The organism is Streptomyces regalis, assembly GCF_001509475.1.
Lineage (GTDB): Bacteria > Actinomycetota > Actinomycetes > Streptomycetales > Streptomycetaceae > Streptomyces > Streptomyces regalis.
This window is the reverse complement of sequence record NZ_LLZG01000423.1, coordinates 1-55,447: the sequence shown is the minus strand read 5'-3', so window position 1 is coordinate 55,447 and position 55,447 is coordinate 1. Positions and strand designations below refer to the sequence as shown.

55 protein-coding genes and 2 pseudogenes are annotated in these 55,447 nt (G+C 71.9%); 36 read left to right on the top strand and 21 right to left on the bottom strand.

What is annotated here, in order from left to right:
• Positions 1-359: 359 nt before the first annotated feature.
• The 5 genes from ADL12_RS49010 to ADL12_RS48990 are packed head-to-tail and all read left to right on the top strand — an operon-like array spanning position 360 to position 4,313.
• Positions 360-545, top strand: a complete 186-nt coding sequence (locus ADL12_RS49010) for a hypothetical protein (protein ID WP_031482330.1) — start codon at positions 360-362, stop codon at positions 543-545.
• Positions 546-566: 21 nt separating this feature from the next.
• On the top strand, positions 567-1,277 hold the full coding sequence (locus ADL12_RS49005; RefSeq protein ID WP_062715735.1) for a hypothetical protein: 711 nt from the start codon (positions 567-569) through the stop codon (positions 1,275-1,277).
• Positions 1,274-2,308: a DUF6895 family protein gene (locus ADL12_RS49000; protein WP_062715734.1), complete on the top strand. Its 1,035-nt coding sequence runs from the start codon at positions 1,274-1,276 to the stop codon at positions 2,306-2,308. The genes ADL12_RS49005 and ADL12_RS49000 overlap by 4 nt, the downstream gene beginning before the upstream one ends.
• Positions 2,305-3,225, top strand: a complete 921-nt coding sequence (locus ADL12_RS48995; protein WP_062715733.1) for a DUF6895 family protein — start codon at positions 2,305-2,307, stop codon at positions 3,223-3,225. The genes ADL12_RS49000 and ADL12_RS48995 overlap by 4 nt, the downstream gene beginning before the upstream one ends.
• Positions 3,222-4,313, top strand: a complete 1,092-nt coding sequence (locus tag ADL12_RS48990) for a serine hydrolase domain-containing protein (RefSeq protein ID WP_062715732.1) — start codon at positions 3,222-3,224, stop codon at positions 4,311-4,313. The genes ADL12_RS48995 and ADL12_RS48990 overlap by 4 nt, the downstream gene beginning before the upstream one ends.
• Before the next feature lie 102 nt (positions 4,314-4,415).
• Here ADL12_RS48990 and ADL12_RS48985 read toward each other — a convergent pair whose 3' ends face one another.
• Positions 4,416-5,780, bottom strand: a complete 1,365-nt coding sequence (locus ADL12_RS48985) for an alpha-lytic protease prodomain-containing protein (protein ID WP_062715731.1) — start codon at positions 5,778-5,780, stop codon at positions 4,416-4,418.
• A 225-nt stretch (positions 5,781-6,005) separates the two neighbouring features.
• On the opposite strand from ADL12_RS48985, the gene ADL12_RS48980 reads away from it, so the two are divergent.
• From ADL12_RS48980 to ADL12_RS48950, 7 genes are all read left to right on the top strand, one after another.
• A complete protein-coding gene (locus tag ADL12_RS48980; RefSeq protein ID WP_062715730.1) occupies positions 6,006-6,455 on the top strand; it encodes a Fur family transcriptional regulator in 450 nt (149 codons plus the stop codon).
• Positions 6,456-6,479: 24 nt separating this feature from the next.
• A complete protein-coding gene (gene katG / locus ADL12_RS48975) occupies positions 6,480-8,693 on the top strand; it encodes a catalase/peroxidase HPI (protein ID WP_062715729.1) in 2,214 nt (737 codons plus the stop codon).
• Between the two features lie 234 nt (positions 8,694-8,927).
• Positions 8,928-10,034 carry an NAD(P)/FAD-dependent oxidoreductase gene (locus ADL12_RS48970; RefSeq protein ID WP_062715728.1) on the top strand — a complete coding sequence of 369 codons (1,107 nt, stop codon included), beginning with the start codon at positions 8,928-8,930 and terminating at the stop codon, positions 10,032-10,034.
• A 153-nt stretch (positions 10,035-10,187) separates the two neighbouring features.
• A complete protein-coding gene (locus ADL12_RS48965; protein WP_062715727.1) occupies positions 10,188-10,883 on the top strand; it encodes a hypothetical protein in 696 nt (231 codons plus the stop codon).
• Positions 10,880-11,167 carry a BON domain-containing protein gene (locus ADL12_RS48960; protein WP_062715726.1) on the top strand — a complete coding sequence of 96 codons (288 nt, stop codon included), beginning with the start codon at positions 10,880-10,882 and terminating at the stop codon, positions 11,165-11,167. The genes ADL12_RS48965 and ADL12_RS48960 overlap by 4 nt, the downstream gene beginning before the upstream one ends.
• Positions 11,164-11,928, top strand: a complete 765-nt coding sequence (locus ADL12_RS48955) for a metallophosphoesterase family protein (protein WP_062715725.1) — start codon at positions 11,164-11,166, stop codon at positions 11,926-11,928. The genes ADL12_RS48960 and ADL12_RS48955 overlap by 4 nt, the downstream gene beginning before the upstream one ends.
• A gap of 149 nt (positions 11,929-12,077) precedes the next feature.
• Entirely contained in the window at positions 12,078-12,605 is a 528-nt protein-coding gene (locus ADL12_RS48950) for a hypothetical protein (RefSeq protein ID WP_062715724.1), read from the top strand.
• Between the two features lie 70 nt (positions 12,606-12,675).
• On the opposite strand, the gene ADL12_RS48945 is transcribed toward ADL12_RS48950, so the two are convergent.
• Positions 12,676-13,239 (bottom strand): hemerythrin domain-containing protein, encoded by a 564-nt coding sequence (locus tag ADL12_RS48945; protein WP_062715723.1) that lies wholly within the window; start codon positions 13,237-13,239, stop codon positions 12,676-12,678.
• Between the two features lie 569 nt (positions 13,240-13,808).
• On the bottom strand, positions 13,809-13,991 hold the full coding sequence (locus ADL12_RS48940) for a hypothetical protein (RefSeq protein WP_208614782.1): 183 nt from the start codon (positions 13,989-13,991) through the stop codon (positions 13,809-13,811).
• A 440-nt stretch (positions 13,992-14,431) separates the two neighbouring features.
• Between ADL12_RS48940 and ADL12_RS48935 the strand changes: the two genes are divergently transcribed.
• From ADL12_RS48935 to ADL12_RS48925, 3 genes are all read left to right on the top strand, one after another.
• Positions 14,432-15,667: a polysaccharide pyruvyl transferase family protein gene (locus ADL12_RS48935; protein WP_062715721.1), complete on the top strand. Its 1,236-nt coding sequence runs from the start codon at positions 14,432-14,434 to the stop codon at positions 15,665-15,667.
• 75 nt (positions 15,668-15,742) lie between these two features.
• Positions 15,743-17,194 (top strand): FAD-dependent oxidoreductase, encoded by a 1,452-nt coding sequence (locus tag ADL12_RS48930; protein ID WP_062715720.1) that lies wholly within the window; start codon positions 15,743-15,745, stop codon positions 17,192-17,194.
• 233 nt (positions 17,195-17,427) lie between these two features.
• A complete protein-coding gene (locus ADL12_RS48925) occupies positions 17,428-18,207 on the top strand; it encodes an SDR family NAD(P)-dependent oxidoreductase (RefSeq protein WP_062715719.1) in 780 nt (259 codons plus the stop codon).
• 18 nt (positions 18,208-18,225) lie between these two features.
• Here ADL12_RS48925 and ADL12_RS48920 read toward each other — a convergent pair whose 3' ends face one another.
• Positions 18,226-18,798, bottom strand: a complete 573-nt coding sequence (locus tag ADL12_RS48920) for a GNAT family N-acetyltransferase (protein WP_062715718.1) — start codon at positions 18,796-18,798, stop codon at positions 18,226-18,228.
• Between the two features lie 188 nt (positions 18,799-18,986).
• On the opposite strand from ADL12_RS48920, the gene ADL12_RS48915 reads away from it, so the two are divergent.
• Positions 18,987-20,006 (top strand): sigma-70 family RNA polymerase sigma factor, encoded by a 1,020-nt coding sequence (locus ADL12_RS48915; RefSeq protein ID WP_062715717.1) that lies wholly within the window; start codon positions 18,987-18,989, stop codon positions 20,004-20,006.
• A gap of 50 nt (positions 20,007-20,056) precedes the next feature.
• On the opposite strand, the gene ADL12_RS48910 is transcribed toward ADL12_RS48915, so the two are convergent.
• The gene (locus tag ADL12_RS48910; protein ID WP_062715716.1) at positions 20,057-20,710 is read right to left on the bottom strand and encodes a phosphoribosyltransferase; all 654 of its coding nucleotides are present in this window, start codon (positions 20,708-20,710) and stop codon (positions 20,057-20,059) included.
• A 398-nt stretch (positions 20,711-21,108) separates the two neighbouring features.
• Here ADL12_RS48910 and ADL12_RS48905 point away from each other — a divergent pair, with 398 nt between their 5' ends.
• The 4 genes from ADL12_RS48905 (at position 21,109) to ADL12_RS48890 (ending at position 22,799) form a co-directional block, all read left to right on the top strand.
• Positions 21,109-21,504 carry an SseB family protein gene (locus ADL12_RS48905; protein ID WP_062715715.1) on the top strand — a complete coding sequence of 132 codons (396 nt, stop codon included), beginning with the start codon at positions 21,109-21,111 and terminating at the stop codon, positions 21,502-21,504.
• A gap of 60 nt (positions 21,505-21,564) precedes the next feature.
• Positions 21,565-22,017, top strand: a complete 453-nt coding sequence (locus ADL12_RS48900) for a YbhB/YbcL family Raf kinase inhibitor-like protein (protein ID WP_062715714.1) — start codon at positions 21,565-21,567, stop codon at positions 22,015-22,017.
• A 70-nt stretch (positions 22,018-22,087) separates the two neighbouring features.
• Positions 22,088-22,327, top strand: a complete 240-nt coding sequence (locus ADL12_RS48895; protein WP_062715713.1) for a hypothetical protein — start codon at positions 22,088-22,090, stop codon at positions 22,325-22,327.
• Between the two features lie 118 nt (positions 22,328-22,445).
• A complete protein-coding gene (locus tag ADL12_RS48890) occupies positions 22,446-22,799 on the top strand; it encodes a hypothetical protein (RefSeq protein WP_062715712.1) in 354 nt (117 codons plus the stop codon).
• Here ADL12_RS48890 and ADL12_RS48885 read toward each other — a convergent pair.
• Positions 22,757-25,687 carry a glycosyl hydrolase 115 family protein gene (locus tag ADL12_RS48885; protein ID WP_107120234.1) on the bottom strand — a complete coding sequence of 977 codons (2,931 nt, stop codon included), beginning with the start codon at positions 25,685-25,687 and terminating at the stop codon, positions 22,757-22,759. The genes ADL12_RS48890 and ADL12_RS48885 overlap by 43 nt on opposite strands.
• 310 nt (positions 25,688-25,997) lie before the next feature.
• Here ADL12_RS48885 and ADL12_RS48880 point away from each other — a divergent pair, with 310 nt between their 5' ends.
• Positions 25,998-26,639, top strand: coding sequence for a phosphoribosyltransferase (locus ADL12_RS48880; RefSeq protein ID WP_062715710.1), 642 nt, complete (start codon positions 25,998-26,000; stop codon positions 26,637-26,639).
• Between the two features lie 4 nt (positions 26,640-26,643).
• Here the strand turns inward: ADL12_RS48880 and ADL12_RS48875 are convergent, their stop codons facing one another.
• Together ADL12_RS48875 and ADL12_RS48870 are read right to left on the bottom strand one after the other, a co-directional pair.
• A complete protein-coding gene (locus ADL12_RS48875) occupies positions 26,644-27,276 on the bottom strand; it encodes an MBL fold metallo-hydrolase (RefSeq protein ID WP_062715709.1) in 633 nt (210 codons plus the stop codon).
• A complete protein-coding gene (locus ADL12_RS48870) occupies positions 27,273-28,397 on the bottom strand; it encodes a CapA family protein (protein WP_062715708.1) in 1,125 nt (374 codons plus the stop codon). Before ADL12_RS48870 ends, ADL12_RS48875 begins: the two co-directional genes overlap by 4 nt.
• Before the next feature lie 223 nt (positions 28,398-28,620).
• Here ADL12_RS48870 and ADL12_RS48865 point away from each other — a divergent pair, with 223 nt between their 5' ends.
• A complete protein-coding gene (locus ADL12_RS48865; protein WP_062715707.1) occupies positions 28,621-30,033 on the top strand; it encodes an RtcB family protein in 1,413 nt (470 codons plus the stop codon).
• A gap of 68 nt (positions 30,034-30,101) precedes the next feature.
• Here ADL12_RS48865 and ADL12_RS48860 read toward each other — a convergent pair whose 3' ends face one another.
• Positions 30,102-30,557 (bottom strand): archease, encoded by a 456-nt coding sequence (locus tag ADL12_RS48860; RefSeq protein ID WP_062715706.1) that lies wholly within the window; start codon positions 30,555-30,557, stop codon positions 30,102-30,104.
• A 122-nt stretch (positions 30,558-30,679) separates the two neighbouring features.
• Here ADL12_RS48860 and ADL12_RS48855 point away from each other — a divergent pair, with 122 nt between their 5' ends.
• The 3 genes from ADL12_RS48855 (at position 30,680) to ADL12_RS48845 (ending at position 33,985) form a co-directional block, all read left to right on the top strand.
• Complete coding sequence (locus ADL12_RS48855) at positions 30,680-31,120, top strand: TIGR03668 family PPOX class F420-dependent oxidoreductase (protein ID WP_062715705.1); 441 nt, start codon at positions 30,680-30,682, stop codon at positions 31,118-31,120.
• A 162-nt stretch (positions 31,121-31,282) separates the two neighbouring features.
• Positions 31,283-32,620: a gluconate:H+ symporter gene (locus ADL12_RS48850; protein WP_062715704.1), complete on the top strand. Its 1,338-nt coding sequence runs from the start codon at positions 31,283-31,285 to the stop codon at positions 32,618-32,620.
• Positions 32,621-32,656: 36 nt separating this feature from the next.
• Complete coding sequence (locus ADL12_RS48845; protein ID WP_062715703.1) at positions 32,657-33,985, top strand: enolase C-terminal domain-like protein; 1,329 nt, start codon at positions 32,657-32,659, stop codon at positions 33,983-33,985.
• A gap of 32 nt (positions 33,986-34,017) precedes the next feature.
• Here ADL12_RS48845 and ADL12_RS48840 read toward each other — a convergent pair whose 3' ends face one another.
• Positions 34,018-34,830: an amidohydrolase family protein gene (locus ADL12_RS48840; protein ID WP_062715702.1), complete on the bottom strand. Its 813-nt coding sequence runs from the start codon at positions 34,828-34,830 to the stop codon at positions 34,018-34,020.
• Positions 34,831-34,861: 31 nt separating this feature from the next.
• Entirely contained in the window at positions 34,862-35,308 is a 447-nt protein-coding gene (locus tag ADL12_RS48835; RefSeq protein ID WP_062715701.1) for a PaaI family thioesterase, read from the bottom strand.
• 70 nt (positions 35,309-35,378) lie between these two features.
• Here ADL12_RS48835 and ADL12_RS48830 point away from each other — a divergent pair, with 70 nt between their 5' ends.
• The 4 genes from ADL12_RS48830 to ppk2 all read left to right on the top strand — a co-directional run bounded on the left by ADL12_RS48830 (position 35,379) and on the right by ppk2 (position 38,471).
• Positions 35,379-35,807 carry a MarR family winged helix-turn-helix transcriptional regulator gene (locus ADL12_RS48830; protein ID WP_062715700.1) on the top strand — a complete coding sequence of 143 codons (429 nt, stop codon included), beginning with the start codon at positions 35,379-35,381 and terminating at the stop codon, positions 35,805-35,807.
• 78 nt (positions 35,808-35,885) lie between these two features.
• The gene (locus tag ADL12_RS48825) at positions 35,886-36,356 is read left to right on the top strand and encodes an SRPBCC domain-containing protein (protein WP_062715699.1); all 471 of its coding nucleotides are present in this window, start codon (positions 35,886-35,888) and stop codon (positions 36,354-36,356) included.
• A 101-nt stretch (positions 36,357-36,457) separates the two neighbouring features.
• A complete protein-coding gene (locus ADL12_RS52240; RefSeq protein WP_079052697.1) occupies positions 36,458-37,501 on the top strand; it encodes a pectate lyase in 1,044 nt (347 codons plus the stop codon).
• 70 nt (positions 37,502-37,571) lie between these two features.
• Positions 37,572-38,471 (top strand): polyphosphate kinase 2, encoded by a 900-nt coding sequence (gene ppk2 / locus ADL12_RS48810; RefSeq protein WP_062715696.1) that lies wholly within the window; start codon positions 37,572-37,574, stop codon positions 38,469-38,471.
• A gap of 9 nt (positions 38,472-38,480) precedes the next feature.
• Here the strand turns inward: ppk2 and ADL12_RS48805 are convergent, their stop codons facing one another.
• The 5 genes from ADL12_RS48805 to ADL12_RS48785 form a co-directional block, all read right to left on the bottom strand.
• Positions 38,481-38,864, bottom strand: coding sequence for a luciferase domain-containing protein (locus ADL12_RS48805; protein WP_062715695.1), 384 nt, complete (start codon positions 38,862-38,864; stop codon positions 38,481-38,483).
• Positions 38,865-38,970: 106 nt separating this feature from the next.
• Positions 38,971-39,891, bottom strand: coding sequence for a YceI family protein (locus tag ADL12_RS48800; protein WP_062715738.1), 921 nt, complete (start codon positions 39,889-39,891; stop codon positions 38,971-38,973).
• 58 nt (positions 39,892-39,949) lie between these two features.
• Positions 39,950-41,032, bottom strand: coding sequence for a maleylacetate reductase (locus ADL12_RS48795; protein ID WP_062715694.1), 1,083 nt, complete (start codon positions 41,030-41,032; stop codon positions 39,950-39,952).
• Complete coding sequence (locus ADL12_RS48790; RefSeq protein ID WP_062715693.1) at positions 41,029-41,889, bottom strand: intradiol ring-cleavage dioxygenase; 861 nt, start codon at positions 41,887-41,889, stop codon at positions 41,029-41,031. The genes ADL12_RS48795 and ADL12_RS48790 overlap by 4 nt, the downstream gene beginning before the upstream one ends.
• Before the next feature lie 25 nt (positions 41,890-41,914).
• Complete coding sequence (locus tag ADL12_RS48785; protein ID WP_062715692.1) at positions 41,915-43,654, bottom strand: FAD-dependent oxidoreductase; 1,740 nt, start codon at positions 43,652-43,654, stop codon at positions 41,915-41,917.
• A 188-nt stretch (positions 43,655-43,842) separates the two neighbouring features.
• Between ADL12_RS48785 and ADL12_RS48780 the strand changes: the two genes are divergently transcribed.
• Entirely contained in the window at positions 43,843-45,630 is a 1,788-nt protein-coding gene (locus ADL12_RS48780) for a helix-turn-helix domain-containing protein (protein WP_062715691.1), read from the top strand.
• Positions 45,631-45,723: 93 nt separating this feature from the next.
• Here the strand turns inward: ADL12_RS48780 and ADL12_RS48775 are convergent, their stop codons facing one another.
• The gene (locus ADL12_RS48775; RefSeq protein ID WP_062715690.1) at positions 45,724-46,308 is read right to left on the bottom strand and encodes an AMIN-like domain-containing (lipo)protein; all 585 of its coding nucleotides are present in this window, start codon (positions 46,306-46,308) and stop codon (positions 45,724-45,726) included.
• Positions 46,309-46,504: 196 nt separating this feature from the next.
• Between ADL12_RS48775 and ADL12_RS48770 the strand changes: the two genes are divergently transcribed.
• The 5 genes from ADL12_RS48770 (at position 46,505) to ADL12_RS54770 (ending at position 51,528) form a co-directional block, all read left to right on the top strand.
• Positions 46,505-47,671, top strand: a complete 1,167-nt coding sequence (locus ADL12_RS48770; protein ID WP_062715737.1) for an FAD-dependent oxidoreductase — start codon at positions 46,505-46,507, stop codon at positions 47,669-47,671.
• Positions 47,672-47,829: 158 nt separating this feature from the next.
• Positions 47,830-49,932: a xanthine dehydrogenase family protein molybdopterin-binding subunit gene (locus tag ADL12_RS48765; protein WP_079052698.1), complete on the top strand. Its 2,103-nt coding sequence runs from the start codon at positions 47,830-47,832 to the stop codon at positions 49,930-49,932.
• A 58-nt stretch (positions 49,933-49,990) separates the two neighbouring features.
• The gene (locus ADL12_RS48760; protein WP_062715689.1) at positions 49,991-50,446 is read left to right on the top strand and encodes a (2Fe-2S)-binding protein; all 456 of its coding nucleotides are present in this window, start codon (positions 49,991-49,993) and stop codon (positions 50,444-50,446) included.
• Positions 50,447-50,491: 45 nt separating this feature from the next.
• Positions 50,492-51,358 carry a fructosamine kinase family protein gene (locus ADL12_RS48755; protein WP_062715688.1) on the top strand — a complete coding sequence of 289 codons (867 nt, stop codon included), beginning with the start codon at positions 50,492-50,494 and terminating at the stop codon, positions 51,356-51,358.
• A complete protein-coding gene (locus ADL12_RS54770) occupies positions 51,355-51,528 on the top strand; it encodes a hypothetical protein (protein WP_159053521.1) in 174 nt (57 codons plus the stop codon). Before ADL12_RS48755 ends, ADL12_RS54770 begins: the two co-directional genes overlap by 4 nt.
• A 1-nt stretch (position 51,529) precedes the next feature.
• Here the strand turns inward: ADL12_RS54770 and ADL12_RS48750 are convergent, their stop codons facing one another.
• Both ADL12_RS48750 and ADL12_RS48745 read right to left on the bottom strand, forming a co-directional pair.
• Positions 51,530-52,393 (bottom strand): hypothetical protein, encoded by an 864-nt coding sequence (locus tag ADL12_RS48750; protein WP_062715687.1) that lies wholly within the window; start codon positions 52,391-52,393, stop codon positions 51,530-51,532.
• A gap of 90 nt (positions 52,394-52,483) precedes the next feature.
• A pseudogene (locus ADL12_RS48745) lies at positions 52,484-53,237 on the bottom strand (helix-turn-helix transcriptional regulator).
• Positions 53,238-53,340: 103 nt separating this feature from the next.
• Here ADL12_RS48745 and ADL12_RS48740 point away from each other — a divergent pair.
• The gene (locus ADL12_RS48740) at positions 53,341-54,003 is read left to right on the top strand and encodes an SDR family NAD(P)-dependent oxidoreductase (RefSeq protein ID WP_062715686.1); all 663 of its coding nucleotides are present in this window, start codon (positions 53,341-53,343) and stop codon (positions 54,001-54,003) included.
• Between the two features lie 30 nt (positions 54,004-54,033).
• Here the strand turns inward: ADL12_RS48740 and ADL12_RS48735 are convergent, their stop codons facing one another.
• Positions 54,034-55,227 (bottom strand): CaiB/BaiF CoA transferase family protein, encoded by a 1,194-nt coding sequence (locus ADL12_RS48735; protein WP_062715685.1) that lies wholly within the window; start codon positions 55,225-55,227, stop codon positions 54,034-54,036.
• 94 nt (positions 55,228-55,321) lie between these two features.
• A pseudogene (locus ADL12_RS48730) lies at positions 55,322-55,447 on the bottom strand (MarR family transcriptional regulator); the annotation flags it as partial.

Here is a 55,447-nt window from a genome sequence, read left to right as displayed (position 1 = left end):
GGCCCCCGCGACAGCCACCACCAGCAACCCGACCACCCACGGCCTGACCAGCACGGTCCGCACCCGCCCCATCCCGTTCCTCCTCCTGAGAACCATCCGCCGTCACCCCATTGAACGGAACGAACGGCCCTCCCGGCGCCCGGAGCTGATTACAGAACACTTACGTCCCGGCAGGACAGGTCGTTCGTGCCGGTGACCGCGTGGGCCTGAGCGGGCGACCTTGAGAACGCCCTGGCCGACGTCCGGGCGAGATGTTGGAGAAGTGACGTAACGCGTCTCTTGGGAAAAGATGCGCGCTTTGTGGCCATGTGGTGACCTTGGTTGTGGAGGCTATGGCTGACCCCAGAGGAGATGGTGATATGCCTTCCATTGACAAGGCGATCGAGGACATCACCGGCGTCCGGAGCGACCTAGAGGCGGCACTTGACCCTGCCGAACCCGACGGCGTCTACCGTGACAGCCGGGAGTGCGCCGCCCTGGCGCTGCTCTCCGCAGACACCAAGCTGCTGCTGTCCCCGCCGACCCCTCGCCCCAAGAAGGGCTAGCGGACCGACGGGAGCAGCTTGATGGAGCAGTCAGGCACTTCGGCCCTCTTGCAGGGCGCGGTGCAGGACATTGCGTCCGACGTGGTCTCCGCCCTCCGGGGTGGAGACCACGTGCGCATGTCCGGCACGGGGGCCATGGACGACGTCGAGGGAAGTCTCACCCTCGCGGCCGTACGTGTGTTGGGAGCAGACCTGCTGCTGCCGCACGTACTCTTCCCGACTCCGCCCGCCCCGGAGGCACTTGCCGTCTTCCGCAGGACGGTGGAGGCCTTCCCGCCGCGCCCCGACGCGGCACCCACCGTCAAGTGGAGCCACTGGGCGATGAGTCGGACCCTGCGCCGGCTCGACACATCCCTGGCCGGCACACCCGCCGGGGACCAGCCCCCGGAACAGGACGCCGGCTGGCTCGACGAGGCGACGTGGCAGGTGCTGACGCACCAACTCGCGGTGCTGGCGCCCCTCGCCGTGCCCGGTGCGGACTGCGCGGTGGCCCGCGCCGCCCAGCGCCGCCCGGTCGACGTGGCCCGGGGCTTCGTGCGGGCCGTGCGCCGCAGGGACTGGCAACAGGCGGCCGGAGCGGGACGCTGGCTGACCCTGATCGACGGGGTCCCGGAGACACTCGGCCTCGAAACGGGGCTGGACTTCGTGGAACTGATGGGCGGCAACGACCCCCGGGTGGCCCTTCAGGTCCAGGCGGCACGGGTCGTGCGGGCGGCCGGAGCGCTCGTATGACCGCCCTGGGCGTCAGGGAGATCCACGAGGTGGGAGCCGCCGCGTTCGCATGGCTGTCCGCGCACCGGGGCGACTTCGCGTTGGGCGAGGACGCGCTCACCGCGGACGGCCATGTGGACGCCACCTGGAAACCGCTCGGCGAACTGGCTCAGACATGCGCGAGCGTACGCGCGCACACCCCGCCGTCCGATCCGCTGCACACGTGCGCCTCGGACCTGCTGCGGTTCGCCTGGCAGCAGACCGGCCGTGGCGAGCTCTTCCTGCGACTCCAGCAGTCGGAACCCTTCGCGACATACCCGCTGGAGATCTACTCCGTCTTCGCCTCGGCCGGGCTGCGGCACCCCCGGTACGAGGCCGCCGCCGCCACGACGGCCCGCACCCGCGGCTGGCGGCTCACCGAGCAGGAACCGACCCGCCGGCTCGGCGTCCTCAAAGCCGAGCGGCGCAGCGGCATCCGACGCCCGGAGCGGGACGCGGAGGCGCTGCGGCGCACCTGGCTGGGCGGACTGCCGGAGCCGTGGACGTTCGAGCGCTCCGCCGGGTACGCGCTCACCCACGTCGTCTTCCACCTCACCGACTGGGGCCGCACCCCTGCGGGCGTCCCCGCTGACCTGGCCGCCTACCTCGCCCACTGGCTGCCGCCCTGGCTCGACACCTGTCTGGACGCCGGGATGTGGGACCTCGGCTGCGAGTTGTTGGTCGTGGCCGCGAGCCTCCCACGTCCGCCCGACCACGCGACCCTTCAGCACGCCTGGACCCGGATCGCGCGGGCCCAGCACGACTCCGGCGCGCTCCCGCAGCAGGCCCCGGACTCCCGGGGCGACGCCCGAGCCGACTCCTGGGACGAGGCCGGAGCGGACCCGGAGCCGGACTTCCTCCAGTGCTACCACTCGACCCTGATGGCGGCCTTCGCGGCGGCACAGACCGTCAAGTACCTCACGGGCGAAGCCCACGAGGACGGTGCCGAAGACCGTGCAGCGTACGTGGGCGGCGCGCAGAACCGGTACAGGGGACAAGGAGTGCCCGGATGACCGACACCCGTCTGATGCACACCGTCGGCGTCCGCGCCCTGGAGTGGCTGTGGGCCCATCGCGACGGATTCCGCCTGGAGCCCGACGTCGATCCGGAAGTGGGCTTCCTCGAGCGCTTCAAACCCGTCGGCGAACTGGCCCTGATCTGCAGGGTGTTGTTCCGCGAGGGCGTGGCCGGATCACGGCAGGCCGAACTGGCGCGCAAGCTCCTCGACCACACCTGGCGGCACACGCTGGACGGCGGTCGCATGCTGGCACGCGGCCAGTGCATCGAGCCGCTGTCGCCCATCCCGTTCGAGGTGTACCTGCCGTACAAGGAACTCGGGTACAGCGAGCCCGAGGTGGAGCGCGCCACCGTCCTCTACCACCGGCTCGACAGCTGGGCGGCCCTCGAACTGGACCCGACCCGGCGCCTCGGACTGTCCGCGTTCCAGCGCCGCTTCGGCTTCACGCCCCGCACGCCCGAGACGGACATCGTCGGTTCGACCTGGCTGGCGCGCACCCCCGAGCCCTGGACGGTCAGCGGGCACATCGCCTACGACGTCACCCACACGGTGTTCCACCTCACCGACTGGGGAGAGCACCCCGACGCCCTGCCGCCGGACATCGCCGACTACCTCGCCATGTGGCTGCCGGTCTGGATCGACGACTGGCTGGATCTCGAGCGCTGGGACCTGCTCGGCGAACTCCTGGTCGTCGACGCCTGCCTGCCCCGCCCCACCCTGGACGAACGGGCCTGGGAGGGCTTTGCCGCCGCGCAGCAGCCCGACGGCGCCATGCCCGCCGTACGGACGCTGCCCGAGGGCGAACCGGACGAGGTGTTCGACGTCGTCTACCACCCGACGCTGGTCGCCGCTTTCGCCTCCGTGCTGGCCACCTCCCGGGCCCTCACCGAGCTGACGCACGTCACCTCATGACCGGCCCGTCCGTGCTCTGGCCGGGCGCCGAGGACGACTTGGACCACCCCCGCGCGGGCGGCTGCCTCGGCACCGACGACGCGTTGCGGGAGCGGCTGCAGAGCGCCGTCGGCGCCGTCGACGCGCCCGACGCCGTCATCGCCGTGTCCCGGTCCGGTCGCCGCACCCTGCACTGCGGTGGCACCGCCCCGCCCCCACCGGTCCCGCGGCAGGACCTGCGCTACGAGATCGGTTCGGCCACGAAGGCGTTCACCGGGCTGCTGCTGGCCCAGCTCATCCGGCGCGGCCTGCTGACCGGGGGCGAGTCGGCCGCCGCCTGTCTGGACCCGGGCCGACGGGACGACGCGCGGCCGGTGACGCTCGCGCACCTCATCACGCACACCGCCGGACTGCCCGCCCTGCCGGCCGACTTCTACCTGCGGGCGCTGCCCGCCTGGCGCACCAACCCCTACGGTCGCTATCCGGCCGAGCGGGTGGCCGACGCCTTCCTGCGCCACCGCCACCGCCACCGCCCCCGACACCGGCCCGGCACCCGGTGGCACTACTCCAACTTCGGCGTCGCCGTGCTCGGCCACGCTGTCGCCGCGGCGACCGGCACGGCGTGGGAGGAGCTGCTCGGCGCACACGTGCTGCGTCCGCTCGGCCTGAGCGGCACCGCTCTGCGCGCGGAGGACCCGAAGACCGACGCCGTCGGGTACGGCAAGGACGGCCGCACACCCACCCTCGCCTTCGACGCGGGCGGCTTCCAGGCGGCGGGTGCCCTCCGCGCCACCCCGCACGACCTGCTCACGTTCCTCGAAGCCCACCTCGACCCGGCCGGCTCGCCGCAGGCCGACGCCCTGCGGGCGGTGCGCACGCCCGTGCTCCGACGCGGCCCGGGACACCGGCACGTGCACACGATGGCGTGGTTCCGGCACCCCACGAACGGCGGACCGATGTACTTCCACAGCGGGGCGACCCTCGGCCAGCAGGCCTTCCTGGGCTTCAGGCCCGACACGGGCACGGCCCTGGTCGCCCTGTGTACCCGCCGCTTCCGCGCCCGCGACTCCTTCATCGCCGCCGCGTACGGGCTCCTCGCGGAGGAGTAGTCCCCGCAAAGCGGCCGGTGCGGAGCCGAAACCGAGCCCCGCACCGGCAGAGTCCTACGACGTCTGACTCCTGCAACGTCCGACCTCTACGACGTACGACTCCTACAGCCGCTGCCACAGGGCCGGAGTGGAGCCCGGCGACCACGCGCCCTGCGCCTGGTGGGTCTGCACGCACTGGTAGCGCACGCCCGCGTGGGTCACCGTCGTGCCGACCTCGTAGACGCGGCCCGCGGCCCATGTCTCCGTCGCCTCGTTGTCCTCCGGAGCGGGGGTGCCGGCCTGGGCGGGCGCGGTCTTCAGGACGAGGCCGAAGTCGCTGAGGATCGGGTTGATCGGCTGGTAGAAGGTGGTCCCGCCGTCCGTGCAGTCACCCGAGCCACCCGAGGTCACCCCCTGTGCCTGAGAGCCCGAGATGTACGGACCGCCGGAGTCGCCGGGCTCGGCGCACACGGTCGTCTCGGTCACGCCGTCCACGGTGCCCTGGGAGTAGCTGACACTCGTGTCGTGCTGCTCGATGGTGCCGCAGTGCCATCCGGTGGTGGAGCCGGAGCGGCAGATCGACGCCCCGACGAGCGCCTGGACCGAGCCGGTGACCTTTGTCCGCTCACCGTCCTCACCCTCCACGTCGGGCGTGGCTGTCCAGTCGCTGTTGACGCCGACCCAGGACATGTCCTTGCCGGGGAACGTGGAGGCCTGGAACGTGCCCTGTGCGGCCATGTCGGAGCCGCTGGTCGTGTCGCCCTTGCTCCCGCAGTGGCCCGCCGAGGCGAAGCCCTGCTTGTCGTCCTTGGTGACGGAGAACCCGATGGAACAGCGGGCGGTGCCCTCGATGTAGTAGGCGTCGCCGCCGATGAGGTCCCCCAGCAGCCGTGGCCGTTGCGCCGACACACGGATGCCGACGCCCTTGTCCTGGACGCCGGCGGCCTTGATGAAGGCGGTGGCGGCCGATCGCTTGGTCGCCTGGACGACGACCCGGTTCGTCCGTACGTCGACGTACCAGACCGGTGTGTCGCGCGTCTTGACCCGGCCGGCGGCCGTGTCCAGCTTCTTCTTGACGTCCTTGAGTTCGGTCAACGGCCGCTTGACCACCGCGGCCGTCGCGCCCTGGGCCTTGATGGCGGACACGTCGGCGGCGTGCGTGGTCGCGACGGTGAGCTCGTCGGAGGTCGCCCCTCGCAGCCAGGCCCCCGCGAAGTGCTCGCCCAGGGCGTTGCGGAGGCGACCCGCGCGGGCGCCCGCCTCCGCCTCGTTGACCAACCGCTCGGCCGCCTGACCTCGCTTCAACTTCAGGTCACGTTCCAGGGCATGCAGCACCGATGCCGGCGGCCGGTCGGCGCCGAGGGTCTGTGCGGCGGTGGACGCGGGTGGCGGCTCGGCCGCGGCGGCCGAGGTGACCCCGGTGAGGACTAGGGCGCCGAGAGCGGCCAGGGCGGCGCCGCGACCGGCCGCGGTATGTCTGCCGAGCATGCGATGTACCTCCATCGAGTACGAGTGGGATGTCGACCAGCTCAAGGCCTTGACGGAAAGGGGTGCACCGATGCCGGAAAAGACGTTTTTTCGCGCTTTGGGGGGCTCAGGGTGGTGCCATGTGCACCACTCGGAGCCCCCGGCCCCCCCCGTCGAGCGCAGTGCGCCAGAGTTTCATCATTCGTTTTCTTGAATCATTCGTGTTTAGCGAGGTAGGTTGTGCCCATGACCGCATCCCAGATCCCGACCCCAGCCGAGGAGCTGCGCGGTGCCGGCCTGCGGGTGACCGCCGCGCGTGTCGCGCTGCTGGAGGCCGTCCGGGCCGGTGACCACCTCGGCGTCGAGGCCATCGCCTCCGGGGTGCGTGATCGCGTGGGCCATGTCTCCTTGCAGGCCGTGTACGAGGGCCTCCACGCACTGACCGCGGCGGGACTCATCCGCCGTATCGAACCGGCCGGGAGCCCGGCCCGGTTCGAGGGTCGTATCGGCGACAACCACCACCACGTCGTGTGCCGGTCGTGCGGTGTGGTCGCCGACGTCGACTGCGAGGTCGGCGAGGCACCCTGCCTGACCGCGTCCGACGACCACGGCTTCGCCATCGACGAGGCCGAGGTCATCTACTGGGGCCTGTGCCCCGACTGTTCCACTGCCGGCAGTGCACCCCGAGCACTGTGATTCACCTAGTTCGGAAGGTTTCCCATGGCTGAGAACCCCGATGCGATCGTCACTGACGCGAAGACGGAGGGCACCGGTGGCTGCCCCGTCGCGCACGATCGCGCCCCCCACCCGACGCAGGGCGGCGGCAACCGTCAGTGGTGGCCGGAGCGGCTCAACCTGAAGATCCTCGCCAAGGACCCCGTCGTGGCGAACCCGCTCGGCGAGGAGTTCGACTACGCCGAGGCGTTCCAGGCCCTGGACCTGGCGGCCGTGAAACAGGACATCGCCGAGGTGCTGACCACCTCGCAGGACTGGTGGCCCGCCGACTTCGGCAACTACGGCCCGCTGATGGTCCGTATGGCCTGGCACAGCGCCGGCACCTACCGCATCAGCGACGGCCGCGGCGGTGGCGGCCGTGGTCAGCAGCGCTTCGCGCCGCTGAACAGCTGGCCGGACAACGGCAACCTGGACAAGGCCCGCCGTCTGCTGTGGCCGGTCAAGAAGAAGTACGGCCAGTCCATCTCCTGGGCCGACCTCATGATTCTCACGGGTAACGTCGCGCTGGAGCAGATGGGCTTCGAGACGTTCGGCTTCGGCGGCGGCCGCGCCGACGTCTGGGAGGCCGACGAGGACGTGTACTGGGGTCCCGAGACCACCTGGCTCGACGACCAGCGCTACACCGGCGACCGTGAGCTGGAGAACCCGCTCGGCGCCGTCCAGATGGGCCTCATCTACGTCAACCCCGAGGGCCCCAACGGCAACCCGGACCCGCTGGCCGCGGCCCGCGACATCCGTGAGACGTTCCGCCGCATGGCGATGAACGACGAGGAGACCGTCGCGCTGATCGCCGGTGGCCACACCTTCGGCAAGACCCACGGCGCCGGCCCGGCCGACCACGTCGGCAACGACCCCGAGGCCGCCTCCATGGAGGAGCAGGGCCTGGGCTGGAAGTCCACCTACGGCACCGGCAAGGGCGGCGACGCCATCACCTCCGGTCTCGAGGTCACCTGGACCACCAAGCCCACCCAGTGGAGCAACGACTTCTTCGACATCCTCTTCGGCTACGAGTGGGAGCTCACCCAGAGCCCCGCCGGCGCCAACCAGTGGGTGGCCAAGGACTCCGAGGAGATCATCCCGGACGCCCACGACGCGTCGAAGAAGCGTCGGCCCACGATGCTCACCACCGACCTCTCGCTGCGCTTCGACCCGATCTACGGCGAGATCTCGAAGCGCTTCCACGAGAACCCGGACCAGTTCGCGGACGCCTTCGCCCGCGCCTGGTACAAGCTGACCCACCGTGACATGGGCCCGAAGTCCCTGTACCTCGGCCCGGAGGTCCCGGCGGAGACGCTGCTGTGGCAGGACCCGCTGCCGCAGGCCGAGGGCGAGGCCATCGACGCCGCCGACGTCACGGCCCTCAAGGCCAAGCTCCTCGACTCGGGGCTGACCGTCTCGCAGCTGGTCGGCACCGCGTGGGCGTCGGCCTCGACGTTCCGCGGCAGCGACAAGCGCGGCGGTGCCAACGGCGCCCGCATCCGCCTGGAGCCGCAGCGCGGCTGGGAGGTCAACAACCCGGACGAGCTCGCCCAGGTCCTGCGCGTCCTCGAGGGTGTCCAGGCCGAGTTCAACTCCGGTGCCAAGAAGGTCTCCCTGGCCGACCTGATCGTCCTCGGCGGTTCCGCCGCGGTCGAGAAGGCCGCGAAGGACGCCGGCTTCGACGTGGAGGTGCCCTTCACGCCGGGCCGTGTGGACGCCACCGAGGAGCACACCGACGTGGAGTCCTTCGCCGCGCTGGAGCCGACCGCGGACGGCTTCCGCAACTACCTCGGCAAGGGCAACCGCCTGCCGGCCGAGTACCTGCTGCTCGACAAGGCGAACCTGCTCACCCTGAGCGCCCCCGAGCTGACCGTCCTCGTCGGCGGTCTGCGCGTCCTCGGCGCCAACCAGGGCGGCTCGTCGCACGGCGTCTTCACCGACGCCCCGGGCAAGCTGACCAACGACTTCTTCGTCAACCTGCTCGACCTGGGCACGACGTGGAAGTCGACCTCCGGCGACCAGACGACCTTCGAGGGCCGTGACGCCTCGGGCGAGGTCAAGTGGACCGGTACCCGTGCCGACCTCGTCTTCGGCTCGAACTCCGAGCTGCGCGCGCTCGCGGAGGTCTACGCGAGCGACGACGCGAAGGAGAAGTTCGTGACCGACTTCGTCGAGGCGTGGGTCAAGGTCATGAACCTGGACCGGTTCGACCTCGTCTGATCCGTTCCGAGCATGACGTCATGACGTCCAGGCCGGCCCGCACGGGTCGGCCTGGACGTCGGCGTTTTGCGCGCGGGCACCTCACAGGTCGCACTTTTCACAGAACGCACACCGGGCTCCATCAACCCTTTAAGTTTCAAACGATAGGGTCGCCGACAGGGGAGTGGCCGACGGCGGCCCACCCGCCGTGCCACTTGCTCCTTCTCTCCCCCCCCACAGCACAGGAGACTCGGCGTGCATGACGGCGACGTAGTGGTGATCGGCGGCGGCTATGCGGGCGTCCGTCTGGCGAAGCGACTGGACGCGGCGGCGCGGGTCACGCTGGTGGACCGCAAGGAGGTCTTCTTCCACCGCATCGCCTCCCTGCGCGCCGGCGTGCGTCCGGACTGGTCGCACACCCCCTTCATCCCCTACGACCGGCTGCTGCGCAACGGCCGCGTGGCCGTGGGCAAGGCAGTCCGCATCGACACCGCCGAACGGCAGGTGATGCTCGCGACGGGGGAGCGGCTCCCGTACGACGTGCTGGTGATCGCCACCGGCGCCGACTACCCCGAACCGGCCCGCTTCACCGGCACCACCACCGAGGAGGCGGTGAAGTCCTTCACCACGCACCAGCAGCAGATCGCTTCAGCGGAGCACATCCTCGTCGTCGGCGGCGGGCCCTCCGGGGTCGAGCTCAGCGCCGAGATCCGCCTCGCCCGGCCGGACACCCGGGTCACGCTCGCCCACTCCGGGCCGGAGCTGCTGCACGCCACGGGCAGCGCGCGGGCCGGGCGCAAGGCGCGGGCCTGGCTGGAGTCCCATGACGTGAACGTGTGGCTCGACGCCTTCATGTCCCCCGGCAACGACTTCGGCACCTACCGCGACGCCCGCGGAAACGTCATCGAGGCCGACCGCTCCTTCTGGGCGACCGGCACCACGCCCAACACGCTCTGGCTGCGCCTGGCCGGGCACGGGGACTGGCTGAACGAGACCGGGCACGTGAAGGTCGACCAGGCGCTCCGCGTCCAGGGATGGCTGGACGTGTTCGCGGTCGGCGACGTGAACGACGCCACCGAGGTCAAGATCACCCCGGCCGCACTCGCCCAGGCGGACCTGGCCGCCCACAACATCCGCGCCTACCTGAACAGCGGCGGCAAGCACCGCAAGGAGCCCCGCTTCTACCGTCCGGTCCACCGCACCCCGCTCATCGTGCCGTTCGGCCCGGCCGACGGCGTGACGATGCTGCCCGTGCCGGGCGGCGAAACGGCGGTCCTCGGCAGCCGCACCACGACCATCGCCAAGGCGAAGACCCTCATGACCCCGTACATGCGACGCCAGCTGGGCTACACAGCGGCGTGAGGGGCGGGACGTGCCGGCACTGCCCGGCACGTCCCGCTACCCGCAGGTGTGCCGTATCGAAGCCTGCGTGCCGGGGTACCCGGAGCCTTTCCAGCCCGCCCCGGGCCCCGGCAGGGGCCCGCGCCGGACGGCAGGACGGCGAACGGAGTCGTCATGACGCGGAACCGGGAGAGCGCGACGCCCGCTCGACGAGCCGGGGCGCCTCGGCTGCGCCCGGTCGGGGAGAGCCCGATCCAGCCGGGCTCGCGGGAGCCGCACGCGCACAACAACCAGGAACCGCCCCGTGATCGAAGCCAGGCGATCCTCGAGGCGGCGAAGCAGGTCGGCGTGCTCCTCAAACGCAACGGGCACACGTTCGCCCTGGCCGGAAGCGTGGCCGTCTACGCCCACGGCGGCAGCGGTCACCTGCAGCACGACGCCGACTTCTGCGTACGCCGCGCAGACGCCGAAGCCGTGGCGGACACCCTGACCGAAGCGGGCCTCACGGTGCGTACACCGCCGGAGGACTGGCTGATGAAGACCACATGCCTCGGCCAGGAGGTCGACCTGCTCTCCGAACTCGGGCACCGCTCGGTCACCTCGGACATGCTGGCCCGGGCTCAGGATCTCCCGGTCGACTCGGTGCACATGCCCGTCCTGGCGGCGACGGATCTCATGCGGGCGCTGATCGAGCCCTTCTCGGAGCACCACTGCGACTTCGGACCGGTGCTCGCCGCGGCCCGCGCCCTGCGCGAGAAGGTCGACTGGGACGACGTACGGAGTTCCTGCGGGGACAGACCGATGCCCGCCGCGTTCTTCTTCCTTCTCGAGCGCCTGAACGTCATCGCCCCACGGAAGGAGCCCCGATGAGCGCATACGCCGCCCGGCCCGCTCCCGGCGCCGGTGGAGCGCAGAACCTGGACTACCGCGTGGCCCATCTCGCCGACCATCTGGCCGCCGGGGACCTCGGCGAGCTGGGTGTGCGCATCGAGATCCGTGGCGAGGCGGTTCTGCTGACCGGCACCGTGCCGTCCGCGCAATGCCGTGACGACGTCCTGCGCATGGCCCGCGACGAGCTGCCGGAAACCCCCGTCCACTGCGACATCGTGGTCGCGGACGCCTCCGCGCCCGACCACGCCGAGGAGGTCGAATGATCCGGATAGCGGCCGTCGGGGACATCCATATGGGGCCCGAGAGCAAGGGCCGGCTCCGTCCCTCGTTCGAGACCCTGCCCGACAGCGCCGACGTCCTGCTGCTCGCCGGGGACCTCACCCGCCACGGGACCCCGGAGGAGGCCCGGGTGGTCGCACGCGAGATCGAGGGCCTGGCGGTCCCGGTGGTCGCGGTCCTGGGCAACCACGATCACCACGCCGACTGCCCCGACGAGGTCGCCGCCGTGCTGCGGGACGCGGGTGCGCGCGTCCTGGAAGGGCAGGCGACCGTGGTGGGCAACGGCGGCGCGCGCATCGGCGTGGCCGGCACGAAGGGGTTCGGCGGCGGATTCGTGGGACGCTGCGCCGGTGAGTTCGGTGAGCCGATCATGAAGGAGTTCGTCCGGTACTCGCGCCGGCGCGCCGACACCCTGCGGGACTCCCTGGTGGAACTGCGGGAGCAGGACTGCGACGTACGTATCGCGCTCACCCACTTCTCGCCGGTGCCGGACACGCTGGCCGGTGAACCTCCCGAGATCTACCCGTTCCTCGGCAGCTATCTGCTGGCTGAGGCGATCGACACCGCAGGCGCCGACCTCGCGGTGCACGGGCACGCCCACCTCGGCACGGAGCACGGCATGACCAGCGGGGGAGTGAAGGTGCGCAACGTGGCACAGCCGGTCATCGGCCGGGCGTTCCACGTCTACCACCTGGCGAGGCCCGAGCGGGCGGCGACCGGTGCCTCGGGCGTCCGGGCGGGCTGAGCCCTGGCGTCCCGGTGTGGGCGAGGCCACGCCGTTCACGAGGCCACAGGCATGTCCGCCGCCCTGGGCAACGGGCTACCGTTTGATGGATTCCCGTTCACCCACCCGATGGATTTGCGTCCATCTCCAGTCTCTCGGACGGCCCGGCAGTGCTCGCAGATCTCTCCCCGCTCATCGCCGCGACCACCCAATGGCTGACGCGCTCCTACCCGGCCTGCGGCGGCGCCCTCGCCGCTGCCCTGGGCGAGGTGCAGGCCCGGCAGGCCGTCACCGTCGCGGCGTGGCTGCGCTACCCGACGCCGACGGACGCTGCCCTGGTCGGCATGGCCGGCCCCGGCGGCTCGGCGGGCCTGGACTGGATCACCGGCGCGGACGCATCCACGCACGACGACGCGGACGACTTCGCCTGGCGCACCTGGGTGGACGAGGTCGTCGCGAGCTGGGCGGCCTGCCTGCTCACCGATGCCGGGCTGGCACCGCTGGCGGTCGCCGCGATCGCCGACGGCGGCCATGCGACCGGCGTGCCGATCGAGTTCCGGCGCCTGGTGTCCCCAGACGCCCGCGACCGCCAGGCAGCGGCCCTCCTGCGCCACCCGGACCTCCTCGCCCCGGTGGCCGCCCTGCACCGCACCGCACTCCACGACCTCCTCGACCCGGGGCAGGCCCTCGTCGCCTGATCCCCTCATCGAGCGTGGTTGCTCACAGCCCTCGGGCGGGCGGACCGCACGGCCGCTCGGGCGAATGGGGTCAGGCCTTCTTTCCGCGTCCCGTCAGCGCGTCGCGCAGGCGGTCCACCAGGCCGGCTCCCGGGGCCAGCAGCTTGTTGGCCGGCGGCTTGTCCGGGGCGGACGGGTGCGGGCGGGTCGGCGCCATCTTCTTCGCCTGACGCACCTTGTCGCCCAGGTCGTCGAGCGTCTGCGCGGAACATGCCGCGCGCAGCTTGGGAAAGAGGTTCTGCTCCTCGTCGGCGATGTGCGAGCGGACCTCGCTCGTCAGCATCCCGACGAGCCGGTCGAACTCGGGATCACCGGCTTCGCATCCTTCCAGGTCCTTCATGATCTGCTCGGCCTTGGAGTGATCGTCGATCTCCTTGTCGGCCAGGCCGTCCCCGCCCGCCACGTGCTCCCGCACGGCCGGGTACAGGTACTCCTCCTCGGCCACCGAGTGCCGGACCAGCTCCATCGTGGCCTGGTCGGCGTACAGCTTTCGGTCCTTGTCACCGGTCGCAAGCCCCTCGATCCTGCCGAAGAGCTGCTCGACCTCGCGGTGATCGGTCACCAACTCGTCGATGACGTTCCCGCCATGACCCACGTCCTTCACCTCCCGCCTGGAGCGGCGATCCGAACGGATCCGCCGCCGACTCCGAGTGCCCGCAGCCGATGGGCCCACACTGCTGCGCGGCGGACTTGGCGGACAACGGCCCTCGGCTTCCTGGGCTGCGCCTGCGTAGCCCTCACTGACGACCCGTCATCTCCCGGAGCCGGGCGGCCGCGACGGCCGTAGCCACCATGGTCTGCCCCGGTGGCTGTGCCGCCCGCTCCCGGTGGCCACGAGGGTCGGCGCGAGCCTCGCCGGCGGCCCGGCGCTGGACGGGACGGCGCGCTCGCACCGGCGGAGGGCCCGGCGGTGCGCCGGATCCGTACGCCCTGCGTCGCCTTCTGCGACGACGACACCTGACGGAAACCGGGGCAGCCCTCAGGAGGGCGGCGGGCCTGTCCGGCCTGCGGCTCGGTGGCGAGGAGGAGTTGCCGGCCGCCGATCTGTCTGCAGCGCCGGCGCGACCCCGTCCCACCGGAGATCGAGCACCGGCTGACGGCACCGCAGCGCGCCCGGCGTTCGTCGTCGGGGTGCAGATGCGGCGGTTGAGCGGTGCGGCGGCGTCAGGAACCGGTGCCGGGGACCTCGGTGTCCGGGCCGGCGGTGTCCTCGGTCGTCGTGGGGGCGTCATCGCGTTCGCCCTCGGCCTGGGAAGGCGTCGTGTACTCCGGAGTCGGATGGTCGGGCCGTGGAGTGTCGGCGTCGTCCCGCTCGCCCTCGGCCTGCGACGGGGTGTGGTGGCTCACGCTCATCGGGGTCCTCCTGCGCACAGGGCGGCCGGTCGGCCCTCCTCGGGCGGGGAGGGGCCCGGCACCGTCGAGCGCGGAACCGGGTACCCCCTCGCCGACGGGTGACACGGCCACGCCCGCCCGTGTCGCCCGCGCAGGGTGGGTACCCGTCGCGGCAGCGCGGCTCGTCGACGGAAGGGACGGGCGGTGCGGGAGCGCCCATACTGTCCCTACGGGCGCACCTCGTCGCCCGTGCCTCGCCGCCGTGCCGGACCGGCGGCCGCCGGACAGTCCGAAGTGAGGTTTCCTCCGAAAGGTCCGGGCTACCCGGGCCCGACGCCACGACGGCGTGTTGTCAGCCCCAGAAGACCCCAACTCGCAGTCTCCCGGCCGAGGCCCGTGGACCGTACGAGACTGCCTCCTGGGTCCCGCCCGCCTCCTTCGAACGGGAGTTCCGGATGGCGATCAACCAGCACCCGTCGCCCGCCCCGCCGGATCTGCGGATCGGCCTGCTCGGCTCGTACGGCGGGTGCAACATCGGCGACGAAGCGATTTTGATGTGTGTTCTGAGCTGCCTGCGTGCCCATCGGCCGCATGCACGACTCGTCGTCTTCAGCCGGAACGCCGACCACACCCGCAGCCACCAGCCGGCAGCCGACGAGGTGATCGACTGGGAGGGCGTCCCGCAGAAACCCGTCCTCGACGCCCTGGGCGGACTGGACCTGCTGGTGCTCGGCGGCGGCGGGATCCTCTACGACGGGGAGGCACGGCGCTATCTACGTCTGGTGAAGGCCGCTCACGAGCGCGGCGTGCCCACCTTCGCCTACGCGGTGGGCGCGGGCCCGCTGCGGGAGGCGGACGACCGGGAGGCCGTGCGCACCGTGCTGCCGGAGATGACCGAGGTCGTGGTGCGTGACGAGGAGTCCCGCCTCGTGCTCGAGGAGATCGGCGTCGAGGGCGAGCTCGCCGTGACCGCCGACCCGGCGCTGCTGCTCGCGCCGGAACCCTTCACCGAGCAGATGATGCGGCTGGAAGGCCTGCCTCTCGATGCCCGGCTGGTCGGGATGTCCGTGCGCGAGCCCGGCCGCGCGGCGGAGAAGCTCGACGAGGACGACTACCACGCGCTGCTCGCCGACGTCGCGGACTTCCTCGCCCGGCGCCTGGACGCACACGTGGTCTTCGTGCCGATGGAGCGCCAGGACGTCCGGCACGCCCACGGCGTCCTGTCCCGGATGAGCGCCCCCGACCTGGGCCGCATCCTGCACAACTCCTACAGCCCAGGCCAGGTCCTCGGCTTCATGAGTCACCTGGACATGGTCGTCGGCATGCGCCTGCACGTCGTGATCTTCGCCGCGCTGTCCGGCCTGCCCGTGCTGCCGCTGCCGTATTCCGGCAAGGTCTTCGACTTCGCCCGCCGTACGGGGGCGCCCGCCCTCGTCGGTGTGGCGCGGGAGCAGGCCGGACTCCTGCTCGCCGAGGTGGACCGGCTCTGGGACGAGTTCCCGCACCGGCAGGCGAACCTGAACACCCGGGTACAGAGGCTGCGGGCCCTGGCCCGGGAGACCTGCGCCCGCTGCGGAGTCCTCCTGGACTCCATCGACGGCGGCCCCCGCGAGGCATGGCGGGCGCAGAGCGCCGACCTGATCCTGACCCCGGGCCCCGGGACGGCCCACCTGAGGGACCAGGAGGCGTGACGCCGGGACACCGCGGGCCGTGGGCCCGGGAGGGAGCGGGCCGTCCGCAACCGAACCCAGTCGACAGGAGAAGCGATGCCGATCCTGGAACCACCCCGCCCCGCCACGACCGTCACCCTGCCACCACGTGCGGCCCGCCACGGGGGCCGCACGGACGTCCTGGTCGTCGGCGGCGGCCCGGCCGGCACCGCGGCAGCCTACGCGGCGGCCGATGCCGGCGCCGACGTCGTGCTCGTGGAGCGCTACGGCTTCCTCGGCGGCAACGCCACCGCGGCGCTGGTGATGCCGCTGATGTCGTTCCACAACGAGCAGAAGCAGGCCGTGTTCGACGAAAGCGGACACGACAGCCGGCTGCTGCCCACCGACCACGGCGAGGGCGAACCGGTGGTGGCCGGCTTCCTGTGGCTCCTGCTGGACCGGCTCACCGTACGCGGGGCCTGCATCCCACCGTCCCCCGACACCGGCTACACCGTGCCGTTCGACCCGGAGCTCTACAAACTCGTCCTTCTCGACCTGATGGACGAGAAGGACGTGCACATGCTGTTCCACTCCTTCGCCTCTGCCGCGCTGCCCCTGGACGACGGCTGGCGGGTGGTCTTCGAGACCAAGTCCGGCCCGGTGGTGATCGACGCCGGTGTCGTCGTCGACGGCACCGGCGACGGCGACATCGCCGCAGCGGCCGGGGCGCCGTACGAGATCGGCCGGCCGGAGGACGGGCTCGTGCAGCCGATGACGCTGATGTTCCGCGTCGTCGACTTCCTCCAGCCGCTCTTCTCCGAGTACGTCAGGGAGCATCCCGACCAGTGGCGGGGCGTGCACGGGCTGTGGGACCTCGTCCAGGAGGCCACCGAGGCGGGCGAACTGCGCCTGCCCCGCGAGGACATCCTGTTCTTCGGCACCCCGCACCCCCGCGAGGTCAGCGTCAACAGCACCCGCGTCACCAGGGCGCTCGGCACCGACGTGTGGGACCTCAGCCGCGCCGAGTACGCCGCACGCCGCCAGATGGAACAGATCGACCGCTTCCTGCGGCGCAAGGTACCGGGATTCAAGAAGTCGTACGTGGCACAGAGCGGCGTCCAGATCGGCGTACGGGAGACCCGCCGCATCCTCGGCGACTACCACCTCACCGGCCACGACATCCTCGCCGCGCGCTCCTTCCCGGACGCTGTCGCGCACGGCGCCTACCCCGTCGACATCCACAACCCGAGGGGCAGCGGCACCGTCCTCAAACGCGTCCCTCGCGGGCACTTCTACGACATCCCCCTGCGCTGTCTGCTGCCCCAGGACACGGACCGCCTGCTCGTCGCCGGACGCTGCATCTCCGGCTCGCACGTGGCGCACTCCTCCTACCGCGTCATGCCCATCTCCATGGCGACCGGCCAGGCGGCCGGAGTCTGCGCCGCCCTCTCCGTCCGCCTGGGCCGCAGCCCCCGCGAGGTGCCGTACCACCTGGTCCAACGCGCACTACGGCGCCAGGGCGCCCACCTGCACCTGGACCCCCGGGAACCTGTGCCACAGCGCCACTGACGTGCACCAGCTTCGCGAGGCCCGGCTGGGGCAGTGTGCCGCTCGGGCCCGCCGCTAGGGCCTGTCCGGCGGATCATGCCGGCGTCGCCCATCGCGTCGCCCGCCGCGGTAGCGGCTGATCGACACGGCTCCTCCGCCTTGCAGCTGCACGCACCAGACACCGCTCGGCTCGGCCGGTCTGCACTGTGTCTTGCAGCCGGCCTGATCCGCCGGACAGGCCCTAGGGTGCGGGCATGATCTCGCAGGCATATCTCTCCGAACTGTTCTCCCTGGACGGCCGGGTCGCCGTGGTGACCGGCGGCAGTTCCGGCATCGGCCGGGCCATCGCCGAGGCCCTCGCCCGCGCGGGCGCGCGTGTGGTGATCGTGGCGCGCAAGGAGGCGGAGCTGGCCGCGACGGCCGGCGAGCTGGAGGCCCACGGCTGCCGGGCGGCATGGGTGAGCGCCGACCTGAGCACGCGCGACGGCGTGCGAAGGGCCTCGGACGAGGCGGCCGCAGTGTTCGGGGAGCCCGACATCCTCGTCAATTCCGCCGGGATCAATCTGCGGCCCCCGATGGGCGAGCTGAGCGAGGACGTGTGGGACACCACGATGGCCGTGAACCTGGAAGCGCCCTATCTGCTGGGGCAGCGGTTCGGGCCCGGCATGGCCGAGCGGGGCTTCGGACGGATCATCCACATCACCTCCCAGCAGGCGCACCGGGCGTTCGTCCAGAGCGGCGCCTACGGCGTCTCCAAGGGCGCACTGGAGTCGCTGGCCCGTTCACAGGCGGAGGCATGGTCGCCGTACGGCGTCACCTGCAACACGCTCGTGCCGGGGTTCGTCATGACGCCCCTCAACGCACGCCTGTCGTCCGACCCCGACAAGGTGGCGGCGCTCGCCGCACGCACGATGGTCGGGCGCAACGGCCTGGCCGAGGACTTCGCCGGCGCGGCGGTGTTCCTCGCCAGCCGCGCCTCCGCGTACGTCACCGGGCAGGCGCTCTTCGTCGACGGCGGCCTCTCCGTCCACTGAGCCGGCCAGGCCCATCCGTCAGCGCAGGTCGAGGCGCATCAGGATCCGGGGATGCCCGGCCAGGACGGAGGTCGTGTCGGCCGCGTGGACGAAGCCGGCACGTTCGAAGTTCCTCCGGAGCCCTGCGTACGCCATCGTCAGGTCGACCCTTGCGTCCCCGTTGTCGAGGGGGTACGCCTCGATCACCGGCGCACCCCGGTCGCGGGCGAACTCGACCGCTCCGGCGATCAGGGCGTGGGTGATTCCCTGCTTCCGATGGCCGGGGCGGACGCGGATGCACCACAGCGACCAGACCGGCAGATCGTCGACGTGCGGGATCTTGCGGTTGCGGGCGAAGGAGGTGGCCGAGCGGGGGGCCACCGCGGCCCAGCCGATCGGGTCGTCACCGTCGTAGGCGAGCACCCCCGGAGGCGGATCGGCGCGGCACAGCTCGGCGACGTACTCACCGCGGGCCGGCCCGCGGAGTTCGTTGTTGAGCTTGGACGGGATGCGGTAGCTCAGGCACCAACAGACGCTCGCTGTGGGCGACTTGGGGCCGATCACCGTACGGACGTCGTCGAAGACCGAAGCCGGGCGAACCTCGATGGGCATGGCACCACGATGTCACGCAGGAGGGAGCACCGCTCGGTGCAGTGCGAAGTCCTGTTCGCGCTGGGGGACATCGCCGTCGGCGAGGACGGACGCCGACCCTGCAGGGCTCGTTCGGGGTTCGCCGCGGACCGTCCGGGTACCCGGAGCCCTGCAACACGGGGGACAGGATGGGACGGAGGGCCGTGAGGATGCCTGCCCTGACACAGACTCCCGCGTCGGACCCCCGGGTGAGCCGCCGTGCCTCCACCCGCGCCGCACGCTCGCGCGGCAGGGTCCCCGAGCCCGACGAGGAGCCGGATCTACTCGGCCAGTACCTGGCCCGGATCGCGGCGACCCCGCTGCTGACCGCGGAGGACGAAGTACGGCTGGCCCAGCGCATCGAGGCCGGAGTGCGGGCCGCCGAGGAACTGCGGCAGGCCGACGGGGGCGAGCCCGCCCCGGAGCCGGCCAGGCGCCGGGAACTGGACGCGGCCGCCCGTGACGGCTGGGCCGCCAAGGACCATATGATCCGGGCCAACCTCCGGCTGGTGGTGGCGATGGCCAAGCGGCACGCCCATCGGGGTGTCCCCCTGCTCGACGTCATCCAGGAGGGAAACCTCGGACTGATCCGGGCTGTGGAGAAGTTCGACCACACCAAGGGCTTCAAGTTCTCCACGTACGCCACCTGGTGGATCCGCCAGGCCATCGAGCGGGGCCTGGCGCAGCACGCCCGCGTCGTCCGGCTTCCCATGCACGTCGTCGAGGAGCTGCGCAAGCTCGGCAAGATCGAGCGGCGTCTTCAGCACGACCTGGGACGCGCACCCACCGTCGAGGAGGTCGCCCGTGACAGCGGCTTCGCCGGGGACCGGGTCCGCCGGCTGCGCCGGGTCGGGCGGCAGGAGGTCAGCCTGGACACGCCCGTCGACGAAACCGGGGAGACCGTGGTCGGCGACCTCATCCCCGACACCGAGGTGCTCCAGGCCGCGGACATCGCCGAGTACCAGGCCCTCGCGGCGGACCTGAGGAAGGCCATCGGCACACTCGCGCCCCGCGAGGCCATGATCCTCAGCCTCCGCTACGGCCTGCACGACGGGGAGCAGCGCACCCTCGAACAGGTCGCCAGGCAGGTGGGCCTGACGCGTGAGCGCGTCCGCCGGCTGGAGAAGGAGTCGCTGGCGAGGCTGCGGGCACCTGAGACGGGGGAACGGCTGATGGCGTGGGCGAGCTGATCATCGCCCGTGTGCCACCTGTGCGACCTGTGCCACCTGCGTCACCTCTGTCACGCCGTGGCGTGGAACGCGTGCAGCGTCCGTGCGACGTCCGCGTCGGAGACCTGGCCGAAATCCTCGTACCACTCACCGACCACATGGAGTGACGCCGGCTGCTCGAGACACACGAGGTCGTCGCAGTCGCGGCGGATGGACGCAATGGTCCGCGGGCTGCCGACGGGCACCGCCAGGACCAGTCGCGCCGGGCCGTGGCGGCGCAGGAAGCGCAGTGCCGCCGTGGCGGTCAGGCCGGTGGCGAGGCCGTCGTCGACGAGGACGACCGTGCGGCCGTTGACGGACGGGAGCGGGCGGCGGCCGCGGTAGAGGTACTCACTGCTGTGCAGCTCGTTGCGTGCGCGCACGATCACATCGCCGAGCCGGTCCTCGGACAGGTGCATCATGGCCAGGCTCTGGCGGTCGTACAGCGGCGGATCGTCGGCGACGATCGCACCGATCGCCGTCTCCGGCCGGACAGGGGTGCTGATCTCGCGGGTGACCAGCACGTCCAGCGGGGCGTGCAACGCACGGGCCACCTCCGCGGCGACGGGCACGCCACCGCGCGGCAGGGCCAGCACGAGCAGATTGATCAGGTCGCCGGAGTCGGCCCACTCGACCAGCCGCAGGGCCAGTTCCCGTCCGGCGTGGGTACGGTCGCGGAATGACACGGCACTTCTCCCTCCACGTCGGCGCAGCCGCCGAGTGCCCGGCGTGCCACGGGCGAAACGGGGCCGGCCGGGACTCGTAGGCGTCGACGCCGTTCTCGGTGGCCGGCTCCTGGGTGCGCGAGCAGCATGCCGGGCCGGTGGACTTCAGTCGGCCACCCCGTCGACGACGGCGCGAGCGGCACGCGCGCGTGCCCCGGCTGCAGTCCGTCCGGGCCGTCGGCCATCTGCGGCCCGCCGAAGAAGGTGATGCCGCCGCGGGGCCCGGCCGGATCGGCGTTGTCGCGTGGCGCGTAGTAGCCGGCCCGGCAGTAGCGGCACATGAGGGGCCGAGGAGCGGGTACCCGAAGCCTCTGGTGCAGAGCGGACGGACGAGATACGACACGGCGACGGGACGAACCATGACCGACCCCCAGTTCGAGAGAGGTCCACTGGCGGCCCAGCAGGCCTTGCGCACGGTCGTCGAGAAGGGCGCGGACCAGGCGGCGCTCAGCACGCTGGCGCACAGCGAGGTGCTCGTTCCGGCGGCGACGGACGCGGAGGGGCCCGCTCCCAAGGCGCTGACGCTCCCCGTGTTCGAACAGGAGGACGGCACCGAACTGGTGCCGGTCTTCACCACCCAGGAACGCATGGAACACGCCCTGCCACGGATGCGGCGGCACCGCAGTGTGCTGCTCGGTGTGCTCGCCCATGGCTGGCCCTCCGACCTGTCCCTGGTCATCGACGCCGGCACCCCCGAGCAGCTGGCCCTGACGGCCAATGGCGTGAGGGCACTGCTGGACCGGGGCGACATCTGACTCCGGAACGCCCGCCCGGCGCCGTGTGTGGTCTGCGTCCGTGTGGGTACTGCGGCGCGCATGACTGGCATCGAACTCAAGAGCTCCGCGTTCAACGACCACGCGATGATCCCGCGCCGCCACGCCAAGGAGGGCGAGAACCTCTCTCCGCCCCTGACCTGGTCCGGGGTGCCCGACGAGGCGGTGGAACTGGCCGTGCTGTGCGAGGACCCGGACGCCCCGTCGGGGACCTTCGTCCACTGGCTGGTCACCGGCATCGACCCGCATGCGAACGGGCTGCCGGCCGGCGAGGCGGCCCCGGGCAGCCACCCGCACCGAAACGGCTACGGCCAATCGGGGTGGGGCGGCCCCCAGCCCCCGGCCGGCGACGACGCACACCGGTACTTCTTCCGTGTCTACGCCCTGCCCGGCCCCGTCTCCATCCCGGAGGCGGCCACGGCCGACGAAGCACACCGGGTACTGGACCGGCAGCAACTGGCGAGCGGGACACTCGTCGGGCTCTACCAACGCTGACGGTGCGGACGAGTCACTGTGGCCGGTGCGCCGGGCTGCGTACGCGCCGCGCAGAGCGCATGGTGGTGACATGAGCACGCGTCCCCCCGTGGTGGTGCTGCCGCCGTCGTCGGACGGCGGTCGTCAGGTGACGGTCCACGGCAAGCCGGTGGGCACCGCGTACAGCCTGTTCGACGTGCTGGACCTGGTGCACCGCGCGGACCTGCCCACCGAGGACCGGGCCGTCGACGATCCCGAGCTGATCGAATGGCAGGGCGGCGGGCCGTACGACTGGAACAGCCCGGACACACCCGGTACGGCGAACGAGTGACCCCGGCCCAGGCGCCACCCTCGGACCACCCTCGGAGGTCTGAGGTTCCCGTCGGAGCGCTGCTGACCTTGACTGAAGTGGCAGGACCGAACAGGACCGCTACTTCACGGGGACGCACATGAAGCGCAGCAAGAAGATCTTCGCGGCCGGCCTGGCCGGCACCGTCTCGGCCGTGGCCCTCACCGTCGCCGGCCTGGCGGGCCCGGCGCAGGCCGCGTCCGTGCAGCCCGCGGCCGTGGGCTCCGTCGACTGCGACGGCTGGGTGCACAACAACAACCCGGACCACGGCATCGCGGGCTGTCAGAACAACACCGACCGCACCGTCACCTTCCGCGCCGAGGTCGTCTGTGGCTGGGCTCCGGACGTCTCGGGCCAGTGGGTGACGCTGGCGCCGGGGCAGTACGGCGATTCCTCGGGCGTGTGCGCGATCTACAGCTCGGGGGTCGGCAGCGTCGGCTGGACCATCGAGTAGGAGCTCGGGTCGGCGTTGAACACCGGGTGGTAGCTCTCCGGTGGCGCCAGATAGCTGACGGGCAGTCCGCCGGTGTCGATGACGATCTGGTCGACGGCGATGCCCGGGTCGACCATGAAGATCCGCAGGACGTGCTCACCGGGCTCGTCCACCGTCACCACGGCGGTCAGCTTCTCGACGCCGTCCTCCACGTTGCGGGCCCAGGCGTCGCCCCGGTTGCCGGTGGCGACGGCCTGGCCCGCGAGGACGGTGGCCGGCTGGTCGTCGAGCGCGACGGCCAGCCGGCGGTGGCCGCGCTCGTCGAGGGACGGCAGCCGGAAGACGGTGACCGGGAAGGTGCCGGTGCCGCCGAAGCGCACCCGGTACCTCAACTCGGGCGCCTTGCCGGCGAAGTCGGCGGTGACGGGGGCCGCCGTCGACGGCACCGCCTCCAAGGCGCCCGTACGGCGGCCCAGCCCGCGCACCACACGCCACCGCGCCCCGCCACGCGCCACCCGCTGGTCGGCGTGCACGGCGTCGATCGAGACGTACCCGTGGGCCTCCACGAACCCACGGGCCCGCCGACGCGCCCGCTCACCGTCGTTGACCACCCGCAACGGCACCTCGACCCGCTGCCCCGCCCCACTGACGGCGACCGTGGCGTCGTATGTGCCCTCCGGCATCCGCGCCCAGTCGAGCTCCACCCACACCCGGGTCTGCTCGGGGAGCGAGCCTCCCGCCGCGCTCAGCAGTACCCAGGGGTGGCTCGCCTCGGCCGACCAGTCGAGCGGCAGGAAGCCGGTGTTGAAGACGTCGAGGAAGCGCCTGTCCCGGGTGTAGGAGGAGAAGGACAGCGGGCGGGCCGCGCCGGTCTCGTTGCCCTCGGCCGCCACACCCAGCCCCGAGGTCTCCTGCCGGGCGACCCGGGTGACCGCCGGACGGCCCGGCGCCTTCGGGATCTGGGAGGGATACGGGTTGACGATCCCGTCCCATTTCCCGCCCGCCACCTCGGCGTTGTAGCGCTTGGTCAGCGCCGCCTCCTCGGCGTGGGCCGCCTCGGCCAGGTCCGCGAAACGGTTGGCCCCGGCCCCCCGTCCCTGCCGCACCGCGAGCGCGTTGCGGTCCGCCCAGTAGTACTTCAGGTTCATCAAGTACGCGCCGTGCACCGGGTATTCGACCAGCTCGAAGAAGGCGTCCCGGTACGGCTCGGGCACCTTGGCCCCCACCGCCCGCACCCGCGTGAGCAGCCCCTCGTACGCGGCCATACGGCGGCCCGCCTCGTCGCCGTGGTGGATCACGGAGAACACCCCGCGGTCGATGAACTCCGGGCGCCGCTCCGCCGCGAGCCGGTAGTACTCGGTACGGATGGCGGCGATCTCCCGTCCGTACCGCCGGCCGAACTGCCGCCCGGCCCACTCGGCCATGAAGCCGGTCTCGGCGTCGTCGGCGCTCCACCGGTCCACGTCCCAGGCCATGTCCATGGAGAAGGACAGGCCGGTCTCGATCGACTTGACGTCACCGACGTTGAAGATCCACATCCGGTCGACGCCGTGCTCGTACACCCGCCGCAACTCCTGCCAGACCTTGGCGAGTTGGGTCGTGTCCAGCCACAGATAGCTCTTCGGGCGGCCCCAGTAGGACAGGTGGTAGTAGATGCCGTTGCCGCCCGCGCGCCGCCGCTCGGCGTCGTTCGGCAGCTGGCGCATGTTGCCGTGGTTGTCGTCCGGCCAGATCAGCGTGACGTCGTCGGGAACCTGGACGCCCGCGTTGTACAGCTCCAGGACCTCCTTGTACGGGATGAAGATCTGCGGCTCGACGGCCGCGCCGACCTCCTCGGCCAGGATGCGGCGCTGGTCGGCGATGATGTCGTTCATCACCGCGACCTTCTCGGGGATGGTGGTGGCGTACTTGGTCTCCAGCGCGCTGTCGTGCAGACCGCGCATGCCGATCGTCCAGCTGCTCTCGTACGAGGCGTTCTGTGCCGCCCGCGCCCTCCAGTAGTCGGAGATGACAGCGGGGTTGACCGTGTAGTCGTACACCGGCAGGGCGCCGTCCGCGCCGCGATGCTCCTGCGCCCACGGTGCCCACTCGTGGACGCCGTTGCGCAGCAGGGCCTCGGGGTGGCTGGAGCCGACGACGATGCCGTAGCGGTCGGCCAGTTCGGGGTTCTCGCGGTGCTTGTTGAAGAAGTCGGAGTACGGATGCATCGCCGGCCACAGGTAGTTGGCCTTGAGGCGGAGCAGCAGCTCGAAGACGCGCTTGTAGGTCTCGGGGCCGATGTTCTTGTCCGGTTCCTGGGTGCGGTGCGACCAAGTGGTCAGGTTCTGCTCGTCGTTGATGAAGATTCCCCGGTAGCGCACCGACGGTTCGTACCGCTTGAGCGGGCCCGCGGGCACCGTCACCGTGTCGCGGCGGGGCACGGGGACGTCGGCCCACCAGTACCACGGGGAGACTCCGATGCGCTCCGAGGTGTCGTAGATGCCGTAGACCGTGCCGCGCCGGTCGCTGCCCGCGATCACCAGGGCCCGCTCCACCCCGGGCAGCGGACGCTCCACCACCTGGGCCACCGACGCCTCCCAGCGCCCCTGCACTCGGGAGACGTTCAGGCGCCCTTGGGCGACGAGCCGGTCGAGGACCGGGCTGGCGCCGAGGGTGCCCACCAGGACCAGACCCGCGGCGGCCGCCTCCGGGAGGGTGTGACGCAGCACGGGCCGGACTCCGCTGACCCGTTCGACATCCGCTTGGAGATCGCCGGCCGCGCGGATCACCGCCGGATCGTCCGCCGCGTCGACGTACAGCTCTGTGGCGGTGCCGCCCCGTACCAGCGGGAAGTCGGGCCGGACCGACGCGGCCCGCGCGGTCGTGGGGAGGACAGCGGGCAGCAGCGGGGCGGCTCCGACGGCGGCCATGGCCCGCAGGAAGGACTTGCGGGTCCATGGCTGGGACGGGAGGGGGAGGGGCGAGTCGTGGTGCGGCACGTGACGCTTCCTTTCCGCGCATGACTGAAGGGGCGTGGTGCGAGCGAAGGGGCGTGGTGCGAGGGAACGACGTGAGCGTGCGTGGTTTGGCATGGTCAGGCTAGAAAGCGCTTGCCGTCCGGAACCCTAAGCCAGCCCTGTCCGAGCGGTCCAGACCCCTGCGACGCGTCGGACGGGCGGGCCCGCGGTGTGTCCGGTACCGGTGGGTGGGGTACGCGGCGACCGACGGAAGGGGAAGCCCATGCAGTTCCGTGACCGCAAGGAGGCCGGGCAGGAGCTGGCGGAGCACCTGCGCATCCGGCAGGAGAAGGGCACCCTTCCGCATCCCGTGGTCCTCGCGCTGCCGCGCGGCGGCGTCGCGGTCGCCCGGGAGATCGCCCGGGCGCTGGAGGCCCCGCTGGACGTGCTCGTCGTACGCAAGATCGGGGCCCCGTTCCACGAGGAGTTCGGGGTCGGCGCGCTCGCCGGCGACGACCCTCCGCTCTTCGACGAGGCGTCGCTGTACCGGCTGGGGCTGAGCGAGGCCGACCTGGCACCGGTGGTGGAACGGGAGCGCAAGGAGCTGCGGCGGCGCGAGGAACGCTATCGGCAGGGCCGGCCGGCTCCCCAGCTGCGCGACCGTACCGCCATCGTCGTCGACGACGGTGTCGCGACCGGCTCGACCGCACGAGCCGCCCTGCGCGCCGTACGCCACCAGGAGCCCGAGCGTCTGGTTCTGGCCGTGCCGGTCTGTGCGCCGGAGGCGGCCGAGGAGCTGCGCCGGGAGGTCGACGAGTTCGTCTGCCTGCACCGGCCGAAGCTGTTCAGCGCGGTCGGCGAGTGGTACCAGGACTTCGGTCAGCTGACCGACGCCGATGTGCTGGAGGCGTTGCGCGGCGAGTGAGGGCTCAGCCGGTCCCCTTGAGCAGCCGCAGCGCGTACGTGCGGCCCTCGACGCCCCACTCACCGGCCGGCGGCTCGAGCCCCGCGTCGATCGCCCGGATGCCCGGCCGCCCGATGTGGGCGTAGACCAGGCGCCGCACCCCGTGCCGTACGGCCTCCTCGGCGACGACGCGCACAGGGGCGTGGCCGCCGACGCCGCCCCGGAACCGTATCGGCCGGTTCCAGGCGGCGGCCTCCGCGAACATCAGGTCCGCCCCCGCGGCCCAGGCCGGGAACTCCCAGAACTCCGGCGCCCACACCACGAGCAGATCACCGGCCTCGACGCGATAGCCGTAGGCCGGGTGCGAGGTGTGCACCACGGGACGGCAGCGCACCCGCACCTCGCCCAGGTCCAGATCACCGGCGCGTGGCGCGACGCCCAGCTCGGCCGCGCTCCTGCGCAACTGCGACCGCAGCTCCGCCTGCTCATCGGTGACCAGCCAGGCGGCGGGTCGTCGCCCGGGTGGCGGCTCGGCGCCGGGGCCGCCGTCGAAGACCACGCGGTGCCCGGCGTGGCGCAGCAGCAGACCGGCCGGGGCGAAACGGGGCGAGTTCATCGCGCCGACGCCGAGCAGGGTCAACCGGAGCCAACGGTTCATGAGGCGGCTCGGTCGGCGGGCCCGGCCAGAACGAGCGCCCCGTCCGCGCCCAGGGTGAGGTGGACGCCGTGACTGATGCGGTCGAGGGTGGTGTGCAGCCAGCTGCGGTCCTCCGCCGGCGGCTGCTCCAGGCGCATCCGGCGGGCGAGCAGGGGCACCATGCGCAGGCCGGTGAGGGCGCCGGTGTCCGCCGCCAGCGTGACGAAATAGGCGATACGCAGGTCGTCGCGGTACTCCTCGTAGCCGGGGATGCCCTCGTAGTCGTCGATGAAGTCGCCGCAGCCGTGCAGGATCAGCCGGTCCCGGTAGACCTCGACGGGGCGGGGGTGGTGCGAGGAGTGGCCGTGGACGAGGTCGGCGCCGCCGTCGACCAAGGCGTGCGCGATGCGGCGCTGATCGCGGGGGACGAGATAGCCCCAGTTGGAGCCCCAGTGCACGGACACGACCACGATGTCGGCGGCCCGCTTCACCTGCCGTATGTGCCGCACCGCGGCGGCGGCTGTGGCCGGCGACAGTTCCGGCACGTAGGCGACGCCCGGCAGGTCCGGCGTTGCTGCCCAGTTCGCGGGGATGCCGCTGCTGCCGGCGCCGAGGGCGAAGACCAGCACACGGCCGCCGTGGGGGAGCGGCAGCGCCACGGGCGCGTACGCCTCCTCGGCGCTCCGCCCCGCGCCCGCGGTCCGCAGACCCGCTCCGTGCAGCACGTCGAGCGTCTCCTCCAGGCCCGGGCGGCCGAAGTCCTCCACATGGTTGTTGGCCAGGACGCAGACATCGGGCCGGGCCACCGTGAGGGCGGGCAGGTTGGCCGGATGCATGCGGTAGTGGACCGCCTTGCCGGGCTCGAACGCGTCACTGCGCGTCACGGACGTCTCCAGGTTGACGATCCGCACGTCCGGCGCGCCCGCCTCCAGCAGCCCCAGCGCCTCGCCCCACGGCCAGGACGGGTCGACCGGTGCCGGGATCGGGCCGTTGACCGCCTCCGCCATGCTCACGTAGGAACGCGCGTCCGTGACGTACCCCTCCCGCAGCACCGGGTCACCGGGCCGGGCCAGGATCTGGTCGACGCCGCGTCCGAGCATCACGTCGCCACAGACGAAGAGCGTCACAGTGCCGCCGCGCATGTCTCAACCGTACGAGGTCCGGGCGTGGGACGGGATCACGCCACCGGGGCGAGAGACGGTGGCGCAGGCCGCGGGGCTCGTGGCAGGTGGTGAGCGTCGGTGATGTCTCGGACGCGCGGGCGTTGTGCAGGCGCACCCGATGTCGCCAGGGCGCCCCACGCGATACGGAGCGCCCCGCGCGGGTACCCCGCATCTGCGATGAGCCGAAGCGCGGGAGGCTGCCATGGAACTGATCGAGGAAGCTCCCCACCGCTTCCGTATCGACCCGCACGGCCCGATGCGGGTGCCGGGCGTGGTGTTCGCGTCCCGGAAGCTGCTGAACGACGCCGAGAAGTCACTGGAGCAGGTGGTCAACGTGGCCACGCTGCCGGGCATCGTCGGCGCGTCGTACGCCATGCCCGACATCCACTGGGGCTACGGCTTCCCCATCGGCGGCGTCGCGGCGACCGACGTGGCCGACGGCGGTGTCGTCTCGCCCGGCGGGGTCGGCTTCGACATCTCCTGCGGTGTGCGGTTGCTCGCCGCCGACACCGATCAGAAGGGGCTGGAGTCCGCGCTGACCGAGGTGATGGACGGCCTGGACCGGGCCATCCCGCGCGGCGCCGGCCCCGGCGGGGTCTGGCACCTGACCGGCCCCGGCCAACTGGAGCGGATCCTGCGGGGCGGCTCCCGGTACGCGGTGGGGGAGGGCCACGGCGTGGAGCGCGACCTGGTGCGCTGCGAGGACGGCGGGGCGGTCGCCGACGCCGACGTGGACCAGGTGAGCGCCCGGGCGCGAGAGCGCGGGCTCGGGCAGGTCGGGAGCCTCGGGTCCGCCAACCACTTCCTCGAGGTGCAGCGCGTCGACGAGGTGTACGACGAGACGGCCGCCGCCGCGTTCGGGATCACCGTCGGCCAGGTGTGCGTGATGATCCACTGCGGTTCCCGCGGCCTCGGCCACCAGATCTGCACCGATCACGTCCGGCTGATGGACCGCGCGATGACCCGCTACGGCATCAAGGTCCCCGACCGCCAACTGGCCTGCACCCCGGTCGAGTCGCCGGAGGGGCAGAGGTACCTCGGTGCGATGGCCGCCGCGGCCAACTACGGCCGCGCCAACCGCCAGCTGCTGTCCGACGCGGCCCGCAAGGTCTTCCACCGCGCCGCGGGCATCCGGCTGTCCCTGGTGTACGACGTCTCCCACAACCTGGCCAAGATCGAGACCCACCCGGTGGCCGGAACCCGCCGCACTCTGTGCGTCCACCGCAAGGGCGCGACCCGCGCCTTCCCGCCCGGCCATCCCGACCTGCCCGACGACCTGCGCGAGGTCGGCCAGCCGGTGCTGATCCCGGGGACGATGGGCACCGCCTCGTACGTCCTGGTCGGCGTGGCAGGCGGAGACGCGTTCTCCTCCACCTGCCACGGCGCGGGCCGCGTCCTCAGCCGCCACCGGGCCGCCCGCGCGGTGGGCGGCCGTGAACTGCGGGCCCGGCTGGAGTCGGCGGGCATAGCGGTGCGCCCGCGGTCGCTGCGCGGCCTGGCGGAGGAGACGCCCGAGGCGTACAAGGACGTGAGCGAGGTGGTGGCGGCGAGCGAGGGGGCACGGCTGTGCCGGACGGTGGCTCGGCTGGTGCCGCTGGGGGTGGTGAAGGGCTGAGGGGGTGGCGGGGCGCGGCGCGGTCCTACGGCCGTACGGCTCTCGCGCCGGCCGTGGACCCGTACGCCTCACACGTCCACGGTCACCGCGCACGACCACCCGTAGGGATCCGGCCCGATGCGCAGCCCGTGCCAGGAGATGCCCTTCGGGCTGGCGCCGGTGACCTCCACGTCCGTCAGTTCGGCGAGCGCGAGGCGCACGTCCAGGTCGCCGTCCGTGGTGTCGGCCTCCAGGTCGACGGGCACGCGGCCGTCCACGTCGAGGCGGAAGACGACCTCGTCGAGGAGCGCCGTCAGCAGGCCCTCGTCGCTGTCCTCTTCGAGCCGTACCCGCTCCACCGAGGTGGGCCTTACGGCCGTGACGTCCGCGAAGCACTCCACCATGCCCAGCGCGGCCTCGACCAGACAGCGCTCCCGGCTCACGGCCCACGCCTCGACGCGGACGTCGGCCGTGTGCGGCACCGCCCGGTGGCCGCTGGCGCCGCGCCGCCGTGTCTGGATGTCGTCGTCGGTGTCGCCGACCATGTGCACTCACCTCTGATCCGCTCGGCCGGCCAGGCCCAGGAGTCGCCTCCCGCGAGGTCGGTACGTCGATAGGGGTACCCGCGTCGGGGCACCCGTATCGCCGCAGACCAAAGGAGTGGACCGTGCCGGACATGGAGCAGGACGAGGCGCGCCGCCGGTTCACCGCTGCCCGGGTCGCACGGTTGGCGACGGTCGACCCGGTGGGGCGCCCGCACCTGGTGCCGGTGGTGTTCGCCCGGCGCGGCGACCGGATCGTCACCGCCGTCGACAGCAAGCCGAAGCGCTCCGAGCGGCTCGGGCGGTTGCGCAACATCGCCGGGCACCCGGCGGTCAGCCTGCTCGTGGACGTGTACGACGACGACTGGGACCGCCTCTGGTGGGTCCGGGCCGACGGCGACGCCCGGATGCTGCTGCCCGACGCGCCCGACGAGACGACGCGCGACGAGTACGCCGTCGCCGTCGGCCTGCTGCGGCAGAAGTACCCCCAGTACCGGCAACAGCCCCCGACAGGCCCGGCGATCGTGATCACCGTGGTGCGCTGGAGCGGCTGGCGGGCCTCGTAGACGAGCGCGTGGGTGCGCCGGCAAATCCACAGCTGCAGACCCATTGACCCGTGACCATGCACGAACATAATCTCCGTCCTCATATGTAGACGACGTCTTCATATGAGGACCCCGTTCGCCGGGGTGAACGTAAGCGGCCGACGTTCAAAGGAGAACCGCGCTATGCCGCTCGTGGTGGTCGGGGTCAGTGTTCTGGTCCTGCTCGTCCTGATGACCAAGCTCAGGCTGAACGGCTTCGCCGCCCTGCTCCTGGTGGCCGTGGGTGTCGGCCTGGTGCAGGGGATCGGGCCGGAGAAGATCCCGGACGTCCTCGCCGAGGGCATCGGCGACCAGATCGGCGACACCATGCTCACCATCGGGCTCGGTGCCATGGTCGGCCGGGTGATGGGGGACTCCGGCGCCGCCCAGCGGATAGCCGGCCGGCTCCTCGAGGTGTGCGGGCCGCGCTGGGTGCAGGTGGCCATGGTGCTGACGGCCATGCTCATCGGCGTGACGATGTTCTACGAGGTGGCCTTCGTGATCATCGTGCCGATCGCCTTCACCCTCGTCCGGGTCACCCGCTCGAACCTGCTGTGGGTCGGGCTGCCCATGTCGATCGCCCTGTCCACCATGCACAGCTTCCTGCCGCCCCACCCCGGCCCCACCGCGGTGGCCGCCACCTTCCACGCCTCCGTCGGACTCACCCTGTTCTACGGCCTGTTCATCGCCGTCCCGGCCGGCGCGCTGATCGCCCTGCTGTGGCCGCGCCTGCCCTTCGTCCGGGCGATGAACCCCGCCATCCCCAAGGGCCTGGTCAGCGAGCGGGTCTTCGACGACGACGAGATGCCCGGCATGGGCTGGTCGCTGTCCGTGGCCCTGCTGCCCGTCGTCCTCATCGCCGGGGCCGCCGTGACCGACCTGGCCGCCTCCGGAGACAGTGGCCTGCTGCACGTCGTCGCGTTCATCGGCTCCGCGCCGATCGCCCTGCTGCTGACCCTGCTCGTGGCGATCTGGGCGTTCGGCCCGCGCATCGGCCGCAGCCTCGCCGAGGTCAGCACCTCGTGCAAGGAGGCCGCCCAGGCGATGGCGATGATCCTGCTCGTCATCGGCGCGGGCGGTGCCTTCAAGAACGTCCTGGTCGAGGGCGGGATATCCGACTACATCAAGGACGCCACCGACGGCTGGCCCATCTCCCCGATCCTCCTCGCCTGGCTGATCGCCGCCATCCTCCGCGTGGCCCTCGGCTCCGCGACGGTCGCCGTCGTCACGGCCTCCGGCGTGGCCCTGCCCCTGCTCGCGGGCAGCGGCGTCCACCCCGAGGTGATGGTCCTCGCCGTGTCCTGCGGCTCGATCGCCTTCTCCCACGTCAACGACCCGGGCTTCTGGATGTTCAAGGAGTACTTCAACCTGTCCGTCCTGGACGCCATCAAGGCCCGGACGACCTACACGACGGTCCTCGCGATCCTGGGCCTCGGCGGTGTACTCGTCCTGGAACAGGTCCTCGACGCCCTCGGCATCTGACCGACCACCCCCTCACGAGAACGGCACCCGCCCGCCATGAGTCAGCCCGTCGTCACCCGCTTCTCCGTCCATCCGGTCGCCGGCCGCGACTCGATGCTCCTCAACCTCTCCGGAGCCCACGCCCCGTACTTCACGCGCAACGTGGTGGTCCTGGAGGACTCCGAGGGCCGTACCGGTCTGGGCGAGGTACCCGGCGGAGAGAAGATCACGCAGACCCTGCGCGATGCCGGACCCCTCGTCGTCGGCACCCGCGTCGGCGACTACAAGCGCGTCCTGCGCACGATGGAGGCGGCCTTCGCCGACCGCGACTCGGGCGGTCGAGGCGCCCAGACCTTCGACCTGCGTACGACGGTGCACGCGGTCACCGCCGTGGAGTCGGCGCTCCTCGACCTGCTCGGGCAGCACCTGGAGGTCCCGGTCGCCGCCCTGCTGGGCGACGGCAAGCAGCGCGACGCCGTACGGGTCCTCGGCTACCTCTTCTACGTCGGCGACCCGGACCGGACCGACCTGGACTACGTCCGCGACCCCGACTCGGACATCGACTGGTACCGCATCCGGCACGAGGAGGCACTGACCCCCGAGGCGATCGTCCGGCAGGCCGAGGCCACCTACGACCACTACGGCTTCCGTGACTTCAAGCTCAAGGGCGGCGTCCTGCCGGGCGCGGAGGAGGTCACGGCCGTCACCGCCCTCAAGGAGCGCTTCCCCGAGGCACGGATCACCCTCGACCCCAACGGCGCCTGGTCCCTGCGCGAGGCCGTCGAGCTGTGCCGCCCCCTCGTCGGCACCCTCGCCTACGCCGAGGACCCCTGCGGGGCGGAGGGCGGCTACTCGGGCCGCGAGATCCTCGCGGAGTTCCGCCGGGCCACCGGGCTGCCCACGGCGACCAACATGATCGCCACGGACTGGCGTCAGCTGACCCATGCCCTGGCCCTGCAGTCGGTGTCCATTCCGCTCGCTGACCCGCACTTCTGGACCATGCAGGGCTCGGTGCGCGTCGCCCAACTCTGCAACGCCATGGGGCTGACCTGGGGCTGCCACTCCAACAACCACTTCGACATCTCCCTGGCGATGATGGCCCACTGCGGAGCGGCCGCCCCCGGCGAGTACAACGCCCTGGACACCCACTGGATCTGGCAGGAGGGCCGGGAACGGCTCACCGTCGAGCCGCCCAGGATCACCGGCGGCGAAGTCGCCGTGCCGGACACGCCCGGACTGGGGGTCCGGCTGGACAGGGACCGGCTCCTCGCGGCGCAGGAGCTGTACGAGGAGAAGGCGCTGTCGGGCCGGGACGACGCCGTCGGGATGCGGTACCTGATCGACGACTGGGCCTTCGACGCGAAGCGGCCCTGTCTGGTGCGCTGAGCCGGGCTCCGGGGCCGCCGCCGTCAGGGCCGTCAGAGGGCGAAGACGCGGCGGGCGTTGCCGTGCAGGAACAGCTCCCGCGTCTCCTCGTCCAGGTTCAGGGCGTCCAGGTGCTCCAGGGCCCGACTTGGCGTGATCATGGGGTAGTTGGAGCCGAACAGGACCTTGTGACGGCCCCGGCCGCGCAGATACTCCACCAGTTCCGGCGGATAGCGGCGGGCGGTGTAGGCGCTGGTGTCGATGTACACGTTCGCGTGCTTGTCGGCGACCGCGATCATCTCCGTCGTCCACGGGTAGCCGATGTGCCCGCACACGATCGTGAGCTCGGGGAAGTCCAGCGCGACCTGGTCGATGTACGGGATGGGCCGCCCGGTCTCCGACGGCCGCAGCGGGCCCGTGTGCCCGACCTGGGTGCAGAACGGCACGCCGAGGTCCACGCAGGCCGCGTACAGCGGGTAGTACAGCCGGTCGGTGGGCGGCAGCCCCCACAGCCATGGGATGACACGCAGCGCCACGAAGCCCAACTCCTCGACGGCGCGCCGCAGTTCCCGCACCGCCGCCATGGGCCGGGCGAGATCGGCGCCCGCCACTGCGCGCAGCCGCCCGCCCGACTGCTCGACGAAGGCGGCCACCTCGTCGTTGTCGATCAGCGGGCCCTGCGGCCCGTACCAGGCGGTCGCGAGGCCGACCTCCACGTCCGCCGCCTTCAGCGCCGCCACGGTGACCGCGACGGGCAGCGGCTTGTCGAGCCGTTCCACGCCGGTCCACCGGCGCAGCGACTCGAACATCTCGTGGTTGGCGTGGCGCGGCGTCGGATGCTGCATCCAGGCGTCGACGACGGGCATGGTGTCCGCCTCTCTGCGCGGTCGGGAAGGGTCAGGGGGCGTCGTGCTCGGTGTCCCGCGTCGGTTCGGTGACCGCGATGGTGCCCTGGGCGACGGCGCACAGGGTCGGAACGCCGTCGCCGTCGACCGTCGTCAGGTCGCAGCGGCACACCGCACGGGTACGGCCGGCCCGGATCACCCGGGCGTGGGCGCGCAGGGTCTCGCCCTTGGCGGGGCGCAGGAAGTCGATGGTGAAACCGGCGCTCAGCACCCCGAGACCGACCTCGGCGCCGGCGGCGAAGGACAGCGCGTTGTCCGCCGCGTAGCTGAGCAGGCCGCCGTGAGCGAAGCCGTTCTGCTGAAGCAACTCCTCGCGCAGGTCCAGTTCCAGTGTCGCCTCGCCGTCACCGAAGGCGGTCAGCCTGGCGCCCAGCAGAACGCTGAAGGGCTGGGCCGCCAGCACCTTGCGGGCCAGGGCCAGGTCGGGGGTGTCATGCACGCCGTGAACACCTCACTTCACTAGTGAAGTGAGGATGGCGCCACCCCGTGACGTCTGTCAACATCGGTCCATGCCCGAGCCCGATCAGCGTCTGTTCTTCCTGCTCCAGCGGGCGGCCCACCAGCTGCGCACCGCCTCCGACCGGCGCCTGCTGGCCGCCGCCGGGATCACCACGGCTCAGCTCGGCGCACTGTTCGCGGTCCGCGACGAGCCCGGCATCACCCAGCAGCAGCTGGCCCGCACCCTGGGGCTGCGGGAGTCCGCCGTCACCGGACTGGTCGGCCGGCTCGCCGCGGCCGGGCTGGTCGCCAAGCGGGCGCATCCGCGCGAACACCGGGCGGTGGTGCTGGAGTTGACCGGCGACGGGGCCGCCGCGCTCGACGCCGCGCAGCCGGAGGTCGACCGGTTCAACGCGCAGGTGCGGGCGCTGCTCGGCGAGGACGGATTCGCGCAGGCCGCGGCGGCGATGCGCGCCCTGGCGTACTGGGAGTCCCCCTGACGCGGGCGTGCGCCGGACCTTCCCGCCGTACGGTTTCGTCCGGCTGCCGTTGCGTACCCCCGCCACTATCGTGAGGCCATGTACTCGACGCGGGTCACCCGGCACGTCAACGCCTCACGCGCGGCCGTGTACCGGGCTCTGCTGGACGCGGACGCCATCGCCAAGTGGCGCGTGCCGGACGGCATGACCGGGCATGTGCACGCGTTCGACGGCCGGGAAGGCGGGACGTTCCGGGTCTCGCTCACCTACGACGTGCCGACCGGCACCGGCAAGTCGGACGCGCACACCGACACCTACCACGGTCACTTCGTGAAACTCGTGCCGGACGAACAGGTCGTCGAGGAGGTCGAGTTCGAGACCGACGACCCCGCGTTGCGCGGCACGATGACGATGACCACCACCCTCACCGACGCCGACGCCGACGGCGGCACGGACGTCCTCGTGGTGCACGAGGGGATCCCCGACGCCGTGCCCGCCGAGGACAACGAGACCGGCACGCGGATGGCGCTGGCCAACCTGGCCCGGCTGGTCGAGGCCGGAGCACGGTGACCGCTTTCGTAAAACTGATCGGCAACCTCTGAGCGTTCGACGGCGACTGTCGGTCGAGCGGGCTTCCCGCTGCCTCCCCGAGACCGAACGAGAGTCACCGCATGAGCACCGGAGCAACGCCGCGCAGGCGCAGTCAGCACCGCAAGAGACCCGACAACCGCCGCCGCACCCTGCTGATCGGCGCGCTGACCCTCACCCTGGCCGCAGCCGCCGTACTGGTCGGTGGCCTGCTGACGGCGACGCCCGACGCCGGGTCGGACACGGAGCGCGAGAGCTCCACCCTCCAGGAGGCGAGCGGCGCCCTCCCGTCCGCCTCCTCCAGCGCCTCCTCGGCGTCCCCGTCGCCCGCCAAGTCGTCGCCCTCCCCATCCCCCTCGAAGGCGTCGGCCTCGCCGCGCAAGAGCGCCCCCGCCTCCGCGAAGCCGACGGGCGCGGCCCGCTCCTCGACCGGCTTCGGCTCCTGGCCCGCCCCCACCGCCGACCGCACGGTGACCGCCACCATCGAGGTCTCCGGCAGCTACGACGGCGGCCTCAAGCGCTTCCACGGCTCCGGAGCCCTCGGCGGCGACGGCCAGGACGAGGACCAGGGCCCGCTCTTCGAACTCGCCGACGGGGCGACCCTGAAGAACGTCGTCCTGGGCGCCCCGGCCGCCGACGGAGTGCACTGCCTCGGCAGTTGCACCCTGCAGAACGTGTGGTGGCAGGACGTCGGCGAGGACGCGGCGACCTTCAAGGGCGAGTCCGCGTCGGCGACGTACCTCGTCCTCGGCGGTGGCGCGCGGCACGCGGACGACAAGGTCTTCCAGCACAACGGCGCCGGGACGCTCACCATCAGGAACTTCCAGGTCTCCGACTTCGGCAAGCTCTACCGCTCGTGCGGCAACTGCGACACCCAGTACGAACGCCACGTCGTCATCAGCGGCGTCCGGGTGACCGGCCCCGGCAACGCAATCGCCGGGATCAACGCCAACTACGGTGACACCGCGATCCTTTCCGGCGTGACGATCACCGGCGACAGCGACCGGGACATCACCGTCTGTGCCCGCTTCCAGGGCAACGACAGCGGCGCCGAACCGAACGAGACCGGCAGCGGTCCGGACGGCACGCACTGCCGGTACGGCGTGTCGGACATCACCTACCTCTGACGTGGTGCATTACATGATCTTTGCCTGGGGTTCGCCGGGCGTATGAAAGCGCTCGCTTCCATGGGTGTGTATGGACACCGAACTGCTGTCAGGGCTGCGCGTCGACTACACCGACCAGGACGACCCCGTACTGATCCGGCCGGACGGCAGCCCGGTGGACACCTGGCGCGAGAACTACCCGTACCAGCAGCGCATGGAGCGCCCGGAGTACGAGTGGCACAAGCGGCTGCAGCAGATCGAACTGCTGAAGCTGCAGAGCTGGATCAAGGAGACCGGCCGCCGTCTCGTCATCGTCTTCGAAGGGCGGGACGCGGCCGGCAAGGGCGGCACCATCAAGCGCTTCACGGAGCACCTCAATCCGCGCGGTGCCCGGGTGGTGGCGCTGGAGAAGCCGACCGAGCGTGAGCGCGGGCAGTGGTACTTCCAGCGGTACGTGGAGCATCTGCCGACCGCCGGCGAGATCGTCCTGTTCGACCGGTCCTGGTACAACCGGGCCGGTGTGGAGCGCGTGATGGGCTTCTGCACGGACGACGAGTACCGGCGCTTCATGCGGCAGGCGCCCGCGTTCGAGCGGATGCTGGTGGACGACGGCGTCGACCTGATCAAGTTCTGGTTCTCGGTGTCGCAGGGCGAGCAGCGCACCCGGTTCACGATCCGCCAGGTCGACCCCGTACGGCAGTGGAAGCTCAGCCCCATGGACCTGGCGTCGCTGGATCGCTGGGAGGACTACACCGCCGCCAAGGTCGCCATGTTCCGTGAGACGGACACCGAGCACGCGCCCTGGACGGTGGTGAAGAGCAACGACAAGAAGCGGGCCCGCGTGGAGGCCATGCGCAGCGTGCTGGCCCGCTTCGACTACGGCGACAAGGACGAGGAGGTCGTCGGCACCGCCGATCCGCGGATCGTCGGCGCGGCCGCAGGGCTGCTGGAGGCGGGCGAGGACGACGCCGAGCCGGCCTCCGGAGCCTAGCTGCGGGCCCTAGCCGCGGGGCAGCACCGTGACGCGATGGAAGTTGCACTCGTTCCCTGCCGGGCGCCCGGCAGGGGAGGGGCGGCTCTGATGGGCCTGCAGCGCGGCGCTGACCAGGCTCATCAGCAGATCCACATCCGTGTCGCAGTCGAGGTGGACGGTCACCCAGCCCGAGCCGGGGACCAGCCGGATCGCGGTCGAATCCCGGAGATCGTCGTGGAACCGCCGGATGGCCGGCACGGTCAGATGCAGGTCCACGTCCCGGTCGGAGTGGAAGTGCACGATCTCGCTGTGGACGGAGCGCAGTGCCCGTCCTGCGCCGCAACTGGCCGGGCCCGAGCTGAGGTCGGGCCACACTTCCAGTCGTTCCATGGCGCGCTGGGCCGGTGTCATAACCCCATAGTCACCCGATCACCGCGTCGCAACCAGAGGTTGAGCAATTCGTAACCGGTGCGTGAGGTGTCTGACAGCGGCCCGCGGCCGACTGTGAGGGCGTTGTCTAGTCCGGCGGCGTCGGGGTGTCGTGCGTGCGGTACATCGCCTGCACATCCAGCTCCAGCTGGACCGTGGGACCTACCACCGCGATCCCGCGGGCCAGCATGCTGCGCCAGTTCAGGGTGAAGTCCTCCCGGTGCAGCTCCGCCTTGGCCAGCGCCGCGCACCGCAGCTCCTCGCCGTACCCGCCGTTGACCGACCCCAGGTAGGTGGTGTCCAGTTCCACCGAGCGGCTCACTCCGTGCATGGTGAGCGAGCCGTGCAGGGTCCACTTGGCGCCGCCCCGGTAGGCGAACCGCGTGCTGGCGAAGTCGATGTACGGGTAGCGCTCGACGTTCAGGAAGTCGCCCGAACGCAGGTGGTTGTCCCGGGTGTTGTTGCCCGTCGTGATGCTGGACGCGTCGATGCGCACCGACACCTGGGACTCGGTCATGTCGGGCGCCACCCGGATACCGCCCGTGAACCGCTCGAAGCGGCCGTGGACATGGGCCATGCCGACGTGCTTGGCGATGAACCGGATCGCCGTGTGCGGCGGGTCGAACAGCCAGGTGCCGGGCGCGGGCAGTTCCAGCTGCCGGGCCGACGTCAGCTGGACGCGGGCGGCGGGCAGCGGCGGACCGGCGGCGACGTCCAGGGCCTCCCGGTGCGGTGTCAGGCCCTCGGCCGTGATCATCAGGCTGTAGCGGCCCGGGGGCAGCGCGGCGAAGAAGAGGCCGTACGGGTCCGTCGTACCGGACGCCACGACCTCGTGCGAGTCCAGCGCGGTCACGGTCACGTCGGCGCCGCGCATCGGCAGCCCCACCGGGTCCACGACCTCGCGGCCCACGACTCCCGCGCCGGCCGGCACGGGCAACGGCACACCCGGCGCTCCTCGGGAGCGTCGACTCCCTCGGGAGTTTCGACTCCTGAGCAGACGGAGGGGCATGGCGATCACCTTTCTTCCGACTCTTCCGACGTGGGGGGCTTCGAGGGGGTGGCTGGTGTCAGCGGGCGGCCGCGGTCGGCGGTACGCCCTCGTACGCCGCCCGCAGCAGGGCGAGCACGCCGTCGGCCGTGACCGGGCGGGGGTTGGCATACGCCTCGCCCGCGGTCTGTGCGGCGGCAGTCACCAAGTCGGCCTCGCCGAGGCCCAGTTCGGCGAGTGAGCGGGGCGCGCCGAGGCGTCCGGCCAGTTCCCACAGGGCGGTCGGCGCATCGGCCGCGTCCAGGGCACGGGCCACGGCGGCCGCCGCCTCCGGAGCGGCGGGGGCGTTGTGGGCCAGGGCGTACGGCAGCACCACCGTGTGCGTCTCGGCGTGCGGCAGCCCGAAGGTGCCGCCCAGGACATGGCACAGCTTGTGGTGCAGGCCCATGGTGGTGGCGCCCAGGCAGGACCCGCACAGCCAGGCCCCATACAGGGCGCGACCGCGGGCATCGAGGGACGCCGGCTCCTCGGCCACCGCCGGGAGCGCCCGCGCCATCGCCCGTACGCCCTCCTCGGCCATCAGCGCCACGAGGGGAGAGGTGTCGGGGGCGTACAGGGCCTCGACGGCGTGCGCGACGGCGTTGACGCCGCTGGTCACGGAGAGCGGTACGGGCAGGGAGAGGGTGATTTCGGGGTCGTAGACCACGCTGCGGGGCAGCACCTTCGGGTCGCGGCCGGTCCGCTTGACGCCGTGCTCGGTCAGGCCCCAGACCGGGGTCATCTCCGAGCCGGAGTACGTGGAGGGCACCGCGATGAGCGGCAGGCCGGTGCGCAGCGCGATCGCCTTGCCCAGCCCGATCGACGATCCGCCGCCGACCGCCACGCAGCCGTCGGCGCCCGCCGCGCGAGCCGCCTGGACGGCGACGTCGGCGACCTCGACGGGCACATGCATCCGGGCCCGGTCGTGCACCCCGACACACACCGGGCCGAGCGCGTCCGCGACCGCCCGCGCGGTGTCCGCGCCCCGCGTCCCGCACACCACGAGCACCCGTCGCAGCCCGAGCCGCCCGGCCTCGCCCGGCGTCGCGGACACCGCCGCGCCGGGCCGGAAGACGACCCGCACGGGCCGGGCCTCGTAGGAGAAGTCGAGGACGCCCTTCACGCGCGCTCCAGCACGAGGTCGAAGCGGGCGTGCCGGAAGGGGTTCGCCACGCCGAACTCCCGTGCCGCCGACCGGTCGTCGACCGAGGCGAATTCCGTGACCAGGCCCGGTTTGACGGCGAACACCGCGTCCGAGTCCAGGTAGTCGCTCCCCGCCACGAAGATGTGCGTGGTCACCGGCGTGTGCCCGTCGGCGGAGGCGATGAAGTGGATGTGCGCGGGCCGGTAGGGATGCCGCCCGGTGGCCTCCAGCAGCCCGCCGACCGGTCCGTCCGTCGGGATCGGGTACGGGCTCGGGACGCACGTACGGAACCAGAACCGTCCCTCGTCGTCCGCGGTGAACAGGCCGCGACCGTTGCCCGGAGGCTGCACGTCCGGCTGCTGCACGTCGTAGAAGCCGTTCCCGTCGGCCTGCCACACGTCGACGGCCGCGCCGGGCAGCGGGCCGCCGTCCCGGGACAGCACCCGCCCGCTCACCACGCACGGCTCGCCGCCGCCCACCAGGTCGATGTTCGCGCCGAGCTCGCGCACCGGCGAGGCGGTCATGTGGAACGGGCCCAGGACCGTCGACTCGGTGGCGCCGGGGCCGTGCCGGTCGTTGATCGTCTCCACGAGCATCGACAGGCCGAGCACGTCCGACAGCAGGATGAACTCCTGCCGGGTGTCCGTGCACATCTGCCCGGTCGCCGTCAGGAACCCGATCGCCCGCTCCCACTCCTCCTGCGTCAGCCGCGTCTCGCGCGCGAAGGCATGCAGATGCCGGACCAGCCCGGTCAGCAGTTCCCGCAGCCGCGGATCGTCCGTGCCCCGCAGACCGGCGACCACCTCGTCCGTGACCGTCGTGTCGTCGCCGCCCATGCCGGCTCCTTCCTGGGCGCTCATCTCAACCGTGCCCGAGAATCCGCCGCAGCGCTTGTGTGAGCGAGCGTTCGGCGTCCTCGGCCGCGCCGGCGTGCCGGAACGCCACATACCCGTCGGGGCGTACGAGGAGAGCACCCCCGTCGGAGATCTCGCTGAGGTCCGCCCAGTCGCCGTACGGGTCCTCGTACTCCTGGCCCGGCCCGATGACGACCGTGGCGATGTCGAGGGGCTGGGCCTCGGCGGCCCGCACCCACGCCTCGCCGCCGATGCCGGTGAGCAGCGTGAAGCGGCCCTTGCCGACGGTGTCGAGGGTGGACAGGGTCCGGGTCCCGGAGGTGATCCAGGCGTGCGGGAGCTTGGCGCCGGGACGGGAGGTGGGCCGGTGGTGCAGTTCGGGGTCGCGGGTGTAGGCGGGGTCGGGCGTGCCGTCGGGGACGACCGCGTCGGAGGCGTAGCGCTGGTTGAGGTCGACGCCGTGCGCGTTGAACTCGTACACCTTGAAGGCGATCGCCTCGCGCAGCGCGGCCCGCTGCTTGGCGGCCGCCTCGGTGGCGTCCTTGCGGGCGGCGATGTTGGCCCACAGCTGCTCGGGCGTCTGCGGTGAGAGCCCGTCGAGCGCCTCGAAGATCGGGGCGGTCTCGGCGATGGACTTGTTGGCGCGGGTCACGATCTGCTTGCCGACCGGGGCGCGCTCCACGGTGTAGGTGTCGAGGAGGCTGGGCGAGGCGACGCCGTCGAGGACGAGCTTCAGCTTCCAGGCCAGGTTGTAGGAGTCCTGGATGGAGGTGTTGGAGCCGAGTCCGTTGGACGGCGGGTGGCGGTGCACGGCGTCACCGGCGCAGAAGACACGGCCGTTGGCGTATGTCTCGGCGTACATCTCGTTGACCGTCCACGCCGAGGACGACTTGATGGTCACCGGTATCTCGTCGTCGCCGACCAGCTGCCGTACGACGGACAGCGCGTACTCCTCGGTGAGGTCGGGGGCGCCCGCGCTCACGTCGTAGCCCCACACGATCAGCCACTCGTTCCAGGGCCGCACGCAGCGCACCAGCCCCGCGCCGATACCGCCGACCGTGGCGCCGGGCGCCAGCACCCAATAGAGGGTGGAGGGGCGGTGCGCGGTGTACTTGCTCAGGTCCGCATCGAAGACGATGTTGATGCTGCCCGCGACACCCATCTGACCGCCCATCGGCAGCCCGGCGTCCTCGGCGACCTTGGACCGGCCGCCGTCGGCGCCGATCAGGTACTTCGCGCGGATGGTGTACTCGTCGCCGCGCAGCCGGTCCTCGACGGTTGCCGTGACGCCGGCCTTGTCCTGGACGAAGGACTTGTAGACCGTGCTGAAGCGGAAGTCGGTGCCGCGGGCGATCGCCGCGTTCACCAGCACCGGCTCCATCAGATGCTGCGGCATGTCGCACATGCGGGTCGGACTGGCCAGTTCGTGCGCTGCCTGCACGAGCGGGTCGTTGCCCCAGGAACGCACCCGGCCCAGCTCCTCACCGGCCAGGCTGGTGCAGAAGGTCGTGTTCCCCATCAGGTGCTGGGGCGTCGCCTTGGCGATCACCTCATCCTCCACACCCAGGTCGCGCAGCACCTCCATGGTCCGCTGGTTGGTGATGTGCGCGCGGGGCGTGTCGGCGAGGCTCGCGTACCGGGTGACGACCATGTTGCGTACGCCGTAGGTGCTCAGGGCGAGCGCGGCCGAGGCGCCCGCCGGGCCGCTGCCCACGATCAGTACGTCGGTCTCGACAACGGTGTGCACGACAGAACGCTCCAGGAGATCAAGACAGGAGATGAGACAGGGGATCAGACAGGGGAGATGGGATCGGGAGCTGGGTACAGACTCCGACCCTTCAAGATCATGGAGTGGTGCGGCCGGTCGTGGGTGTCTCAATACGAGACAACCCACCCTCGCTGCGCGTGTGACGCCCGGATACGGTGAGGAGCGCCATGACCACCGCCGAACATCCTCCTGCCCTCACCCCCCTCCGCCATGCGCGCGAACGGTTCCTGACGGGGCGCCCGCTCCCGGACGGCGTGCCGGACGACGTCGTCGCGGCCTGGCGACGCGCCCGATTCTTCGGGGTACGGCCCGATCTCGACGGCCCGGTACGGGAGTTGGCTCAGCCGGTGGACTCGCCCCTGCTGGCGGCGGCGCGTCCCGTGCTCACCCGTATCGCCCCGGCCCTCGACGCCGGACGGTCGGCCCTCGTCCTCACCGACGAGCGGCTGAGGGTGCTGTGGTCGGCCGGCAGCGCGCCCGGCGACGACGCGTGCCGCGACCTGTCCGAGCGGGAGGTCGGCCACAACAGCGCCGCGCTCGCCCTGCGCACCCGGCGCCGGGCCGAGGTGCACGGCCCCGAGCACTTCCTCGACGTGTGGCAGGACGTCTCCGCGGTCAGCGTGCCGCTGCTCTCCCCGGAGACGGGACAGGCGCTCGGCACCGTGACGGTTGCCTCCGGCCTGTGCGCAGACTCCCGGCCGCACCCCGGCGCCGCCCTCGCCGAGGCGGCCGCCACGGCGGTGGAGGCGGAACTGCGGGCAAGCGCGCGTACCGCGGAACGGGCGCTGCTCGACGCGTACGAGCGGGCCGCGCGGGGGCGCGAGCGGGCGGTCGTCGCGCTGGACGGCCGTAACCGCCTGGTCAGCGAGGCGGCGGCACGCCTTGCCTCGCCGCAGGTGCTGGAGGCGCTGGAGCGGGGCACGCGGGCGTGGGGGAGGGGAAGCGGGACGGCGGCCGGTGAGTCGTACGAGATCCCGCTTCCCGAGGACGCCGGGTGCACCGTCGAGATCACTCCGGTACGGCATGAGGGCCGCGCCGTCGGCCTGGTCGCCGTGCTCGCGCCACGTCCCGTGGAGTCGGCGCCGTCGCTGCCGCGGCGGGCGGGAGTGCTCGTGGGGAGGTCGGTGCCGTGGCGGCACATGGTCGCGCAGGCGACGACCTTGGCCCGTACGGCGGGACCCCTGCTCGTCGTGGGAGAGCGCGGAACGGGCAAGACCATGCTCGCCCTCGAACTGCTCGACGGCACGGACCCGTTGGTCGTGGACGCCGCCGAATCACCGGAACTCGGCCTCCAGAACGACGAGCGCAGCGAGATGGGGGTCCCCCTGCCCGAAGGCTGGGGGAGGGCCCGCGACCGCCCTCTGCTCCTTCGCCACGCCGAGCGGCTGGCCCAGCCGGACGTCGCCGCCCTCAACTCCCTCCTCGACGAGCGCCCCGACGCCCACCTGGTCGCCACCTACACCCCCGGCTCCTCGCCGGGCCCCTGCCTGCAGCGCCTCCTCGACACCCTCGCGGCCCGCTCGGTGACCCTGCCCGCCCTGCGGGAACGCACCGAGGACATCAGGGAGTTGCTCCCCGCCCTCGCGCCCGCGCCGGCACCCGGCAGCCCGCCGCTGACCTGGACACTGGACGCCCTGCGGGCGCTGGAGCAGCATCCCTGGCCCGGGAACGTCACCGAACTCGCCCACCTCGTCCGGGCGTTGGCGAGTCAGCGGCGGGTCTCCGGGCCGGTGCGGCGCAGTGAACTGCCGGACCCCGTCCGGGAGGGCCCCGCCGGGCGCAACCTCAGCCCGATGGAGCTCGCCGAGCGGGCCGCGATCCTGGAGGCGCTGCGCCGCCACGGCGGCAACAAGGCACGCGCCGCGGCGGCGTTGGGGATCGCCCGGGCCACCCTGTACCGGAAGCTGCGGGGGTATCAGGGGCGGGATGCCTCGATCGCCCAGAAGTCGTCCTGATCGCCCAGAAGTCGTCCTGATCGCCCCGCAGCCCTGATCACCCCTGAGCCCCGATCACCCCGCAGTCTTGATCACCTCCAAGCCCTGAGGGCCTCAGGGCGCCCCCGTCCAGTTGTGCGCCACGTCGACCACGACCCGGTCGGTCGCCACCCACACCCGGAACGGCAGTCGTGCCCGGACGCCGAGCCCGATCTGCGTGTCCCCTTCGAAGCTGCCGGCGAACCGTGCGTCCCTGAAGGTGCGGTAGCCCGTGAGATCCACGCCCTTCAGGCGCTGACCGGCGCGCACCGGATACGTGGGCTGCCCGGTCTCGGGGTCGTAGGCGGGGGCGGCCACCCGCACCTCGAGGACGGCTCCGCCGCCGACGGGGATGTAGTTGCCCGAGCCGTCCTGGTAGAGGCGGCTGACGTACCTGACGGAGTAGCCGAGGCCGCTGGTGCCCGCGCCGGGGACGTCGACGACCATGCGGTCGAAGCAGGTGTGCCGGCCGGTCCTGATGTTCGTCACCGACTCCAGAGTGGCGGCGGAGCGGGTCTTGGCCAGACTGCCCCAGCCGGTGGGGCAGGCCGTGGTCTGGGCGGTGGTGGCCGTCGTGGCATCGGCCGGGACCGCCGCCACACCCAGCGTGGCGGCCATGAGCGCTACTGTCGTCGCCCATGCGGTTCTGTTTCGTCCCATTGCGTCCCCTAGAAGGGTGTTGTGTCTGATATTAGGCAAGACACTCGGGTTGGCGGAATGGTTGCACCGTTCCGGAGTTCGTCGATCCGGGCTGTACAACGATCGGCGGCTCGCGCGGGAACCCGTGCCGGAGCCGGGACGTTCCACGAAGGACGGCTACTGCTCGCGGGGGCGGCGCGCGAACCAGGGGGGCGATGTGACGCGGTTGATCGTCGTAGGGGGTGGGATCGCCGGTGCCGGAGCGGCTCTTGCCCTGCACAAGGCCGGATTCGACGTCGCCGTGTACGAGGCGCACCCCGACTCCGCCGAGGACATCGGCGCGTTCCTCACGCTCGCGAGCAACGGCATGCGCGCCCTGGCGCAGGTCGACTCCTCAGCGGCGGTCACCGCGATCGGCTTCCCGCTGACCTCGATGCGGGTCCTCGACGACACGGGCGCCGAGGTGGCCCACGTACCGCTCGGGGAGGCCGGTACGCCGCATCTTCAGTACCGGTGCCTGCGGCGCGGCGACCTCAACGCCGCCCTGCAGACCGAAGTCACCCGCCGGGGCATCGTCATCCGGCACGGCGCCCGCCTCGCGTCGGTCGAGGACGGCCCGCACGGCGTCACTGCCCACTTCGCCGACGGCAGCACGGCGACCGGCGACCTGCTCATCGGGGCCGACGGCCTGAACTCCACCGTCCGCCGACTGATCGCCCCCGATGCGCGCCCGGGTTATGCCGGGCAGTACGTCTTCTACGGCTACACCGGCGCCGCCCCCGGGGCAGGCGCGGGCGACACCATCACCATGGTGCGCGGCAGCACCGTCGCCTTCGGGTACGCGGTGTCGCCCGAGGGGGAGGCGTACTGGTTCGCGCGTGTTTCCGACGCCCCCTTGGCCGCCGGCGACCTCGCGCACGGCACCCCCGCCCGATGGCGCGACCTGCTGCTGCCGCTGCTCCGCAAGGACTCCACCCCCGCCGCGGACCTCGTCGCGGCCACTCCCGACCACCTCATGGTCACCAACGCCACCGAACTCCCCACCGGGACGCCTTGGCGCTCCGCCCGGACCCTGGTCATCGGCGACGCGGCCCACGCGGCGTCCCCCGCCACCGGGCAGGGCGCCTCGATGGCGCTGGAGGACGCCGTCGTCCTCGCCAAGTCCCTGCGCGACGCGCCGGACACCGAAGCCGCGCTCTCCCTCTACGAGACACTCCGCCGCCCCCGCGTGGAACACAACATCACCGTCAGCGGCAACATCTCCCGCGGCACCCACACCCCCTCGGGCCCCGGCCCCCGAGGCGCGGGTGCGAACCGGCCGGGCGACGACGAGCTCATACAGCACCTGGAGTGGGGCACCGACCTCTGGCAACTCGCGCCGTAAACCGATGCCATAAGTCGATGCCGTGAATCGATGCGGTGAATCGATGGAGTGACCAACCGGCGCAACCCCGGAGTGCATCGGCCCCTCATACAGATCGAACCAGCCCGGTTCGCGGAGAGGAGTGTCTGTTGGCCAGTCAGTTGTCCCGCCGCCAGTTCGTGGTCTACTCGGTCGCGGCGACCACCCTGACCGTCGCGGCACCGCTCGGCTGCGACGCCGCGACCGCGCAGGGCGCCGAGGAAACCGCGGACGGGGTCGGCCGTAGACCGTCCGACGTGCTGGTCACCGGCACCGACGCGGAGATGCTGGTCCTGGAGGTCACCCCGGCCAACAGGGTCGTCGTACGGCTGCCGCGCGTCGAGGTCGGCCAGGGCGTCACCACCGCCGTCGCCATGATGATCGCCGAGGAACTGGACGCCCGGCTCGCCGACATCGACATCCCGCTCGCGGACGCCCGCAACGAGGGCAACCAGTTCACCGGCGGCTCCAACTCGGTCAGTTCGCTGTACGGACCGGCCCGGCAGTTGGCCGCCACCGCCCGCGCCAAGCTCATCACCGCGGCCGCCCGGCAGTGGCACGTCCCCGCGCGGACCCTGCGCACCCGGGGCACCAGAGTCTTCGCGCCGAACGGACGCAGCGCCACCTTCGGTTCGCTGACCAGGAGCGCCGCCCGGATCACCCGGCCGGCCGTGTCGACCCGGCCCAAACCGGCGTCCAAGCACGGGGTGATCGGACGGCCGACCACCCGCATCGACGCCCGCGACATCATCACCGGCAAGGCCAAGTACACCGGCGACCTCACGGTGGCCGACGCGAAGCCGACGGTCGTGGCCCGGCCGCCGACCCTCGGCGGGAAGGTCGTCTCGGTCGACTCCCGGGCCGCCCGCGCCCTGCCCGGCGTCCATGCGGTCGTCCAGATCGACGACGGTGTCGCCGTGGTCGCGGAGACCTTCCACCATGCCTTCCAGGCCCGGGAGGCCCTCCGGATCAAGTGGGCGCCGGGACCGCTGGCGAACCTCTCCGACACCCAGATCCGCTCCCGGCTGCGTGCCGCTGTCCCGAAGCTGGGGAACCCGCCGAGCGGATCCGCGCAGACCGAGGCCGAGTTCGAGTTCGCCTTCGTCAGCCATGCGCCGATGGAGGTGCTCACAGCCGTGGCGGACGTACGCGCACAGCGGGCCGAGATCTGGTTCTCCTCCCAGACGCCGCAGTCGGCGCGTGAGGAGATCGCCTCGCTGACCGGCCTGCCGGTGTCGAAGGTCCGGGTCCATGTCCTGCGCGGCGGCGGCTCGTTCGGGCGCCGCCTGAACCACGACGCCGCGATCGAGGCGGCCCAGATCTCCAAGAAGGCGGGCCGGCCGGTGAAGCTGATGTGGAGCCGGGCCGACGACATCCGGCACGGCAGGATGCGCCCGGCCACCCACCACCGGATCCGGGCCAGCCATGCCCGGGGCAGGGTGGTGGCCTTCGCCCACGCGACGGCCTCGGTCAGCGAGTCCTTCGAGAAGCAGGGGCTGTCCACTCAGGGCGGCGTGCGCTCCGCCGTACGTGCCCCCGCGGCGGCCCCACTCCCCAGCGACAGCGGCCTCTACAACTTCGGCCGCCTCTCCGGCGACTCGGGCTCGGTCGACCTCGCGATCCCCCTCGGCGCCTGGCGCTCCGTGGACTCCGGCACCGTGCGCACCGCCGAGGAGATCGTCGTCGACGAGGTCGCCCGCAGCCTCGGCAAGGACCCGGTCGCCTTCCGCCGTACGACACTGCGGAGCAAGACCGTCAAAGCCGTACTGGACAAGGTCGCGGCCGCCGGGAAGTGGGGCCGGAGCATGCCGCAGGGGCACGCCCAGGGCGTCGCCGTCCACGAGGAGTACGACTCCTGTGTGGCCTGCCTCGTCGAGATCGACGCCGTCGATCCGAAGAACCCCAGAGTGACCAAGGTGGTGATGGCGGCCGACGTCGGAACGGCCGTCAATCCGCGCGGACTCGAGGCCCAGCTCATGGGCACCGCTGTCGACGGGATCTCCACCATCCTGAGCGCCGGCCTGCACATCGACCGGGGCGCCGTCCGCGAGAGCAGCTTCGCCGACTTCCACTACGCCCGTCAGCGGCACGCCCCGCAGCAGTTCGAGGCGCACATCATGCCCTCCCGGCGCGACCCCGGCGGTGCCGGCGAACTCGGCGTCCCGGCCGCGGCCGGCGCCGTCGCCAACGCCTACGCCCGGGCCACCGGCACCAAGCCGCGCCGCTTCCCCCTCGACTTCTGAAGCACCCTCGACTTCTGAGCCACCTTCGACTTCTGAGCCACCTTTCGAGAAGGTACCGATGCCGTCCTACTCCTTCACCCTCAACGGGAAGCGCGTCACCGTCGAGGCACCCGCCGACATGCCCCTGCTGTGGGTGCTGCGCGATCTGCTGAACGTCACCGGCCCCAAGTACGGCTGCGGGGTGGGCGCCTGCCGCGCCTGCACCAGCCATCTCGACGGCGACGAGATCCAGCCCTGCGTCGTCCCGGTCGCCGACTGCGCCGGCCGCAAGGTCACCACCATCGAGGGCCTGGCCGACGGCGACAAGCTCCACCCCGTCCAACAGGCCTGGCTCGACTGCGACGTCGCCCAGTGCGGCTTCTGCCAGCCGGGCCAGATCATGGCCACGGCCGCCCTGCTGAAGAAGACGCCCCGGCCGACGGACGCCGACATCGACCGGATCGAGAACGTCTGCCGCTGCGGCACCTACTCGCGGATCCGCGAGGCGATCAAGAAGGCCGCCGCCGATGGTTGACCAAGTGACTTCAGTACGGCCGAAGGCCCCCGTACCCTGATCGCCGTGCACAACTCCTGCGAGGGCCCGGGGGCCACGGCGGCGCGGTTCACCGGGCTTGCGGTGACCGGCGAGCGACAGCTCTCCGGGGCGCTCGCCGAAGTCACCCTCGACGGTGGCCGAGTGGTGATGGTCAAGCGCGGCGACGGCCACCGTGCCGCCCAGGCCGAGGCGGCGGGACTGCGCTGGCTGGCCGACGCCCAGGCCGTCCGTATCCCGACCGTGCACGGCCACGACGGGCAGTGGCTGGTCACCGACCGCGTGGCGACCGGCCGACCCGGCGCCGACGCGGCGGAACACCTCGGCCGCGACCTGGCCGCCCTGCACGCCGCCGGCGCACCCGCGTTCGGTGCCCCACCGCCCGGCGGCCCCGAAGACGCGTACATCGGGCTCGCACCGATGCGCAACGTCACCGGCCCCGACTGGCCCGGCTGGTACGCCGAGCACCGGGTACTGCCGTATCTGCGTCGCGCGGTCGACGACGGCACGGTCCGCGGCGCGGAGGCGCCCTTGATCGAGCGGGTCTGCGAGCGGCTCCCCGAACTGGCGGGACCTGCCGAGCCGCCCGCCCGGCTGCACGGCGACCTCTGGAACGGCAACGTCCTGTGGGGCGCCGACGGGCACGCCTGGCTGATCGACCCGGCCGCGCACGGCGGTCACCGTGAGACCGACCTGGCCATGCTCCACCTCTTCGGCTGCCCCCACCTGGACCGGATCCTGGACGGCTACCAGCAGGCCGCCCCCCTCGCCGCCGGCTGGACCGACCGCATCGCCCTGCACCAACTGTTCCCGCTCCTGGTGCACGCCGTGCTCTTCGGCCGCGGCTACGCCGAACAGGCCCTCACGGCGGCCAGGGCGGCCTTGGCGGGGTGACCCGCCCGGGCGCCGCGAACTTCGCGAGCAGCTTCCCGCGCATGCTGCGCGGCGACATCGCAGAACGGCTGCTGTACGACCTCACCGACGACATCGCCGCCGTACCCGGCCTGAAGGTGGAAGTACCGCTCGGGCCCTGGGATGTGAAGGTCCTTCTGCAGGACCAGTGACTCAGTCGGTGCCGCGCACGGGACGGCCCGTGAACGCGTCCAGCAGGATCCGGTCGCCGAGTGGGCGGTCCAGCTTGACCGTCACCTTCTTGGCGAGCAGCTCGAGCGTGCAGACACCGTCGCTCGTTCCGACGATGTAGCCGGACAGGACCACGCTGCCGTCTGTCTCCAGCACGTCCACGGCGGGGCCGTCGTCGCATGCCCCGTGGTGGGCCAGCACGGTGACGGAACGGCCGTCCTCGGTAACCTCGACCAGCTTGTTGAGTTCCCACAGATCGGCGCTGACCTGGTCGACCGGTCCGATGGGCGGCTTGGGCGGCTTGGAGGGGTCGAGGGCGACCCGCTTGAGCGGGGTGTCGTAGCCCTCGAGGGTGAACAGCCAGACCGGGACAGTGGCCGGACCGCGACTGGTGGCCAGCGTCGTCTCGCTCAGCTTTGCTCCGGTCACGGTAAGGCGCGGCCCGGGGGAGTCGTTGGTGTCCAGCTTCTCGTACGCCTCCCGCGCGTCCATGAGGGGCAGCGTGAGCGAGTCACCGTCCTGCCATGTCACCTTCGCGTCCTTCCTCGGGGTCTCGGGGAGGTCGCCGCGCAGCACGAAGTTCTCGCTGATGAACGCCTCCTTGTCGGCCTCGTTGTGAAAGGCGTCCTCGGGCGGTTGCACCGGGTCGGCGATCGGGTAGTAGCCCTCGCGCCAGATCTCGGCGGCCGGTGAGCCGTCCCAGGCCTTGGCGACCTTGAGGGCGCGCGGCCCGGTGTCCGGCGCCGGCTCGGATTCACCGGCGTCTGCCGCGCCGGCGCCGCAGCCGGCGGCGAGCAGGCCGAGCACGGTCAGCAACTGGACGGTGCGTGAGGTGGTCGTACGCATGGATCCCCCGAACGGACGGCGATGGGCACGGGAGGAGCGGTGCCGTGACCGCCCCGACACTGTGACGCACGCGGGGCACGTCGCGTTCGGTCACACCAGGGACTGGGTGCCGAATACGGCGAGCAGCGCGAGGCGTTCCGCGTCCTCGGTGCCGGGTTCGGCTGTGTAGACGATCAGGCGCAGGTCGCTGCCCGCCACGCCGAGGATGTCGCAGTCCAGGGTCAGAGGGCCGACCTGTGAGTAACTCCGCGACCAGGTTCTGCAGTTGAGGATCGGACGGATACCGGCTCACGGTCGCGCGCAGGTCGGCGACGATTCCGGCCTCGAACGCTCGCCTCTCGTCCGGCGTCTGGCGCACCCGGCCGGCCGGGCCGAGGAAGGCGCGCCACACACCGTTGCGTTCGAAGCCGCGCCGGCCGGAGGGGTCGCCCATCAGCGCGGCGTACTGCGGATTGGCCAGGAGCAGTGTCCAGGCCGCGTCGTAGACCCCGACGGGCGTGCCGTTCAGCCGGTCCAGCAGGCGCTGCACGCTCGGCGTGATGTACGCGGGGACGGTTTCGGGGCCGGGCGGCACCAGGCCGGCCAGCCGAAACAGATGCGCGCGCTCATCCGCGGACAGCCGCAGCGCCCGCGCCAGGGCCTCGACGATCTGCCCGGACGGATTGCTCGCCCGGCCCTGTTCGAGACGGGTGACGTAGTCGGCGGAGATCCCGGCCAGCAGCGCCAGCTCCTCACGGCGCAGCCCGACCGCACGCCGATACCCGCCCGTCGGCAGGCCCGCCGACTCGGCCGGGATCCGGTCGCGCCAGCGGCGCAGGGCCTGTCCGAGTTCCGTCGCCGTCATGCACCCAGTGAAACACCGTCCGGCAGGCGTCTTCCTGGTACCAGCAGTCCCAGGAAGATGCGACGTCTGGCTGCGGGCCTCGCCGCGCCGGAACCTGGACGCCATGACGACAACACTCATCACCGGAGCGAACAAGGGACTCGGCTTCGAGACCGCCCGTCGGCTCGTCGAAGCAGGCCACACCGACGAGCTCGGCGCCCGGTTCGTCCAGCTCGACGTCACCGACGACGCCTGCGTCCAGGCCGCCGTGAAGACCGTCGAGGCCGAGGGCGGGCTCGACGTACTGGTCAACAACGCCGGCATCGAGGTGCGGGGCGAGAACAACAGCATCCCCCCTGCCGTGGACACCACCGCCGACGAGATGCGAACGGTGTTCGAGACGAACGTCTTCGGCGTCGTCCGCGTCACCCACGCCTTCCTGCCGCTGCTCCAGCGGTCCGAGGCCCCCGTCGTGGTGAACGTGAGCAGCGGCCTGGCCTCGCTGTCCCGGCTCTCCGACCCGGACTCACCGGCCCACTTCTACCAGGCCGTCGCCTACCCGACCTCGAAGACGGCGGTCAACATGATCACCGTGCAGTACGCGAAGGCGTTCCCGAACATGCGGATCAACGCCGTCGAGCCCGGCTTCACCGCCACGGACCTCAACGGGCTGAGCGGCACCCAGACCGTGGAGGAAGGCGCCGAGATCATCGTCCGCATGGCACGGGTCGGTCCCGACGGCCCGACCGGCGGCTATGTCGACGTCGACGGACCCCTCGCCTGGTGACGTCCGGCCGTCGAGGCTCTCGCGCCCCTCTCAGATGACGGTGTTGGCGCGCAGGGCCTCGATCTCCTCGTCCGTACGGCCGAGTTCGGCAAGGATCGCCTCGGTGTGCTCGCCCGCCGCCGGCACCGGCTCCATGCGCGCGGGCAGTCCCGCGAGGTCGGCCGGGGGCAGCAGGGCCTGCACCGTCGCGCCACCGGGCACGGCCACGTCGCGCCAGCGGTCGCGGGCGGCGAGGACCGGGTGGTCCAGGAAGGCGGCCACGTCGTTGACTCCGGCGCAGGCGATGTTGACGGACTCGAGGTCCTTGAGGATCTCCTCGGCGCCGGAGCGGGCGCAGCGCTCGGCGACAACGGCATTGAGTTCGTCGCGGTGGGCCACGCGGGCGGAGCTCGTGGCGAAGCGCGGGTCGTCCGTCAGTTCGGGCCGGCCCAGGAACTCCCCGCACAGGACGGCCCACTCGCGCTCGTTCTGGATGGAGAACAGCACCTCCCTGCCGTCGGCGGCCGTGAAGGCTCCGTACGGCGCGAGGGTGGGGTGCTGGGTGCCCAGCCGTGGCGGCTGGTCGCCGCCGTACCGGGTGTAGTAGGCGGGCTGGCCCATCCACTCCGCCAGCGCCTCGAACAGGGACACCTCCACCGGGTGGGCCGCACCCGTGGTGGCGCGCGTGAACAGGGCGGTGAGGATGCCGCTGTAGGCGTACATCCCGGCGGCGATGTCGGCGACGGAGATGCCGACCCGCGCGGTCTCGTCGGGCGTCCCGGTCAGCGACACCAGGCCGGTCTGGCACTGCACCAGCAGGTCGTACGACTTCCGGTCGGCCCACGGCCCGGACGTGCCGTACCCGGAGATCGTGCACGGGATCAGCCGCGGCCACCGCTCCCCGAGCGCCTCGACACCCAGACCGAGGCGGTCGGCGGCGCCCGGCGCCAGGTTCTGCACGAACACGTCGGCGCCGTCGAGGAGTCGGTGCAGGATCTCGCGGCCACGGGGATCCTTGAGGTCCAGCGTGAGGGACTCCTTGGACCGGTTGAGCCACACGAAATAGCTGGAGTGACCGTGCACCGTCGTGTCGTACCGGCGGGCGAAGTCGCCACCCCCGGGCCGCTCGACCTTGATCACGCGCGCCCCGAGGTCGGCGAGCTGCCGGGTGGCGTACGGGGCGGCCACGGCCTGCTCCAGGCTGACCACGGTGATGCCGGACAAGGGGAGGTGTGGCGCGCTCATAGGGGCCATGTGTACGGCCACAACGGAGATCGCGTCAATGGGCGCATGTCGGTGCATCCCTTGCACGTGCGGGCTGTGCTTGGGGTGCGCGACCTCAGACGGGCACGCGAAGCGTCTCCACGGCCCGGACCAGCGGGGCCAGTTCGGGATTTTTCGCGGCCTCGTCGAGGGCGTTGCGCAGGGCTGTGTCGTTGGTCGGCCGTGCTTCTTCGAGGAGTTT

Excerpts from the sequence above, each read along its gene's own strand:
- ADL12_RS48925 (WP_062715719.1), top strand. The coding sequence starts at position 17,428 with ATGATCTCGCAGGCATATCTCTCCGAACTGTTCTCCCTGGACGGCCGG.
- ADL12_RS48995 (WP_062715733.1), top strand. The coding sequence starts at position 2,305 with ATGACCGACACCCGTCTGATGCACACCGTCGGCGTCCGCGCCCTGGAG.
- ADL12_RS48845 (WP_062715703.1), top strand. The coding sequence starts at position 32,657 with ATGAGTCAGCCCGTCGTCACCCGCTTCTCCGTCCATCCGGTCGCCGGC.
- ADL12_RS52240 (WP_079052697.1), top strand. The coding sequence starts at position 36,458 with ATGAGCACCGGAGCAACGCCGCGCAGGCGCAGTCAGCACCGCAAGAGA.
- ADL12_RS48735 (WP_062715685.1), bottom strand. The coding sequence starts at position 55,227 with ATGAGCGCGCCACACCTCCCCTTGTCCGGCATCACCGTGGTCAGCCTG.
- ADL12_RS48955 (WP_062715725.1), top strand. The coding sequence starts at position 11,164 with ATGATCCGGATAGCGGCCGTCGGGGACATCCATATGGGGCCCGAGAGC.
- ADL12_RS48860 (WP_062715706.1), bottom strand. The coding sequence starts at position 30,557 with ATGGTCGGCGACACCGACGACGACATCCAGACACGGCGGCGCGGCGCC.
- ADL12_RS48960 (WP_062715726.1), top strand. The coding sequence starts at position 10,880 with ATGAGCGCATACGCCGCCCGGCCCGCTCCCGGCGCCGGTGGAGCGCAG.
- ADL12_RS48980 (WP_062715730.1), top strand. The coding sequence starts at position 6,006 with ATGACCGCATCCCAGATCCCGACCCCAGCCGAGGAGCTGCGCGGTGCC.
- ADL12_RS48875 (WP_062715709.1), bottom strand. The coding sequence starts at position 27,276 with ATGAACCGTTGGCTCCGGTTGACCCTGCTCGGCGTCGGCGCGATGAAC.
- ADL12_RS48775 (WP_062715690.1), bottom strand. The coding sequence starts at position 46,308 with ATGGGACGAAACAGAACCGCATGGGCGACGACAGTAGCGCTCATGGCC.
- ADL12_RS48780 (WP_062715691.1), top strand. The coding sequence starts at position 43,843 with ATGACCACCGCCGAACATCCTCCTGCCCTCACCCCCCTCCGCCATGCG.
- ADL12_RS48985 (WP_062715731.1), bottom strand. The coding sequence starts at position 5,780 with ATGCTCGGCAGACATACCGCGGCCGGTCGCGGCGCCGCCCTGGCCGCT.
- ADL12_RS48805 (WP_062715695.1), bottom strand. The coding sequence starts at position 38,864 with ATGACACCGGCCCAGCGCGCCATGGAACGACTGGAAGTGTGGCCCGAC.
- ppk2 (WP_062715696.1), top strand. The coding sequence starts at position 37,572 with ATGGACACCGAACTGCTGTCAGGGCTGCGCGTCGACTACACCGACCAG.
- ADL12_RS48880 (WP_062715710.1), top strand. The coding sequence starts at position 25,998 with ATGCAGTTCCGTGACCGCAAGGAGGCCGGGCAGGAGCTGGCGGAGCAC.
- ADL12_RS48740 (WP_062715686.1), top strand. The coding sequence starts at position 53,341 with ATGACGACAACACTCATCACCGGAGCGAACAAGGGACTCGGCTTCGAG.
- ADL12_RS48930 (WP_062715720.1), top strand. The coding sequence starts at position 15,743 with ATGCCGATCCTGGAACCACCCCGCCCCGCCACGACCGTCACCCTGCCA.
- ADL12_RS48840 (WP_062715702.1), bottom strand. The coding sequence starts at position 34,830 with ATGCCCGTCGTCGACGCCTGGATGCAGCATCCGACGCCGCGCCACGCC.
- ADL12_RS48800 (WP_062715738.1), bottom strand. The coding sequence starts at position 39,891 with ATGCCCCTCCGTCTGCTCAGGAGTCGAAACTCCCGAGGGAGTCGACGC.
- ADL12_RS48850 (WP_062715704.1), top strand. The coding sequence starts at position 31,283 with ATGCCGCTCGTGGTGGTCGGGGTCAGTGTTCTGGTCCTGCTCGTCCTG.
- ADL12_RS48750 (WP_062715687.1), bottom strand. The coding sequence starts at position 52,393 with ATGCGTACGACCACCTCACGCACCGTCCAGTTGCTGACCGTGCTCGGC.
- ADL12_RS48935 (WP_062715721.1), top strand. The coding sequence starts at position 14,432 with ATGGCGATCAACCAGCACCCGTCGCCCGCCCCGCCGGATCTGCGGATC.
- ADL12_RS48890 (WP_062715712.1), top strand. The coding sequence starts at position 22,446 with ATGAAGCGCAGCAAGAAGATCTTCGCGGCCGGCCTGGCCGGCACCGTC.
- ADL12_RS48790 (WP_062715693.1), bottom strand. The coding sequence starts at position 41,889 with ATGGGCGGCGACGACACGACGGTCACGGACGAGGTGGTCGCCGGTCTG.
- ADL12_RS49000 (WP_062715734.1), top strand. The coding sequence starts at position 1,274 with ATGACCGCCCTGGGCGTCAGGGAGATCCACGAGGTGGGAGCCGCCGCG.
- ADL12_RS48900 (WP_062715714.1), top strand. The coding sequence starts at position 21,565 with ATGACTGGCATCGAACTCAAGAGCTCCGCGTTCAACGACCACGCGATG.
- ADL12_RS48830 (WP_062715700.1), top strand. The coding sequence starts at position 35,379 with ATGCCCGAGCCCGATCAGCGTCTGTTCTTCCTGCTCCAGCGGGCGGCC.
- ADL12_RS48915 (WP_062715717.1), top strand. The coding sequence starts at position 18,987 with ATGCCTGCCCTGACACAGACTCCCGCGTCGGACCCCCGGGTGAGCCGC.
- ADL12_RS49010 (WP_031482330.1), top strand. The coding sequence starts at position 360 with ATGCCTTCCATTGACAAGGCGATCGAGGACATCACCGGCGTCCGGAGC.
- ADL12_RS49005 (WP_062715735.1), top strand. The coding sequence starts at position 567 with ATGGAGCAGTCAGGCACTTCGGCCCTCTTGCAGGGCGCGGTGCAGGAC.
- ADL12_RS48990 (WP_062715732.1), top strand. The coding sequence starts at position 3,222 with ATGACCGGCCCGTCCGTGCTCTGGCCGGGCGCCGAGGACGACTTGGAC.
- katG (WP_062715729.1), top strand. The coding sequence starts at position 6,480 with ATGGCTGAGAACCCCGATGCGATCGTCACTGACGCGAAGACGGAGGGC.
- ADL12_RS48920 (WP_062715718.1), bottom strand. The coding sequence starts at position 18,798 with ATGCCCATCGAGGTTCGCCCGGCTTCGGTCTTCGACGACGTCCGTACG.
- ADL12_RS48760 (WP_062715689.1), top strand. The coding sequence starts at position 49,991 with ATGCCGTCCTACTCCTTCACCCTCAACGGGAAGCGCGTCACCGTCGAG.
- ADL12_RS48905 (WP_062715715.1), top strand. The coding sequence starts at position 21,109 with ATGACCGACCCCCAGTTCGAGAGAGGTCCACTGGCGGCCCAGCAGGCC.
- ADL12_RS48825 (WP_062715699.1), top strand. The coding sequence starts at position 35,886 with ATGTACTCGACGCGGGTCACCCGGCACGTCAACGCCTCACGCGCGGCC.
- ADL12_RS48895 (WP_062715713.1), top strand. The coding sequence starts at position 22,088 with ATGAGCACGCGTCCCCCCGTGGTGGTGCTGCCGCCGTCGTCGGACGGC.
- ADL12_RS48865 (WP_062715707.1), top strand. The coding sequence starts at position 28,621 with ATGGAACTGATCGAGGAAGCTCCCCACCGCTTCCGTATCGACCCGCAC.
- ADL12_RS48965 (WP_062715727.1), top strand. The coding sequence starts at position 10,188 with ATGACGCGGAACCGGGAGAGCGCGACGCCCGCTCGACGAGCCGGGGCG.
- ADL12_RS48885 (WP_107120234.1), bottom strand. The coding sequence starts at position 25,687 with ATGGCCGCCGTCGGAGCCGCCCCGCTGCTGCCCGCTGTCCTCCCCACG.
- ADL12_RS48870 (WP_062715708.1), bottom strand. The coding sequence starts at position 28,397 with ATGCGCGGCGGCACTGTGACGCTCTTCGTCTGTGGCGACGTGATGCTC.